Origin of the sequence: Streptomyces sp. NPDC020192 (genome assembly GCF_044388685.1) — a bacterium.
Lineage (GTDB): Bacteria > Actinomycetota > Actinomycetes > Streptomycetales > Streptomycetaceae > Streptomyces.
In genome coordinates, this window is record NZ_JBIRXG010000007.1 from 220,266 (window position 1) to 277,070 (window position 56,805).

49 protein-coding genes and 1 riboswitch (2 of these 50 running past the window's edge) are annotated in these 56,805 nt (G+C 72.1%); of the genes, 21 read left to right on the forward strand and 28 right to left on the reverse strand.

The genetic code is table 11. The annotated features are described in order from the left end of the window. Window positions 1–1,246: the 5' portion of an aldehyde dehydrogenase family protein gene (locus tag ACH47Z_RS16480; protein ID WP_399074014.1), read on the reverse strand. 275 nt of this gene lie to the left of the window's left edge; the window shows 1,246 of its 1,521 coding nt (coding positions 1–1,246); its start codon is at window positions 1,244–1,246; its stop codon lies off the left edge, out of view. Window positions 1,247–1,520: 274 nt separating this feature from the next. Between ACH47Z_RS16480 and ACH47Z_RS16485 the strand changes: the two genes are divergently transcribed. The 3 genes from ACH47Z_RS16485 (at window position 1,521) to ACH47Z_RS16495 (ending at window position 2,605) form a co-directional block, all read left to right on the forward strand. Beyond that, complete coding sequence (locus ACH47Z_RS16485) at window positions 1,521–1,700, forward strand: hypothetical protein (RefSeq protein ID WP_399074016.1); 180 nt, start codon at window positions 1,521–1,523, stop codon at window positions 1,698–1,700. Between the two features lie 23 nt (window positions 1,701–1,723). Further along, window positions 1,724–2,350, forward strand: a complete 627-nt coding sequence (locus ACH47Z_RS16490; protein ID WP_399074018.1) for a DUF2637 domain-containing protein — start codon at window positions 1,724–1,726, stop codon at window positions 2,348–2,350. Between the two features lie 96 nt (window positions 2,351–2,446). Next, on the forward strand, window positions 2,447–2,605 hold the full coding sequence (locus ACH47Z_RS16495) for a GNAT family N-acetyltransferase (protein ID WP_399074020.1): 159 nt from the start codon (window positions 2,447–2,449) through the stop codon (window positions 2,603–2,605). Here ACH47Z_RS16495 and ACH47Z_RS16500 read toward each other — a convergent pair. The 5 genes from ACH47Z_RS16500 to ACH47Z_RS16520 all read right to left on the reverse strand — a co-directional run bounded on the left by ACH47Z_RS16500 (window position 2,575) and on the right by ACH47Z_RS16520 (window position 7,873). After that, window positions 2,575–3,693: a DUF5954 family protein gene (locus ACH47Z_RS16500; protein ID WP_399074022.1), complete on the reverse strand. Its 1,119-nt coding sequence runs from the start codon at window positions 3,691–3,693 to the stop codon at window positions 2,575–2,577. The two genes, ACH47Z_RS16495 and ACH47Z_RS16500, sit on opposite strands and share 31 nt — an antisense overlap. Window positions 3,694–3,803: 110 nt before the next feature. Next, a complete protein-coding gene (locus ACH47Z_RS16505; protein WP_399074024.1) occupies window positions 3,804–4,793 on the reverse strand; it encodes a malate dehydrogenase in 990 nt (329 codons plus the stop codon). Between the two features lie 406 nt (window positions 4,794–5,199). Next, window positions 5,200–6,285 (reverse strand): DUF2690 domain-containing protein, encoded by a 1,086-nt coding sequence (locus ACH47Z_RS16510; RefSeq protein ID WP_399074026.1) that lies wholly within the window; start codon window positions 6,283–6,285, stop codon window positions 5,200–5,202. A gap of 261 nt (window positions 6,286–6,546) precedes the next feature. Then, the gene (locus ACH47Z_RS16515; protein WP_399074028.1) at window positions 6,547–7,029 is read right to left on the reverse strand and encodes a DUF3017 domain-containing protein; all 483 of its coding nucleotides are present in this window, start codon (window positions 7,027–7,029) and stop codon (window positions 6,547–6,549) included. Then, a complete protein-coding gene (locus ACH47Z_RS16520; RefSeq protein ID WP_399074030.1) occupies window positions 7,019–7,873 on the reverse strand; it encodes a bifunctional methylenetetrahydrofolate dehydrogenase/methenyltetrahydrofolate cyclohydrolase in 855 nt (284 codons plus the stop codon). The genes ACH47Z_RS16515 and ACH47Z_RS16520 overlap by 11 nt, the downstream gene beginning before the upstream one ends. Window positions 7,874–8,134: 261 nt before the next feature. Here ACH47Z_RS16520 and ACH47Z_RS16525 point away from each other — a divergent pair, with 261 nt between their 5' ends. The 4 genes from ACH47Z_RS16525 to ACH47Z_RS16540 all read left to right on the forward strand — a co-directional run bounded on the left by ACH47Z_RS16525 (window position 8,135) and on the right by ACH47Z_RS16540 (window position 11,656). Continuing rightward, window positions 8,135–8,695 carry a hypothetical protein gene (locus ACH47Z_RS16525; protein WP_399074032.1) on the forward strand — a complete coding sequence of 187 codons (561 nt, stop codon included), beginning with the start codon at window positions 8,135–8,137 and terminating at the stop codon, window positions 8,693–8,695. Window positions 8,696–8,846: 151 nt separating this feature from the next. After that, entirely contained in the window at window positions 8,847–9,587 is a 741-nt protein-coding gene (locus ACH47Z_RS16530; protein ID WP_399074034.1) for an FHA domain-containing protein, read from the forward strand. After that, complete coding sequence (locus tag ACH47Z_RS16535; RefSeq protein ID WP_399074036.1) at window positions 9,584–11,098, forward strand: protein kinase; 1,515 nt, start codon at window positions 9,584–9,586, stop codon at window positions 11,096–11,098. The genes ACH47Z_RS16530 and ACH47Z_RS16535 overlap by 4 nt, the downstream gene beginning before the upstream one ends. Window positions 11,099–11,176: 78 nt before the next feature. Then, the gene (locus tag ACH47Z_RS16540; RefSeq protein WP_399074038.1) at window positions 11,177–11,656 is read left to right on the forward strand and encodes a hypothetical protein; all 480 of its coding nucleotides are present in this window, start codon (window positions 11,177–11,179) and stop codon (window positions 11,654–11,656) included. Between the two features lie 92 nt (window positions 11,657–11,748). Here the strand turns inward: ACH47Z_RS16540 and purH are convergent, their stop codons facing one another. Both purH and purN read right to left on the reverse strand, forming a co-directional pair. Beyond that, on the reverse strand, window positions 11,749–13,323 hold the full coding sequence (gene purH / locus ACH47Z_RS16545) for a bifunctional phosphoribosylaminoimidazolecarboxamide formyltransferase/IMP cyclohydrolase (protein ID WP_399074040.1): 1,575 nt from the start codon (window positions 13,321–13,323) through the stop codon (window positions 11,749–11,751). Continuing rightward, complete coding sequence (gene purN, locus ACH47Z_RS16550; protein WP_399074042.1) at window positions 13,320–13,958, reverse strand: phosphoribosylglycinamide formyltransferase; 639 nt, start codon at window positions 13,956–13,958, stop codon at window positions 13,320–13,322. The genes purH and purN overlap by 4 nt, the downstream gene beginning before the upstream one ends. Before the next feature lie 280 nt (window positions 13,959–14,238). Between purN and ACH47Z_RS16555 the strand changes: the two genes are divergently transcribed. After that, window positions 14,239–15,042, forward strand: a complete 804-nt coding sequence (locus ACH47Z_RS16555) for a hypothetical protein (RefSeq protein ID WP_399074044.1) — start codon at window positions 14,239–14,241, stop codon at window positions 15,040–15,042. Window positions 15,043–15,045: 3 nt separating this feature from the next. On the opposite strand, the gene ACH47Z_RS16560 is transcribed toward ACH47Z_RS16555, so the two are convergent. Further along, window positions 15,046–15,843, reverse strand: a complete 798-nt coding sequence (locus ACH47Z_RS16560; protein WP_399074046.1) for a hypothetical protein — start codon at window positions 15,841–15,843, stop codon at window positions 15,046–15,048. A 233-nt stretch (window positions 15,844–16,076) separates the two neighbouring features. Between ACH47Z_RS16560 and ACH47Z_RS16565 the strand changes: the two genes are divergently transcribed. Next, window positions 16,077–18,878, forward strand: a complete 2,802-nt coding sequence (locus ACH47Z_RS16565) for a hypothetical protein (protein ID WP_399074048.1) — start codon at window positions 16,077–16,079, stop codon at window positions 18,876–18,878. A 16-nt stretch (window positions 18,879–18,894) separates the two neighbouring features. Here the strand turns inward: ACH47Z_RS16565 and ACH47Z_RS16570 are convergent, their stop codons facing one another. Then, window positions 18,895–20,571, reverse strand: coding sequence for a DUF6350 family protein (locus tag ACH47Z_RS16570; protein WP_399074050.1), 1,677 nt, complete (start codon window positions 20,569–20,571; stop codon window positions 18,895–18,897). Window positions 20,572–20,638: 67 nt separating this feature from the next. Between ACH47Z_RS16570 and ACH47Z_RS16575 the strand changes: the two genes are divergently transcribed. Further along, window positions 20,639–21,496, forward strand: a complete 858-nt coding sequence (locus tag ACH47Z_RS16575; RefSeq protein WP_399074052.1) for a sigma factor-like helix-turn-helix DNA-binding protein — start codon at window positions 20,639–20,641, stop codon at window positions 21,494–21,496. 62 nt (window positions 21,497–21,558) lie between these two features. Here ACH47Z_RS16575 and sucD read toward each other — a convergent pair whose 3' ends face one another. The 7 genes from sucD to ACH47Z_RS16610 all read right to left on the reverse strand — a co-directional run bounded on the left by sucD (window position 21,559) and on the right by ACH47Z_RS16610 (window position 31,957). Then, window positions 21,559–22,443, reverse strand: coding sequence for a succinate--CoA ligase subunit alpha (gene sucD / locus ACH47Z_RS16580; protein ID WP_399074054.1), 885 nt, complete (start codon window positions 22,441–22,443; stop codon window positions 21,559–21,561). 27 nt (window positions 22,444–22,470) lie between these two features. Further along, on the reverse strand, window positions 22,471–23,652 hold the full coding sequence (gene sucC / locus ACH47Z_RS16585) for an ADP-forming succinate--CoA ligase subunit beta (protein ID WP_399074056.1): 1,182 nt from the start codon (window positions 23,650–23,652) through the stop codon (window positions 22,471–22,473). A gap of 457 nt (window positions 23,653–24,109) precedes the next feature. Then, window positions 24,110–25,873, reverse strand: a complete 1,764-nt coding sequence (locus ACH47Z_RS16590; protein ID WP_399074058.1) for a hypothetical protein — start codon at window positions 25,871–25,873, stop codon at window positions 24,110–24,112. A 135-nt stretch (window positions 25,874–26,008) separates the two neighbouring features. Continuing rightward, window positions 26,009–26,899: a hypothetical protein gene (locus tag ACH47Z_RS16595; RefSeq protein ID WP_399074060.1), complete on the reverse strand. Its 891-nt coding sequence runs from the start codon at window positions 26,897–26,899 to the stop codon at window positions 26,009–26,011. 137 nt (window positions 26,900–27,036) lie between these two features. Then, the gene (locus tag ACH47Z_RS16600) at window positions 27,037–28,269 is read right to left on the reverse strand and encodes a VWA domain-containing protein (RefSeq protein WP_399074062.1); all 1,233 of its coding nucleotides are present in this window, start codon (window positions 28,267–28,269) and stop codon (window positions 27,037–27,039) included. Beyond that, complete coding sequence (locus ACH47Z_RS16605; protein WP_399074064.1) at window positions 28,266–30,827, reverse strand: DUF5682 family protein; 2,562 nt, start codon at window positions 30,825–30,827, stop codon at window positions 28,266–28,268. The genes ACH47Z_RS16600 and ACH47Z_RS16605 overlap by 4 nt, the downstream gene beginning before the upstream one ends. Next, window positions 30,824–31,957, reverse strand: a complete 1,134-nt coding sequence (locus ACH47Z_RS16610; protein WP_399074066.1) for an AAA family ATPase — start codon at window positions 31,955–31,957, stop codon at window positions 30,824–30,826. The genes ACH47Z_RS16605 and ACH47Z_RS16610 overlap by 4 nt, the downstream gene beginning before the upstream one ends. A gap of 132 nt (window positions 31,958–32,089) precedes the next feature. Between ACH47Z_RS16610 and ACH47Z_RS16615 the strand changes: the two genes are divergently transcribed. Next, the gene (locus ACH47Z_RS16615) at window positions 32,090–33,436 is read left to right on the forward strand and encodes an SWIM zinc finger family protein (protein WP_399074068.1); all 1,347 of its coding nucleotides are present in this window, start codon (window positions 32,090–32,092) and stop codon (window positions 33,434–33,436) included. Window positions 33,437–33,485: 49 nt separating this feature from the next. Next, window positions 33,486–35,222, forward strand: coding sequence for a DUF5691 domain-containing protein (locus ACH47Z_RS16620; protein WP_399074070.1), 1,737 nt, complete (start codon window positions 33,486–33,488; stop codon window positions 35,220–35,222). Here ACH47Z_RS16620 and ACH47Z_RS16625 read toward each other — a convergent pair. After that, window positions 35,198–35,620, reverse strand: a complete 423-nt coding sequence (locus tag ACH47Z_RS16625) for a cobalamin B12-binding domain-containing protein (RefSeq protein WP_399074072.1) — start codon at window positions 35,618–35,620, stop codon at window positions 35,198–35,200. The two genes, ACH47Z_RS16620 and ACH47Z_RS16625, sit on opposite strands and share 25 nt — an antisense overlap. 233 nt (window positions 35,621–35,853) lie before the next feature. Here ACH47Z_RS16625 and ACH47Z_RS16630 point away from each other — a divergent pair, with 233 nt between their 5' ends. After that, on the forward strand, window positions 35,854–36,705 hold the full coding sequence (locus tag ACH47Z_RS16630) for an esterase/lipase family protein (RefSeq protein WP_399074074.1): 852 nt from the start codon (window positions 35,854–35,856) through the stop codon (window positions 36,703–36,705). Window positions 36,706–36,954: 249 nt separating this feature from the next. Beyond that, on the forward strand, window positions 36,955–38,487 hold the full coding sequence (locus ACH47Z_RS16635) for a M23 family metallopeptidase (protein WP_399074076.1): 1,533 nt from the start codon (window positions 36,955–36,957) through the stop codon (window positions 38,485–38,487). Window positions 38,488–38,543: 56 nt separating this feature from the next. On the opposite strand, the gene pcrA is transcribed toward ACH47Z_RS16635, so the two are convergent. Continuing rightward, window positions 38,544–41,027: a DNA helicase PcrA gene (pcrA, locus tag ACH47Z_RS16640; RefSeq protein WP_399074078.1), complete on the reverse strand. Its 2,484-nt coding sequence runs from the start codon at window positions 41,025–41,027 to the stop codon at window positions 38,544–38,546. Between the two features lie 210 nt (window positions 41,028–41,237). Continuing rightward, window positions 41,238–41,411, forward strand: a riboswitch (cyclic di-AMP (ydaO/yuaA leader). 7 nt (window positions 41,412–41,418) lie between these two features. Between pcrA and ACH47Z_RS16645 the strand changes: the two genes are divergently transcribed. Further along, window positions 41,419–42,609, forward strand: coding sequence for an NlpC/P60 family protein (locus tag ACH47Z_RS16645; protein WP_399074080.1), 1,191 nt, complete (start codon window positions 41,419–41,421; stop codon window positions 42,607–42,609). 11 nt (window positions 42,610–42,620) lie between these two features. Here the strand turns inward: ACH47Z_RS16645 and ACH47Z_RS16650 are convergent, their stop codons facing one another. Continuing rightward, window positions 42,621–42,974, reverse strand: coding sequence for a hypothetical protein (locus ACH47Z_RS16650; protein WP_399074082.1), 354 nt, complete (start codon window positions 42,972–42,974; stop codon window positions 42,621–42,623). A 391-nt stretch (window positions 42,975–43,365) separates the two neighbouring features. On the opposite strand from ACH47Z_RS16650, the gene ACH47Z_RS16655 reads away from it, so the two are divergent. Next, window positions 43,366–44,451, forward strand: a complete 1,086-nt coding sequence (locus ACH47Z_RS16655; protein ID WP_399074241.1) for an NlpC/P60 family protein — start codon at window positions 43,366–43,368, stop codon at window positions 44,449–44,451. Window positions 44,452–44,453: 2 nt separating this feature from the next. Here ACH47Z_RS16655 and ACH47Z_RS16660 read toward each other — a convergent pair whose 3' ends face one another. Further along, window positions 44,454–45,164, reverse strand: a complete 711-nt coding sequence (locus ACH47Z_RS16660; protein ID WP_399074084.1) for a LuxR C-terminal-related transcriptional regulator — start codon at window positions 45,162–45,164, stop codon at window positions 44,454–44,456. After that, window positions 45,161–46,486, reverse strand: coding sequence for a PspC domain-containing protein (locus tag ACH47Z_RS16665; protein WP_399074086.1), 1,326 nt, complete (start codon window positions 46,484–46,486; stop codon window positions 45,161–45,163). The genes ACH47Z_RS16660 and ACH47Z_RS16665 overlap by 4 nt, the downstream gene beginning before the upstream one ends. A gap of 175 nt (window positions 46,487–46,661) precedes the next feature. Here ACH47Z_RS16665 and ACH47Z_RS16670 point away from each other — a divergent pair, with 175 nt between their 5' ends. Both ACH47Z_RS16670 and ACH47Z_RS16675 read left to right on the forward strand, forming a co-directional pair. Beyond that, on the forward strand, window positions 46,662–48,119 hold the full coding sequence (locus tag ACH47Z_RS16670) for a PspC domain-containing protein (RefSeq protein WP_399074088.1): 1,458 nt from the start codon (window positions 46,662–46,664) through the stop codon (window positions 48,117–48,119). After that, window positions 48,106–48,327, forward strand: a complete 222-nt coding sequence (locus ACH47Z_RS16675) for a hypothetical protein (protein WP_399074090.1) — start codon at window positions 48,106–48,108, stop codon at window positions 48,325–48,327. The genes ACH47Z_RS16670 and ACH47Z_RS16675 overlap by 14 nt, the downstream gene beginning before the upstream one ends. A gap of 212 nt (window positions 48,328–48,539) precedes the next feature. Here the strand turns inward: ACH47Z_RS16675 and ACH47Z_RS16680 are convergent, their stop codons facing one another. From ACH47Z_RS16680 to ACH47Z_RS16690, 3 genes are all read right to left on the reverse strand, one after another. Next, window positions 48,540–49,064 (reverse strand): DoxX family membrane protein, encoded by a 525-nt coding sequence (locus tag ACH47Z_RS16680; RefSeq protein ID WP_399074092.1) that lies wholly within the window; start codon window positions 49,062–49,064, stop codon window positions 48,540–48,542. Between the two features lie 127 nt (window positions 49,065–49,191). Then, window positions 49,192–49,680, reverse strand: coding sequence for a hypothetical protein (locus tag ACH47Z_RS16685; protein ID WP_399074094.1), 489 nt, complete (start codon window positions 49,678–49,680; stop codon window positions 49,192–49,194). Between the two features lie 76 nt (window positions 49,681–49,756). Beyond that, window positions 49,757–51,037 carry a hypothetical protein gene (locus ACH47Z_RS16690; RefSeq protein ID WP_399074096.1) on the reverse strand — a complete coding sequence of 427 codons (1,281 nt, stop codon included), beginning with the start codon at window positions 51,035–51,037 and terminating at the stop codon, window positions 49,757–49,759. A 190-nt stretch (window positions 51,038–51,227) separates the two neighbouring features. Here ACH47Z_RS16690 and ACH47Z_RS16695 point away from each other — a divergent pair, with 190 nt between their 5' ends. Then, complete coding sequence (locus ACH47Z_RS16695; RefSeq protein ID WP_399074098.1) at window positions 51,228–52,115, forward strand: DUF4429 domain-containing protein; 888 nt, start codon at window positions 51,228–51,230, stop codon at window positions 52,113–52,115. On the opposite strand, the gene ACH47Z_RS16700 is transcribed toward ACH47Z_RS16695, so the two are convergent. Further along, entirely contained in the window at window positions 52,108–52,902 is a 795-nt protein-coding gene (locus ACH47Z_RS16700; RefSeq protein WP_399074100.1) for a class II aldolase/adducin family protein, read from the reverse strand. The genes ACH47Z_RS16695 and ACH47Z_RS16700 overlap by 8 nt on opposite strands. A 140-nt stretch (window positions 52,903–53,042) precedes the next feature. Here ACH47Z_RS16700 and ACH47Z_RS16705 point away from each other — a divergent pair, with 140 nt between their 5' ends. Next, entirely contained in the window at window positions 53,043–53,516 is a 474-nt protein-coding gene (locus ACH47Z_RS16705; protein WP_399074102.1) for a pyridoxamine 5'-phosphate oxidase family protein, read from the forward strand. Window positions 53,517–53,528: 12 nt separating this feature from the next. Here ACH47Z_RS16705 and guaA read toward each other — a convergent pair whose 3' ends face one another. Continuing rightward, the gene (guaA, locus tag ACH47Z_RS16710) at window positions 53,529–55,109 is read right to left on the reverse strand and encodes a glutamine-hydrolyzing GMP synthase (protein WP_399074104.1); all 1,581 of its coding nucleotides are present in this window, start codon (window positions 55,107–55,109) and stop codon (window positions 53,529–53,531) included. Between the two features lie 293 nt (window positions 55,110–55,402). Here guaA and ACH47Z_RS16715 point away from each other — a divergent pair, with 293 nt between their 5' ends. Beyond that, window positions 55,403–55,660: a chorismate mutase gene (locus ACH47Z_RS16715; protein WP_399074106.1), complete on the forward strand. Its 258-nt coding sequence runs from the start codon at window positions 55,403–55,405 to the stop codon at window positions 55,658–55,660. A gap of 695 nt (window positions 55,661–56,355) precedes the next feature. Here ACH47Z_RS16715 and ACH47Z_RS16720 read toward each other — a convergent pair. Further along, a protein-coding gene (locus ACH47Z_RS16720) for a GMC family oxidoreductase N-terminal domain-containing protein (protein WP_399074108.1) crosses the window boundary here: on the reverse strand, window positions 56,356–56,805 show its end. Its footprint extends 1,329 nt past the window's final position; the window shows 450 of its 1,779 coding nt (coding positions 1,330–1,779); the start codon falls outside the window, past its right edge — the gene reads right to left on this strand; it ends in the stop codon at window positions 56,356–56,358.

Consider the following 56,805-nt stretch of genomic DNA (forward strand, 5'->3'; position numbering starts at 1 on the left):
CGTCCTCGGTGCGGAAGGTCTCGACGGTGAGCACCGGGCCGAAGACCTCCTCGCGGACGACCTTCATCTCGCGGTGGCAGGCGTCGAGGACGGTGGGCTCGTAGAACCAGCCGGTGGCGGGCCGGTCGGCGGACGGTTCCGGCCGCTTGCCGCCGCTGCGCAGTACGGCGCCCTCGGCCAGCGCCGACTCCACGTACGCCTCGACCTTGGCGCGCTGCTGCTCGGAGACCAGCGGCCCGCACTCGACGCCGGCCGCCGTGCCCCGGCCGAGGCGGACGCGGGCGGCCCGCAGGGCGAGTTCGGCGACGAACCGCTCCCGGACCGACTCCTCGATGATGAGCCGGGCGCCGGCCGAGCAGACCTGGCCGCTGTGGATGAAGGCCGCGTTGAGGGCCTGGTCGACGGCGGTGTCGAAGCCGTCCTCGGTGGCGCAGGCGTCGGCGAAGACGACGTTGGGGTTCTTGCCGCCGAGTTCGAGGGCGACCTTCTTCACCGTCGGGGCGGCCGCCTGGGCGACCTTGACGCCGCTGACCAGGCCGCCGGTGAAGGAGACCAGGTCGACGTCGGGATGTTCGGCGAGCCGGGCGCCGACGGTGTGGCCGGGCCCGGTGACGAGGTTCGCGACCCCGGCGGGCAGCCCGGCCTCGGCGAGCAGGCCGATGAGCGCGATGGTGGTCATCGGCGTGATCTCGCTGGGCTTGACGACGAAGGTGTTGCCGGCCGCGAGAGCCGGGGCGATCTTCCAACTGGCCTGGAGGAGCGGGTAGTTCCAGGGCGTGATGAGCGCGCACACCCCGACGGGCTCGTGTACGACCACGCTGTGGACGTCGGGCGAGCCCGCGTCCACGACCCGGCCGGGCGCCTCGGCGGCGACCAGGTCGGCGAAGTAGCGGAAGGCGTCGGCGACACAGTCGATGTCGACGCGCCCCTCCTCCACGGTCTTGCCCGCGTCCCGGCTCTCCAGCAGGCCGAGTTCCTCGCGGTCGCGCACGAGGAGGCCGGCGACGCGGCGCAGCAGGGCGGCGCGCTCGGCGACCGGGGTGCGGGGCCAGGGCCCCTGGTCGAAGGCCTCCCGGGCCGCGGCGACCGCCCGCTCGGCGTCCTTCTCGTCGCCCTCGGCGACCACGGCGAACGGCGCTGCGTCCGCGGGGTCCAGGATCTCGCGCGTCGCACCTGCGACCGCGTCCAGCCACGCGCCTCCCGCGTGGATGGTCGCCCGGGCCTGTCGTTCCGTTCTGTCCGCCATGATCGGTTTTGCCTTCCGTTGCTGATCCGTGCCGCCGCCTGCCCCGGACCCGGGCGTTGCATGCGCAATCGACGGCCGAACGTGCGCGGCATCACATCGGCCCCACGGAGATCATCAACGCGCCGACCATTTAATTCCAGTATCCACGGAATTTAATTGCCTACGTATTTCACGATTCCTTGAAGCATGCGTCAACAGGCACTCAATAACCCCCCTTACAGGTAGTCGCATTCCCTCGAACGCTCCACAGCCCGCCTCCACCGATCGTCGTTAGGTGACCGTGACGCGATTGGACTGGCACCTGGCCAAGCAACACCGGACGACCACGCTGCACTGGAGTGGCGATATGGATATCAGGTCGTGCTCGGACCTGCTCGATGATTTCATGAAGAGAATCAACACGCTGGAAAATGAATATCGGCGAACGATGGCCGATCTGTACAGGACTTCCTGAGGCGGGGGTACGGAGGTACATCGATGGACACCTGGAACGCCCCGGAGCCGGACCTCGCGCCGACCGACTGGGACCCGGTCGAGGAGCTGGCCCAGATACTGTCCACGCCCACCGGCGTGGGCCCCACCACCATCCCGCTGGACATTCCGTCCCCGCGCAGGAGCAGCCACAGCCGTCGACGGCTCCGGCAGGAATCCCATCTGCTCGACGGCGGCCGGCGCGTCACCCACATCACGTTTCTCATCGCGACGGTCTCGCTGTGTGCGGCGTGCATGCTGGGCTGGTCCGTCTGTTATTCCTACGGGCAGCTGCGCGGGATCGCCTCGTCGGTGCTGCCCAGGGGACTGGCGCAATGCTGGCCGCTGATGGTGTACGGGCCGTGGTTCGTGGCGGCGCTCTCCGTCGTGCGGGCCACCGCTCAACGCCGGAGTGCGCGCAGATCCTGGTGCATTGTGGTGGCCTCTTCCGTGATCGCCGTGGGGCTGTGCATCAGCCACTCCTCACACGCGCTGCTCTCGTTAGTGATCTTCGGGATCCCACCGGTCACCGCCCTGGTGTGCTTGTGGGAACTGGTCGGCCAGATCTCGACCAGAAGCCGCCCCCGCCATGCGACGCCCGTGAAGAGTCATGGACGCGGTGAAGGTCTCTGACCAACGTCGACAACCGGCTGCGGCTGGTCGAGCTGACCCCGGCCGGGCGCCTCGACGGCCTCACCCCGCCCAGCGGACCGAGCTGACCGCTTCCTCGTGGCGTACGAGGAGCGACGGCCGGTCGGCTGCGGGGCCCTGAGGCACCTGGAGCCGGGCGTGGGCGAGATCCGGCACGTCCGGGTCGCCCCCGAGGCCCGCCGTCCGGGCCTGGCCGAAGCGCATCCTCAACGGCCCCGTTTCCTACGCCGCTTCTGAACCCGCGCCCATTCCTCCTCCCAGAGCCGCTGGTACTCCTGTGCCCGTGCGTCGAGTTCGACCGGCTCGTCCTCGTCGTCGTCCTTCCACAGACCCTGTTCCTTGAGCCGGCGGGTCTGGACCTCGACGGGTGGCTGGGGGTCGTAGTCGGAGGGGCGGGGGCCCTCGGGTCCGTCGGGGCCGACGCGGATGAGGCGTTCGACGCGGGTGACGCGGTAGCGGACGCCGGCGACCGTGAGGACGTTGGAGCGGCTCTCGTCGAGGCGGTCGGCCAGGCGGGCGTACTCCGCGCGTCGCTCCTCGTCGAGACGGAGGGTGAAGGGGCCCATCACGCGCAGCCAGGAGGCGAGGGAGTCACGGGCCGCCTGGGGCGTGGTGTGGGCGGCGCCGGGGTTGAAGGAGAGCCACTGTCCGTCCACGCGCTCGGAGATCATGAAGACCGCCGGGAGCAGCACCCCGCCCGGATACTCCCGCCGGGCCCGGCGCGCGTCCGCCACGACCTCCGGCTCGGCGTCCGGCGAGACACCGGTGGAGTCGACCAGCTCCAGTTTCAGGATGCCGTTCGACAGGCCCGTACCGGTGAACGGGTCGACCACGAAGCCCTTCACGCTCGGCCCCAGCCGGGAGGCCTCGCCCACCTCCGCCGTGTCGGGGTCGGACGGGCGGGGCGGCTCGGGGCCGTTCGGGCCCATGCGGACGAAGCGGCTCGCCCGGACGATCCGGAAGCGTTCGCCGCGCACCCGGACCTCGTTCACGGCCTCCCGGTCCATCCGCAGGGCCGCGGCCATCCAGGTGCGCCACGCCGTCTCGTCCCCGGCGTCCCTGGCCTCCTTCGCCCGCATCCGGAAGTGCGAGCCGAGCCCGTCCCGGGCGTCCTGCGGAGTGCCGGCGCCGGACTCCAGCAGCTCCCAGCCGCCGGTCTCGCACTCGCGGGCCCGGAAGTACTCCGCGATCCGCACCCCCATCAGCCGCGGATACCGCTGGGTCGCCTGCCACGCCTCCTGCTCGGCGAACGCGGCGAGCGGCCCCTCCTGCCGCGTGACGCGGATCGTCAGATACGCCGGAATCTGGTCTCGGTAGTCACTCATGCACTGAGCGTGCACACCGAGCGCCTCACCCGGCAGGCGTTTTCACGAATTCCGCCCGGACACACGTGGGCCCCGCTTCGAGGAAAACCGAAGCGGGGCCCCTGCGGGTCTCAGATGAGGCCGAGCGAGCGGACCGCGTCGCGCTCCTCCTCGAGCTCCTTGACGGAGGCGTCGATGCGGGCGCGGGAGAACTCGTTGATGTCCAGGCCCTGGACGATCTCGTACGCGCCGTCCTTGGTGGTGACCGGGAAGGAGGAGATCAGGCCCTCCGGGACGCCGTAGGAGCCGTCCGACGGGATGCCCATGGAGGTCCAGTCACCCTCGGCGGTGCCGTTGACCCAGGTGTGGACGTGGTCGATGGCGGCGTTGGCGGCGGAGGCGGCCGACGAGGCACCGCGGGCCTCGATGATCGCGGCACCGCGCTTGGCGACGGTCGGGATGAAGTCCTCGGCCAGCCACTTCTCGTCGCCGACGACCTCGGCGGCGTTCTTGCCGGCGACCGTGGCGTGGAAGATGTCCGGGTACTGGGTGGCGGAGTGGTTGCCCCAGATGGTCAGGCGCTTGATGTCGGCGACCGTCGAGCCCGTCTTCTTCGCGAGCTGGGTCAGCGCGCGGTTGTGGTCGAGGCGGGTCATCGCGGTGAAGCGCTCGGCCGGGACGTCCGGCGCGGCGGCCTGCGCGATGAGCGCGTTGGTGTTGGCCGGGTTGCCGACGACGAGGACCTTGATGTCGTCCGCGGCGTGGTCGTTGATGGCCTTGCCCTGCGGCTTGAAGATGCCGCCGTTGGCCTCGAGCAGGTCACCGCGCTCCATGCCCTTGGTGCGCGGGCGGGCGCCGACCAGGAGGGCTACGTTGGCGCCGTCGAAGGCGACGTTCGGGTCGTCGGAGATGTCGATGCCCTGGAGCAGCGGGAAGGCGCAGTCGTCCAGCTCCATGGCCGTGCCCTCGGCGGCCTTCAGCGCGGGCGTGATCTCGAGGAGGCGGAGCTTGACCGGCACGTCCGCGCCGAGCAGCTGGCCGGAGGCGATGCGGAAGAGGAGGGCGTAACCGATCTGGCCGGCCGCGCCGGTGACGGTGACGTTCACGGGAGTGCGGGTCATGGCGTTCTCCGTATGACAGCTGGCGGTGGGGCTTCCCGGCCCCGGGCGGATGATCGATCTCTTGACGCCAAGAGATCGATCCAGCGGTCAGGCTATCGCGCATCCGGCATGCGAGATGTCCCGGGCCGTGTGGCTCACCCCACAAGGCTGACACGGGGCGGATATGCGGCGCACGCAGGGCGAACGAAGCGGCGGCCGCCGGTCCGGGAGAGGGGGACGGAGGCGGCCGCCGGTGGGGGAGGTACCGGCCATGCCGGACTCCCGTGGGGGGGTAACCCCTCGCGTGCCCAGGATCCGGCGGGCCATGCGCCTCGTCCCGGAATTTCACCCGCACGATTTCAGGCAGGCACCGTTTCGGGTGCTTCGTCGGCTGCGTCCGCTCCCTCTACCGCCCCTTCTGCGTCCCCTACTTCGTGCACCCCGTCCGCCCCGAGACGAGGGTCGCGCAGGCCCTGGCCTCGGCCGCGTTGTTCACGGCGACCATCGGGGTGTAGGCGATGGCGTCGCCCGTGGCGGTGATCTCCCCCGACTGACGGACCGTGCCCGCGGAGAGCTCCACCTTGTCGCCCCGCGTGGCACCGGTGATCCGGCCCCAGGCGGTGCCGCAGGCCTTGCTGTAACGGACCTCCAGGGTGGTGGTGCCGACGGTGGCGGTCTTGGCGGTGGTCACCAGGTCGCCGCTGCATCCCATGGCCTCGGCGTCCTTGCCGGTGCAGGCGGAGCCGGCGCACCTGACCCCGGGCGGCGTGCTCGCGTGCCGGGTGGCGGTGGGCGACGGCGGCGGGGCCGCGCCCTCGTGCTTGCCGCCGCCACGGTTGGTGAGGAAGAAGACGGCGCCGATGACGACGAGCACACCGACGAGCCCCGCGAGGAACATCACCAGCCGCTGCCGCCCCCCGCCACCCGGCTCCGGCGCACCGTCGGCGGGCCGGGGCGCCTGCGCGTCGTACGCGTTCGGGGCAGCCGGACCCGAGGCGAGCCCGGCGCCCTCGTCCCCGGCCCTCTTGGCATCCCTGGCGTCGGCCTCGTCTCCCGTCGGCTGGGGCGGGATCGTCGGCGACACACCCGCCGGACCGGCGATGCCCAAAGGCGCCGTGACACTGCCGTTCCTACGGCCGGACGACCCCGGCCCCCCGGTGGCCTCCGCCGCGCCGAAGTCCCCCAGCGCCGCGCGGGCCTGGGAGATGCGGATCGCCTCCATCGTGCGGTCGTGCCGGTTCTCCGCCCGGCTCCAGGCACGCTCGGCCAGCTCCCACATCGTGCTCAGGTGGACGGGATTCGTGCCGGTGACCTCGGCGAGCGCGACGACCGCGCCCTTGGGGGCGAGGAGCCGCCCGCCCAGGTACCGCTCCCAGGACGTCTTGCTGTAGCCCGTGCGGTCGGCCAGCGCGGCGACGCTCAGGCCGCTGCGGTCCACGAGCCGCCGTATCTGACTGGTGAACTCCTTGATCTGCGGGTCCAGATCCTCCGGCAGATCTTTCCAACGAGGCATCGCTTCCCCCTAGGCTCCCCCGCCCGTTCCCCGTCCTGGCTACCCACAAGGATGCCGTGCCTAAGGATCCCAGTTCCCGGAGTGGGGGCGCGCGGGAGCACGGACGGCGCGCGCGGACACCGTAGCGGAACGGTCACTTCCGTGCCACAGCGCAGGGACAGCCGTTGAACAGGCAGTTCACGGACGGAACGCTGGATCACGACGGCGGTTCGTCCTTCCTCGGGGGTAAGGACGAACCGCCGGAGAGCCAGTGGGGCGGCGCTACTTGTTGCTGCTGAGCGTGACGTGCAGCAGGTCCTTCAGGAACGGGATCTGCAGCCACGGGTTCGGCTGGGCCATCATCGCGAGCAGGACGATCGCGAGGCCGAGGATGCCGTAGGTGGCGATGTCCGTGAACCGGGAGCGGACGGCGAGCATGCCGACGCCGGGCAGGATCCAGCGCATGACCGCGCCGGCCAGCAGGGCGGCGCCGATCAGCAGCGTGCCCCAGCGGAAGGCGTCGAGCGAGGTCAGCAGCAGGCCGAGCGCGACCGTGCCCAGCACGACCAGCAGCGGCCACTGGCGGGCGGGGGCCGGCGCGGCACCGGACGCGGCCCGGCCACCGCCCTCGGGCCGCGCGGTGTCCCGGGTGATCCTCGGGAAGCGGCGCGTGGTCCGCCGAGGATCACCCTGTGCGTCCGGTGCGTCCGGTGCGTCCTGTGTGCCGCGGGTGGCCGCCCCCGCGCGGGCGCCCTCAGCCGGCACTGCGCTCCGCCGCCTCGACCACGTTGACCAGCAGCTGCGCCCGGGTCATCGGGCCCACACCGCCGGGGTTCGGGGAGATCCAGCCGGCCACCCCGGTCACGTCCGGGTGGACGTCGCCGAGGATCCTGCCCTCGGCGTTGCGGGAGACGCCGACGTCCAGGACGGCCGCGCCCGGCTTGACGTCCTCGGCGCGGATCAGGTGCGGGGAGCCCGCGGCCGCGATGATGATGTCGGCCCGCTTGAGGTGGGCGGACAGATCACGGGTGCCGGTGTGGCACTGGGTCACGGTGGCGTTCTCGCTGCGCCGGGTGAGCAGCAGCGGCATCGGACGCCCGATGGTCACGCCACGCCCGACGACCACGACCTCGGCGCCCTTGATCTCGACGCCGTGGGCGCGGAGGAGGGAGAGGATGCCGTTCGGGGTGCAGGGCAGCGGCGCCGGCTCGTTCAGCACCAGCCGCCCGAGGTTCATCGGGTGGAGCCCGTCGGCGTCCTTGGCCGGGTCCATCAGCTCCAGGATGCGGTTCTCGTCGATGCCCTTGGGCAGCGGCAGCTGGACGATGTAGCCGGTGCAGGCCGGGTCCTCGTTCAGCTCCCGTACGACCGCCTCGATCTCCTCCTGGGTGGCGGTGCCCGGCAGTTCGCGTTGAATGGAGGCGATGCCCACCTGGGCGCAGTCGCGGTGCTTGCCGGCGACGTACTTCTGACTGCCGGGGTCGTCCCCGACCAGGATCGTGCCGAGGCCGGGCGTGACGCCCTTCTCCTTCAGCGCCGCCACGCGGGCGGTCAGATCGGACTTGATCGCGGCTGCGGTGGCCTTGCCATCGAGAATCTGGGCGGTCATGCCCCCATCCTCGCGGATGACCGGGCCTCGGTTCCAATCCGGGTGCCCGGACGCGTTAACACGCCCGCCGACCATTGATCAACTGTGTTGCACTTGCACAACACCTCCACTCTTCGGCTGGACAAGCCCATATCCGGTCAAGAACGATGAGCACACAGTGCAGCGGGTAGCTCATCGGGGGGACGGACCGCATCTGTAGAAACGCTTCCTCCGTGCAGTGCCGCGCCTCGTCCCCGCACTCGACCACGGAGGAACACCGCCATGAGCTTCGGCGACCCGAACAACCCCTACGGCCCCCCGCAGGGCCAGCAGCAGTCCTACGGCTACCCGCAGCAGCCCGGTTACGGCTACCCGGCCGCGCCTGCCGTCCAGCAGCCGTACGGCATGGGCGCCCCGATGACCGCCATGCCGGGCAACGTCAGCGGCGCCCGGGTGATGCTCTGGGTGATCGTCGGCCTGCAGGTGATCGGCGCGGCGCTGTTCGCGTTCTACGCGGTAGCCGTGAACCGCGCGAAGAACGACAGCACCCTGCAGGACAACGCCTCCTTCCAGCGGCTCGCCGACTACGGGACCGGCGTCCTGGTCGCCCTCGCGGTGTTCGCGCTCGCCTGGGGCGTGTTCGCGGCCGTCCTCGCGGCGAAGTTCAACACCGGCGGCAACGGCATCCGCATCACCACCCTGGTGTTCGGCATCATCACCGCGGTCCTCGGCCTGTACCCGTTCATCATCGTGGGCCTCGTGCACACGGTGCTGTCGATCCTGATCGCCTGCTTCGTGGGCGGCGCCAACGGCAAGGCCTGGTTCAACCGCCCGCGCTACTGAACCACCCCGCGCGACAGACCAGTTCGCGCCATTCACCGCCCGGGGCCGTGTCTCACCCATCAGGGGGGAGACACGGCCCTGGTGTGTCCCCCTAGGCTGGCCGGGGTAGCCGTAACGACCCGGCCAACCGTCAGGCACGGGGAGACTCACCGTGTACAGCATCATCGTCGTACCTCCGCCGACCACGGAGGACGATCACCCTCAGATCCACCTCGCCCCCGGCGAGCGCCTCGGCTTCGGGCGGGCGCCCGGCAACGGGCTGCGGATCCCGCACGACGGGGTCTCGCGCCGGGCCGGTGAGGTCGTCGCTCAGGGCACGTTCTGGATACTGAGCAACCTGTCCGCGCGGCAGACGTACGTCGTGGAGAACCCCGAGGGCGCCGGCGAGCACATCAAGGTCGGGCCGGGCCGGCTGGACGCGCCCATCCCGTTCGAGTTCTCGCGGATCGTGCTGCCCGCCGCCGGCGACCTGCTGCCCATCGAGATCTGGGCGCCGCGCCACGACTATCTGGGCGACGACGGCAGCGGACCGGACGGCGACACCACGGCCGCGGCCTTCTCCGTCGACCGCACGAAGCGCTACTTCGCCGTCCTGGCCGCCCTGTGCGAGCCCCGCCTGCGCGGCGACCCGCACGCCCCGCTGCCCACCGTCGACCAGGTCGTCGACCGGCTGCGCCCCGCCTGGCCGGCCGCCTCGCGCACCTCGGTGCAGTGGAACATCGACTACCTCGCGGTGAAGCTGCGCCTCAAACCCGGTCCGGAGAGCGCCGATCCGGGCCCCCGGCTCAACGGCAAGAAGGAGTCCCTGGTCTCCCTGGCACTCCGCTTCGACGTCGTACGCGAGGACGACCTGGTCGTGCTGACCACACCGGCCGGCCGGGCGGCCCGGTGACCGAGCCGTACGCCGTGCCCGTCCCCAAGGGCTACCGGGCGGGCGCCTGGGAGGTGCGCGAGCCGATCGCGACGGGCGCCTTCGGCAGCGTCTACGTCGGCCGGCGCGCCGAGGCCTCCCCCGGCCTGCCCGAGTCCGCCGCCCTGAAGTTCCTGCCCACCGGCACCAACACCCCGCGCCAGCTCACCCATCTGCGCGAACTCATCGACCGCGAGATCGAGTTGTACCGCAGGCTCACCCGCCCCCGGCTGATCCGGATGTACGAGACCCTCGTCCTGGACGACCCCGCCCGGCCCGCCCTCGACGGCGCCACCGTCCTCGTCCTGGAGCGCGCCGAAGGCTCCGTGTCCGCCCTGCTCGCCACCGACCCCCGCCCGGCGACCGGTCCGGCCCTGCTCGCCCAGATCTGCGAGGGCCTGGCCCAGCTGCACCGCGCGGGCTGGGTGCACGGGGACCTCAAACCAGCCAACGTGCTGCTGATGGCGGACGGTTCGGCCAAGCTCACCGACTTCAACATGGCCGCCGAACTGGAGGGCACCCACGCCTACACCCCCGCCTTCTCCACCCCCGACTACACCCCGCCCGAGCTGCTGTGGGGGGAAATCGGCGAACGCGGCCGCCGGATCCGCCCCTCCGCTGACGTCTGGGCCTTCGGCGTCCTCGCCCACCTGGTCCTCACCGGCTCCTTCCCGCTCCCCGGCGCCACCCCGTCGTCCCGCCGCGACGCGGCCGCCGCCTACGCGCGCGGCACGGACGACCTTCGTCTCTCGCCCGAACTCCCGGACGCCTGGCGGGAGATCGTCCGCGACTGCCTGTCCCGCACGCACGCGGACCGCGTCACGACGGAGGTGCTGTTACGCCGGGTGGAGACGGCGGCGGGCACACCCCGCTCACCGCGCCCGCGCCGTGGACGGCGACGGGCGGCGATCGCGGGGGCCGCCACCCTCGCCCTCGCGGCCCTCGGCTACGGCATCGGAACCTGGGCCATGGCCGACGGGAGCAACCAGGCGGCCTCCCTGGCGCGTTACGGCGCCGCGGAACTCCGTACCGACAAGGGCATCCCGGTCGCGTACCGCCGTCTGATCGTGGACGCCGCCCACTTCTGCACCCGCCCCGACGTCACCCCCGCGCTCATCGCGGCGATGCTCAAGTCCGAGAGCAACTTCGACCCGAGCCTCTCCGACCCCGGCACCATGGAGTACGGCATCGCCCGCTGGACCCCCGACGTGCTGCGCTGGTGGATGCAGGACAACGGCGTCCCCGCGTCGGCGACCCCGACACCCCCGCTCACCCCCTCCGTCTCCATCCCGGCCATGGGCCGCTACCTCTGCTACATGGAGCCCCGCCTGAAGCCCGGCCTGCCCGGCGACAAGCGCATCCTGCTCGCCGCGTCCTACCGGACGTCGTACGGGAAGGTGAACGACACGGGCGGAGTTCCCCCGAAGTACCGCGCCTACTGCGACCGTGTCGCCCACTACCTCCAGGAGTACGCGCCCCCGGGAAAGAAGTGACCCTGAGACTTCCGAGGTACCGGCGGGCGGGCGCCGCTGCGACGGTGTGAGGGCAACAGTTCGTGCACCACCGTTCACATGGGGGAACACGTGAACATCGCCAAGCCCGCCGCACTGCTCATCGCGGCCACCGCTCTCGTCGCCGGCTCCACGGTCGCGGCCACCGCCGCCGCCCCGGACGGCACCCGGGTCACCAGCGTCCAGCAGGTCGCCGACCACGTCCTCGCCGGCCACCCGAAGGCCCTCTCGTCGTCCGCCGACCAGGTCCGTTACGACGGCCTGACCCTCACCAAGGCCCAGGGCAAGGTCAGCGCCAAGGACCTGGACTGCGCCTACGGCCACCTGTGCATGCTCGTCAACGGCACCAAGTTCGACTTCTACAAGTGCCAGACCTGGACCGTGTCGAACTGGACCGGCAACGGCCCGTTCACCAACAACCAGACCCCGGGCACGGTCGCCAGGTTCTACAACCAGGACGGCAGCGTCCGCTGGACGTCGACGGCCTACGAGGCCGGCACGGCCAACTGGGACCCGGTCTACTCCCTGCGCCCCTGCTGACCCCAGGGGCCTGACAGGCCAGACGGCCTCCGGCTCCCTCGGGGGAGGGCCGGAGGCCGTCTCCGGCTCTGCGTGAGCCGTGTGGTGCGAACTCAGTGGAAGAAGTGACGCGTGCCCGTGAAGTACATGGTCACGCCCGCCTTCTTCGCGGCCTCGACCACCTGCTCGTCACGGATGGAACCGCCCGGCTGGACGATCGCCCGGACACCGGCGTCGATGAGGATCTCCGGACCGTCGGGGAAGGGGAAGAAGGCGTCGGAGGCGGCGTAGGAGCCACGCGCGCGCTCCTCACCGGCCCGCTCCACGGCGAGCTTGCAGGAGTCGACGCGGTTGACCTGGCCCATGCCGACGCCGACCGAGGCGCCGTCCTTGGCGAGGAGGATCGCGTTGGACTTGACCGCGCGGCAGGCCTTCCAGGCGAAGGCCAGTTCCGCCAGCTCCGCCTCGCCGAGGGCCTCACCGGACGCCAGGGTCCAGTTGGCGGGGTCGTCACCGTCGGCCTGGAGCCGGTCGGTCACCTGGAGCAGGAGGCCGCCGTCGATCTGCTTGGCCTCGACGCGGTTGCAGGGCGCGCTCGGGGCCTTCAGGACGCGGATGTTCTTCTTCTTGGTGAGGGCCTCCAGGGCCCCCTCCTCGTAGTCCGGCGCGACGATGACCTCGGTGAAGATCTCCGCGACCTGCTCGGCCATCTCCTTGCTGACCGGACGGTTCACGGCGATCACGCCGCCGTACGCGGAGACGGGGTCGCAGGCGTGCGCCTTGCGGTGCGCCTCGGCGACGTCCGAACCGACCGCGATACCGCAGGGGTTGGCGTGCTTGATGATCGCGACGCAGGGCTCGTCGTGGTCGTACGCGGCACGGCGGGCGGCGTCCGTGTCCGTGTAGTTGTTGTACGACATCTCCTTGCCGTGCAGCTGCTCGGCGGCCGCGAGACCACCCGTGCCGTCGACGTAGAGGGCGGCGGGCTGGTGCGGGTTCTCGCCGTAGCGCAGGGTGTTCTCGCGCTCGAAGGTGGCGCCGAGGAAGTCGGGGAACCGCGACTCGTCGACGGGGGCGTAGGACGAGGCGAACCAGGACGCGACGGCGACGTCGTACGCGGCGGTGTGCTGGAAGGCCTCGGCGGCGAGTCGCTTACGGGCGCCGAGGTCGAAGCCACCGTCCTGCACGGCCGCGAGGACGTCGGCGTACCGCTCGGGGCTGGTGACGACGGCGACGGAGGGGTGGTTCTTGGCGGCGGCGCGGACCATGGACGGCCCGCCGATGTCGATCTGCTCGACGCACTCGTCGTCGGAGGCCCCCGAGGCGACGGTCTCGCGGAAGGGGTAGAGGTTGACGACGACGAGGTCGAACGGCTCGACGCCCAGCTCGGCGAGCTGCTCGCGGTGGCTGTCCAGCCGCAGGTCGGCGAGGATGCCCGCGTGGACCTTCGGGTGCAGGGTCTTGACCCGGCCGTCCAGGCACTCGGGGAAGCCGGTCAGCTCCTCGACCTTGGTGACGGGGACGCCGGCGGCGGCGATCCGGGAGGCAGTGGAGCCGGTGGAGACGAGCTGGACACCGGCCTCGTGCAGCCCCTGCGCCAGCTCTTCCAGCCCGGTCTTGTCGTAGACGCTGACGAGCGCGCGCCGAATGGCCCGCTTGCTGCTGCTGTCGTTGGTCTGGGCGGTCACTGGATAACTACCTTTCGTCCCTCAATGCGATAGCCGTTGCGGGCGAGCCGCCCCACGACCTCGACGAGCAGCCTTCGCTCGACTTCCTTGATGCGCTCGTGCAGCGCGCTCTCGTCGTCCTCGTCCCGGATCTCGACCACGCCCTGGGTGATGATCGGGCCGGTGTCGACGCCGTCGTCGACGAAGTGGACGGTGCAGCCGGTGACCCTGACGCCGTACGCGAGCGCGTCACGGACGCCATGGGCCCCGGGAAAGCTGGGGAGGAGGGCGGGATGGGTGTTGACCACCCGCCCGCCGAACCGAGCGAGGAATTCCTTCCCCAGGATCTTCATGAACCCGGCGGATACGACGAGATCCGGCTCGTAGGCGCCCACGGCCTCGGCGAGAGCGGCATCCCACTCCTCCCGGCTGCCGAAGTCCTTGACCTTGCAGATGAAGGTGGGCAGCCCGGCCCGCTCGGCGCGGACGAGCCCCTCGATGCCGTCACGGTCGGCCCCCACGGCGACGATCTCGGCGCCGTACCGCTCGGCTCCGGTGCGCGCGATCTCGTCGAGAAGCGCCTGGAGGTTGGTGCCGGATCCGGAGACCAGCACGACGAGACGCTTGACCGCGGGGGCAGCGTGGGTGGCGGCCACGGAGGAGGCCCTTTCTCGGAATCTTGGATACGACCTTGGTCTTGTACGTTCGTACGAATGCTTCGCGCCCCTGGATACGGGGAACTCTACGAAGCAGCCGACCGCCAGCAACGATACCGGCACACCGGGCAGCCCCCAGGGGACGGGGGTCTGGCCGGAAGGTAGCGTTCGGGAGGAACCGGCTCGGGAACGCGCGCGCCGTGCGGCACGTTCCCGGGGTGGAAGCTCACATCGGACAGCCGTATCCAGTCGTATCCACCTAGGGGAAGACGCTCTCTTGATGGCCGATCGCAGCCTGCGACTCCACCCGTTCTCTCCCCACCCCGACCAGGGAGGAGAGCGTGGCGCCGTCCTGCTGCGGGAGCGCCCGGCCTCCCCGCCGGAGGCGCCGAGGGACGGCGACGGGCACGGTGGGTACCGGCAGAACGACAACCCCTTCGCCCCGCCCCCGGAGGGCACCCCGGACCGCCCCTGGCAGCCCCGGCGCCCGTCCGGTCAGGACCAGGGCCCGGGCTCCGAGGGCGGGGACGGAAACGGAGGCGGAGGCCGAGGCGGCAATCCCTGGGGCAGCCAGTGGAGCGACCGCCAGCCCGGCCGCTCCCCGGGCGGCTTCGGCGAGCGCCCCGGACAGAGCGGCCCCCAGGGCCCGGGCGGCGGACCGGGCTCGGGCTCCAACATGCGCTGGGACCCGACGGACCCGGCCCAGCGCCGCGCCCGCTACGCCCTGCTCTCCGGCATGTGGGCGGTCTTCTTCGTCCTCTTCGGCTGGCCGTACGTATCCCTGCTCCTGGGCGCCCTGGCCCTGTACTGGGGCGTCAGCTCCCTCCGTGCCAAGCCCCGCACTCCCGACCCGAACACCCCGCCGGCCCCCGGCACCGGCCGTCCCCAGGTGACAGCGGCGGTGGGCGGCCTGGTCACCGCCTCCCTGGCCCTGATGCTCGTCGCCTCGACCTTCACCATCCAGTTCGTCTACCGCGACTACTACACGTGCGTGAACGACGCCCTGACCCACGAGGCCAAGCAGTCCTGCGACCAGCATCTGCCGAAGCAGCTGCGCGGGGTGCTGGGGGTCGGGAACGGCTGAGGGTTACGACCCGAGGTTCTGTTCCTGGAGCTTGCTGACGGACGCCTTCGCCACTTGCCGAACCACGTTGAAGTAATAGCCATCGGTTGCGGTCACCATGATGTTGAGCGACACGGCGCCGACTCGCACCAGGCCAACCGTCATGCAGCCCGAATTCTTGCCTGAGATCAGACCAACGCGGGTAACGGTGGAGTCGTCACCCATGACCGGCAGCGACATGGGCGCCAGGTTCACGCGCGTCCCATCGTCACCGACAGTGAGATGAGCACACCCCTTCGCGGACCTACGGGTGTCGTCGACGACCTTCTGCGCACCGGCAACTGAGGTATGGCCGACCAAGGTGACCGTGACGCCCAGGGGGCGACGGTTCGCCACACGGACAGCAAAGCCCTTGACGACCTCGGCCGAGGAACCGTACGTACCGGCGTACGCATTCGAAGCGTTCAGGAACTCCGTGCAGACCGGCCCCCCGGAGCTCGCCGTGAACCTTTGGTCCGCGACTCCCGTGCTGTCCTGTGTCGTGTCGGCTTCCAAGCCCGGAACGTCCGCCGCAGTGATCGCGGCAGCCTCGAGCTGACTCTCGGTCAAGGGCTTCGGGGAACCCGCAGGGTCGGAACTCGCCTGCGTGGATGGCTTTGTGGCGGCATGCACAGGCCGTACGTGCGTCTGGGCCGTGCCGGCGCCACTGCCGCACGCCGACATCGCCCCCATGGCCATCACGAAGGCCACTGCCCATGCAGTCCGTCCAGCACCGAGATCCACGCGCACGTGAGGAGATTTCCATGCATTGGCCATGGACATGAAGAAAGTGAATGCAGCAAGATCACAAAGAGATGGCCAGGTGAAGAAAAGATTGGCCCAATTGTCGCGTGGCTCACTACACACCCAGAGGTGTGCGTGTGGCGGTCATCTAACTTGACCCTGGCCCGGGAGTCTCCCGGCAGCATCGCCACCGCTGACGGCAACGGCGACGGCGGATTCGCCGCATCCGTCCGCCGTTTCACCGAACAGTAGGAATTCCCAAGGAGGAACGGGTGGCCCAGCACACCCTGAGGAGCGGATGCATCGCGGTCGCCGCGGCATGCGCCCTCGCCACGGGGGCCATACCCCTGACCGCGGCACCGGCCTCGGCCGACTCGCCCAGCGAGACGGTCATACCGGCGGCTCAGTTGTACAACCCGCCCAGCGACGTGGTCGTCTTCGCGGGCACTGGCGGCTTCCTGCATGAGTCCAGGACGCAGTCCACCTTCGTCTGGACGAAGTACGCGGGCGGACCGGACATCCCGGTACCGCAGGTCAAGACGAACATGGTGCCCGGGTACTGGGGCGCGGGTTCCGACGTGGTGGCGACCCCGTCGGCCGACGGGTACCAGCTGCACGACATGGACTCGGATACGACCACCACCATCAGGCCCGGCGCCGGTCAGAGTTACGTCGGGACTTTCGGCTCGCGCCTGCTGACGGCCGCCCATGCCGCCGACGGAACCGTGACGGGCTTTCATGTGCTCGGCATGACGGACGGCCAGCAGACCGACACGCCGGTCACCGGCTGGCCCGCGGGCGCCACACCGCAGACGCCGGTGCTCGCCGGGGACGCCGACTCGGTGGTGATGCGCTACACCGAGAGCGCCAACGGCACCACCGAGAACCGGCTTGCGCTGCTGGACCTGGCGACCGGCACGGTCACGCCCGTCATGGGGCCACTGGCCCCCGCCGCCCACGTCGTGCTGTCCGCCAAGTACATCGCCTGGTACTCGTCATACGGCGCCGACGGGACGGTGTCGGCGGGGCAGGTCCACGTCGTGTCCCGCTCCGACCCCGGCGGAACGGAGACCACCCTTCAGATCCCGGCGGCGCCGCTGGGCAGCGGGTACACCAGCTACGTGCGCTCCCTGGGCATCGCGGGCGACTCCCTGCTGATCGCCCCCTTGGGGTCGCACGGCGGTCCGTTCACCCCGGACGACAGACTCGGCTACCCGCTCTACTCGATGCCGCTGTCCGGCTCCACCGCGATGACCCCGGTCCTGGACCACGTCAACCCCAACTTCCTCGGGCAGGAGCCTGACGGGGCAGTCGCCGTGGGCGGCTCGTCGGTCACCGACTGGGCGGCCCGCCTGTTCACTGCCGGGTCGGACGGCACGCCGACGGGGACCGCCGTGGACTCCGACCCCAACGTGCCTGCTCCCGTCGACGGCCTGGCCTTCGGCGGCGGGAAGCTGTTCACAGTCGAGCGGGGGACAGGCGGTGGGGATTACGTCTACGACCGAAGCGTCCAGCCGGGCTCCCCGCCCTCCTACGGCCCCGAGCAGGGCTTCAGCGATTCCCTCGCCCCGACCAACTGCGACACCGCGGCCACCTGCAACCCGCCCATCGCCAACGGCGACGGGAGCATCTCCCAGCTACGCCCGGGCGACAGCGTCCAAGGCGACGCCGTCGCCGTGAAGATTCCCGACCTGAACCCGATCCTGGTCACGCCGGGCGCCACCGGCGGCACCCTCGTCGACGCCGAAGGCCGCTACGTGGTCTACAACGGCGGCTCCACGAAGAAGCAGTACATCGGCGACGCGTACGCCAATGGCACCAGCCACGTCCTCTTCAGCCGTCCGATATCCGCCGCCGCCCTGTCCGGCTCCACCGTCTGGGTTCCCGGGACCAGCGCCGGAACCCTGACCCAGATCGACCTCACCACCCGGCGCACCGTCCAGACCGTCTCCACCGACGCCCCCTGCGTACCCAGCGAGCTGCAGGCCGCCGCCCAGCACTGGGTGTACTGGTCCTGCGGACCCTCGGGCCCGGCCGGCGTGCACGACCTGGCCACCGGCAAGGACGTCCCCGTACCCGCCGGACTCGCCCAGCTCGGCGACGGATTCGTGGTCGAGCACGACACGGCGGCGGGCAAGCTGACCCTCACCGACGTCCACACCGACACCGCCGCCACCACCGACCTGGCCGACCTGCCCGCCGGGCCGGTCGCCGACGACCGCCGGGTGACCTGGGCCGTCGACAAGTACCAGGGCGGCATCGCCTACCTGGACAGCGGCAAGAACATCCACCTCGTCGACCCGCACATCCCCGCCTCCACCCCCGCCCCCGCCGCGGGCGCCTTCATCTACCCCGGCCAGCAGCTGGCCTCAGGGCACAGCGTGAGCAGTTCGACCATGACGCTGACCATGCAGAGCGACGGCAATCTCGTGGCGCGCCTGAACACCGGCAAGGGCGCGGGCCAGGTGGTCTGGTCGACCGGGACGAGCGGCAACTCCGGTGCGTACGCGGTGATGCAGACGGACGGCAACCTCGTCGTCTACAAGAGCACCGGAGGAGCGGGCAAGGGCGGCGCCCTGTGGTCGAGCCGGACATACGACAACCCCGGCGCGTACGCCACCGTGCAGGACGACGGCAACATCATCATCTACGGCAGGGCGAGCACCTCAGCACTGTGGGCCAGCGGCACCAACGCCCGCCGACAGACCATCGCCTCCGGTACCACCCTCAAGCCCGGCTGGTGGACCCAGGGCACCTACACCCGCCTGGTCATGCAGACGGACGGCAACCTCGTGCTGTACCGCCGCCGTGACGGCGCCGCACTCTGGTCCAGCCGCACCTACGGCCACCCGGGCGCGTACGCCACGATGCAGACGGACGGCAACGTCGTCGTCTACACGAGCACCGGAGGACCGGGCAAGGGCGGCGCCCTCTGGTCCACCGGCACCAACGGCCACTCCGGCGCCTACGCGATGGCGCAGAACGACGGCAACGTCGTCGTCTACAAGAGCACCGGCGGGCCGGGCAAGGGCGGCGCACTCTGGTCCACCGGCACCAACACAACCGCACGATGACGTAGTCGTACGGGCGTCAGACGGGCTCGGCGGGGGGCTCCGGGACACCGGGGTGCCCGCCGGGCTCGTCGGCGGTGTCGGTCAGGGTCGCCGCCTCCCGCAGGGCCGCCCAGCGGGAGGCGCGGGCGAGGTCGTCGTGCCAGTTCGGGGGGAAGGGGTCGTCGGCGGGGAGGACGTCGTAGAGCTCCTCCTCGTCGGTGGTGGGGCCGGGGACGGCGGGCACGGTCTCCGTCTGCGTGCCCTTGGCCCTCTTCTGTTCCTTCCCCTTCCCCTTCCCCTTCCCCTTCCCCTTCCCCTGCTCCTTCACTTTCCCCTGCCCCTTCGCCTCGCCCCCCTCTTTCGTCTTGCCCTGCGCCGGAGTCTCCCCGCCCCGCTTCCGCCGCCCCCGCAGCCGCCACGCCCGTACCACCAGGGCCACCGGCATCCCGAACACCGCGGTCCAGGCCCCCGCCGCTCCCCCGGTCTGCCACCACAGTGGGCCGAAGCGGGCCAGTGCGGCCACGCCCAGGGGGCCGCCCGCCAGCCTGGCGAGCAGGGCGAGGAGGACCGCGCAGACCGTTGCCGTCAGCAAGACCACACCGGCGGTACGGGCCGCCGACCAGCGCTGCGGCTCCGGCTCGTCCCGCGCCACCGCGCCCCGCGCCACGAACCACCCCGCCGTCACCCCGGCCACCACCGGCACCAGCCCCGCCACCCAGTTCGGCGGCGCCCCGGGGCCCGGGTCCGGTACCGCCGCCAGGAGGGGGAACGGCGGCAGCAGGGGGGCCGGGTCGGAGGCGAGGGCGTTCACCGCGTGTCCGGCGCCGAGGGTGAAGCCGGGGCCGAGGGCGTACGACGCGGCCCACACCGCCGCGTTGGGGATCAGGGCGACCCCGAGCAGCAGGACGGCGAACCGTCCGGTCCAGCCCTCCGTCAGCTGGAGGAAGGACGCCCGCGCCGCGCCGCCGTGCCACACCAGCGACGCCCCGAGCAGCAGCGCCCCGCCGCCGAACAGCACGGTCGTCGCGGCACCGGCCGCCCGTACGGCCGTACCCAGCCGCAGCCGCGCGTCCGCGCCGAACACCAGCCGCCGTACCGGCCTCGGCAGCACCACCAGCATGCTGAGCACGGGGTCGCGGGGACGGCCGTACGCCGACCACACCCCGGCCGCCGCCGGGCCCGCGGCGACGAGCGGCAGACACACCGTCACCCAGGGCCAGGCGGGGCGCAGTTCGGCACCGGCGCAGTACAGCGCGACCGGGCCGCCGACGGCGAGATAGCCGAGGACGATCCCTGTCCACACCGTGCGCGCCGGTACGGGTGGCGGTGCGTCCTCGGCGTCGGCGGGCGGCGCGTCCACGGCGACCCGGGCCGCCCGGTACACCAGCCACACCGGCAGCGCGAGCAGCAGCAGCGGGGTCACGCCCACCGGCATGTGCGCGCCGGAGAGGGTGTCGGTGCGGATCAGTTCGACGCCGTGCGCCAGCAGCCACAGGGCGGCGGCGATGTGCAGCGCGCCGCCCGGACCGCTGTCGGGGTACGGCGAGCTGACCCACAGCACCATCAGGAGCACGGCGAGCGAGCCGAGCCCCAGTCCGGCGGCGACGGCACCGCCCAGGAGGCTCGCGGCCAGTCCGGGCGAGCGGTCGCGCAGCCGGGTCAGCAGGGGCGACAGCGACGGTCGGCGAACGGTCATCGGGATCACGCCCGCCATGCTCCCAACGACACGCGCTTTCCCGTTGTAACGGGAGAACTTCGGAAGTGTCGCCCAAGATATGTTTATGTTCTTTTTCGTACGGAAGGGCGAGGCCCCGTCGCTGACGCAGGCTCAGGCGGACGCGGCCCTGACGCCCGCTCAGGCCTTCGACGCGCTGTACGCGTTCTGCGCGCCCGCCCTCGTACGCCAGGCCTATCTGCTCACCGGGCGGCGGGAACTGGCCCGCGAGTCCGTGGAGCGGGCGTTCCAGCTGGCCTGGCAGCGCTGGCCCGAGGTGGCGCGGGACCGGGATCCGGCGGGCTGGGTGCGGGCGGTGGCGTACGACTGCGCGCTCTCTCCCTGGCACCGCTTCCGCCCCCGCTACCGGAACCCGGAGCCGCCGCCCGCCGAGCCGACCGACCGCACGCTGCTGGCAGCCTTGCTGAAGCTGCCGCCGTCGTACCGGCGCACGCTCGTCCTCTACGACGGGGTGGGCCTCGACCTGCCGGAGACGGCGGCGGAGACGGAGGCCAGCACTCCGGCGGCGGCAAGCCGGCTGACCCACGCCCGGCAGGCCGTGGCGGCCCGCGTCCCGGAACTGGCCGACCCCGCCAAGCTGCACCGCCGGCTGCTCGAACTGGCCTCGGCCGAGCGGCTGCGCGCGGCCAGGCCGACGGTGGTACGGACCGTCGGTGAGCGGCGCAACGTCCTCTGGACCCGGGCGGCGATCGCGTTCACGATGGCGATCATCGGCGCGACGACCCTCACGCTGCGGACGGCGCCGACGCACTACGAGGCGCCGGTCGCGCCGGCGGAGGCGGTCGCGGGAGTCCCGCCCCGGGTGGCGCCGGGTCCGCTGTCCCCGGCCGAGCAGGCCCTGCGGACGAAGCTGAGCAGGTCGGAGCGGAGCGGGCCGGAGCGGCTGGTGCCGTCCGCCGGGTGAACGCCGGTAGGCCCGTCCCCACTGCGGGGAACGGGCCTACCGGCGTACCTCTGTGGCGTTGCTCAGCCGGCCAGGATCTCGCGGGCGAGCTTGGCCGTCTCGGTCGGGGTCTTGCCGACCTTGACGCCCGCGGCCTCCAGGGCCTCCTTCTTGGCCTGTGCGGTGCCGGAGGAGCCGGAGACGATCGCGCCGGCGTGACCCATGGTCTTGCCCTCGGGCGCGGTGAAGCCCGCGACGTAACCGACGACCGGCTTGGTCACGTTCTCCTTGATGAACGCTGCCGCGCGCTCCTCGGCGTCGCCGCCGATCTCACCGATCATCACGATGAGCTCGGTCTCCGGGTCGTCCTGGAACGCGGCCAGGGCGTCGATGTGGGTGGTGCCGATGATCGGGTCACCGCCGATGCCCACGGCCGTCGAGAAGCCGATGTCACGCAGCTCGTACATCATCTGGTACGTCAGCGTGCCGGACTTCGAGACCAGACCGATGCGGCCCGGCTTGGTGATGTCACCCGGGATGATGCCGACGTTCGACTGGCCCGGGGTGATGATGCCGGGGCAGTTCGGGCCGATGATGCGGGTCTTGTTGCCCTTCTTGCCGGCGTGCGCCCAGAAGGCGGCCGTGTCGTGCACGGCGATGCCCTCGGTGATCACGACGGCCAGCGGGATCTCGGCGTCGATGGCCTCGACGACCGCGTCCTTGGTGAACTTCTCCGGCACGAAGATGACGGAGACGTTGGCGCCGGTGGCCTTGATGGCCTCCTCGACGGTGCCGAAGACGGGTACCTCGGTGCCGTCGAAGTCCACGGTCTGACCCGCCTTGCGCGGGTTCACGCCGCCCACGACGTTGGTGCCGTCACCGAGCATGAGCTTGGTGTGCTTCATGCCCGTGGCGCCGGTCATGCCCTGGACGATGACCTTGCTGTCCTTGTTGAGCCAGATAGCCATGGTGTGATGTGTCCTCGTCCTGAGTGCTTACTTGGCGGCGTGGGCCAGCTCGGCGGCCTTGTCGGCCGCGCCGTCCATGGTGTCGACGCGCTGCACCAGCGGGTGGTTGGCGTCGGTGAGGATCTGTCGGCCCAGCTCGGCGTTGTTGCCGTCGAGGCGGACGACGAGCGGCTTGGTGACGTTCTCGCCGCGGTCCTCGAGGAGCTTCAGGGCCTGGACGATGCCGTTGGCGACCTCGTCACAGGCGGTGATGCCACCGAAGACGTTGACGAAGACGGACTTGACGTCCGGGTCGCCCAGGATGATCTCCAGGCCGTTCGCCATGACCTGGGCGGAGGCGCCACCGCCGATGTCCAGGAAGTTGGCGGGCTTGACGCCACCGTGGTTCTCACCGGCGTACGCGACGACGTCCAGGGTGCTCATGACGAGACCGGCGCCGTTGCCGATGATGCCGACCTCGCCGTCGAGCTTGACGTAGTTGAGGTTCTTCTCCTTGGCGGCGGCCTCGAGCGGGTTGGCCGCGGCCTTGTCGTGGAGCTCCTCGAAGTCGGGGTGACGGAACTCGGCGTTGTCGTCGAGCGACACCTTGCCGTCGAGGGCGATGACGTCACCGGAGGCGACCTTCGCCAGCGGGTTGACCTCGACCAGGAGGGCGTCCTCCTGGATGAAGGTGTCCCACAGCTTGACGAGGACGTCGGCGACCTTGTCCGCGACCTCGGCCGGGAACTTGGCGGCGGCGACGATCTCGCGGGCCTTCTCGGGGGTCACACCGTCGATCGGGTTGATCGGCGTCTGGGCCACGGCCTCCGGACGGGTGGCCGCCACCTCCTCGATCTCCATGCCGCCCTCGACGGAGGCGATGGAGAGGAAGGTGCGGTTGGCACGGTCGAGGAGGAAGGAGACGTAGTACTCCTCGAGGATCTCCGGAGCGGTCTCGGCGAGCATCACCTTGTGGACCGTGTGGCCCTTGATGTCCATGCCGAGGATGTCCGTCGCACGGTCGACGGCCTCCTGCGGAGTGGCGGCCAGCTTGACGCCGCCGGCCTTGCCGCGACCACCGACCTTCACCTGCGCCTTGACGACGGACTTGCCGCCCAGCCGCTCGGTGATCTCGCGCGCCGCCTCAGGCGTGTCGATGACTTCACCGGCCAGCACCGGTACATCGTGCTTGGCGAAGAGGTCCCTCGCCTGGTACTCGAACAGGTCCACGCGCTTCCGTCCCTATCAGTGATCTCGCGGTTCGTTGGATGCGTGGGCGTGCCGCGAAGGGCAACGTGACGTCCGCTTGTCACAAGGGGGGCGCACACGGTGTCCGAGCGCGCGGCATGTCCGTCTCGCAGGTTATCGCCGCTTGCGGGGGCTCCCTAAATCGAGGGTCACACCTGAGCGGTGATACCTGTCACATGATGCCTGGTCTGCTGGCACGGCGTGCCGTCGTGTGAGTGGCGTACGCCTGTCTTCGTGTGCCTTCGTGCGATGTGCGAGGCCTCACCGGGCTGGGGTGGACCCGGTGAGGCCTCTGGTCCGGCCCCGGTGGTTCCGGGGCCGCGGCGGTTGATCCCCACCCCAATGGGGACCACCCGCCCCACCCGTGGGCTCCGGCCGGACAGACCGACGGCATTCGGCCATCCGGGTCCGGACACCCACGGAGCGCTCGGCTCCGCGGTCAGACGCCTTGTGTGTGCGTTGTGTACGTCGTCGTGTACGGGGCGGACAGGGCAGCGCCGGTGCCTTGGACCGTGGCGTGGAGGGCGTGGGTGAAGGACCTGGTCTGCGCGGTCACGCCGTCGGCGAAGGCGCCCGCCTGCGCGGTGACTCCCTCGGTGAAGGCGCCCGCCTGGGCGGTCACGCCCCCGGCGAGGGTGTCTGCCTGGCCGGTCACCCCGTGCGCCAGCGGCGGTACGGCGCCGGCGACGCCGTCCGCGAAGGGCTGGGCGGCACCGGTCACACCGTCCGCGAAGGGCTGGGCGGCACCGGTCACACCGTGGCCGAGGGCGCCCGCGTCCGTCGCGGCCTGCCCGGCGACCGGCACGACCCCGTGCACGACACCGGCGGCCACCGGCGGCAGCACGGCGTCCGTGGTGTCCCGCACGGCCTGCCCGGCCAGCCCCTCGGCGTAGGCCGACACGCCGCCGGCCGCGCCGCCGGCAACCGGCCGCACGCCGGTCACGGCGCCCGTCGCCCCACCCTGCGCATCCACGGCAAGCCCGTGCGCGGCCGGGGTGGCGTACGCGGCGGTCCCATACGCGGTCGCGGAGGCGTGCCCGGCGGTCCCGTGCACGACCGAGGCGGCGTACTGGGCGGCCCCATATGCGGTCCCGGCGGCGTACTCGGCCGTCCCGTGCGCGGTCCCGGTCGCGGAGCCGGCGGTCCCGTGCACGGTCCCCGTGGCGTACACCGCCGTCCCGTACGCGCCCGTCGCCGCGTGCGTGGCCGTGGGCTGGACGCCCGCCACCGCCTGCTCGGCGACCGGCACAACGCCGTGTACGGCCGAGGCGGCCAGCGGCGGGACGGCCGCGTCGGTCGTGTCGGTCGTGTCGTCCACCACCGACTCCACCACCGGCGTGACGGCGCCCGGCACGGACCACACCGTGCCGACCGCCCGCTGCTCGACACCCGTGGCCGTGCCGGTGACGTGCGCGGGCACGGCACCGACGGAGGCCTCCGCCGCGCCCGCCGCCTCGGCGGCCGTACCGCGCGGGCCGGCCGTGGCACCGGCGGTCCGGCCCTGCGCACCGGCGACGGTCTGCCGCACCGTCGTCCGTACGGCCCCCTGAACACCCTGCGCCTGGGCACGGGCGGCCGCCTGGGTCGTCTGGAGCCTGGTCTGGGCGGCGGCCAGCGCCTCGTCCGCCTCGGGGGCGAAGGAGGCGAGCGGCCCGAAGAGGTAGTCGATCTCGTCCTGGGAGGCGGTCGAGGCGATCGTGGCGGCGTGCGCGGCCTCGTGGACGACCTCGTGGGCGACGTGGCCGGCACCGTACGCCCCCTCGGCCTGGACGTCGGCCTGGGCAGCGGCCGGGTCGGAGGCCTGGGCGGGAGTCTCGACGCGGGCCTGTACCTGCGCCGCCCGCGACCGCTCCCGCGCCGCTCGGGCCGCCTGCGCGCCCTTGATCGCCTCGGCACCCCGCACCTTCGCGGCGGCCGGAACCTCGGTGTCGGTGGTCCTGGTGATGCCGGCTCCCTGGTCGGTGGTGGTCGAGGCGGCCGACGCGGCGGTGCCGGTCAGGCCGGAGACGGTGTCGTGGACGCCCGTGAGGACGCCGTCGACGGTCCCGGCGACGGACGTCCCGGCGCTGGAATCCGTGCCCGCGTCCGGGACGGAGAGGGAGGCGGCGGACAGCTCGTCGGCACTGGCCGCGGCCGAGCCGAGCGCCCAGGCGCCGGTGACACCGGCGGCTATCACGATCGAACGACGGATGTTCTTGTTCATTACGTGCGTCAAGTCCTTCGGAAACGGCTAGGGAGTTTCCGCCCGGAGATCGCTGGGGGATGGGGTCCGGACGGACGGGCAGACCTGTTCCGCCCCCGCGCGACAGGTCCGTGGCGGGGAGGTCGGCCGTACTGCCTAGCCGGGGAAGACCGGGATGTCCCGGTGCCGTTCCCGGGTCCGGGGTGCGTCGGCGTGCGCGGCGGCGCCGGGTACGAGCCGCGGGGCTCCCCGGGCGCTGAAGGTGACGGCATGCGCGTCACCGTGGCGGGGCGCGCCGCCGTCGACCGCCTGCTTGCCCAGCACACCGTCCGGGTCTCCGGTGGGCGCGGGGCGGCCGGGGGCGCCGGCCGTGGCGGCGGAGCCGTGGTGCGCGGACGTGCGCACCTGGTTCTGCGGCGCGGGAGTGACGTCCGGGCCGTACGAGCCGAGCGGTGCCGGCGTCGTGACGGGGGTACCAGCCTCGGCGCGGGCGTGCTTCTGCTGCGCCGGAGCCGAGGGCCGAGCCGCCGGACCACCGGGGCGCTGCGGCCGAGGCGCCGGTTCCTTCACCGTCGGCGGCACCTGGACGGGCAGCTCTGCGGCCTGACCGAGGTCCGGCAGGGGCAGGGAGGGCGCCGTGGGCCGTGTCTCCGTCGTCCCGGCGGCCTGGGACACGGACCGGGAAACGGACTGGGACACGGCGGTCACCACGTCCCGTACGGAGGTGACGGCCTTCTCGCCGACCACGCGCACGGGGGTGGTGACGACCTGTTCGCCGCCCTCGGACACCGCTCGCACCGGTCGTACGGGGCGCACCGGCCGTACCGCTTCCTCGTGCCCGGTCACCCCGGCCACCACCCCGGACCCCACCGAAGTCACCTTCGCCGGCACCGGGACGGTTCCGTCGGCCGCGTGGGCCTGCTCGCCGCAGAGGAACCCCAGCGCGAACAGCCCGCCGACCAGCAGTGCCAGTTGGAGCGCACGCCGCCCGGCCGCCGTACGCAACACGCGCACGGTGGTACCGAGGAGGGCTGCTGGGAAGCTCAAGGAGAGGAACGTCCTCGGATCGGCGTGACAGGGGCTCCGTCGATCCTTGCACGGCACGCCTCGGGCCGCGCAACCCCCCTGTTACTGATGGGTAGCCATATCCCCTTTCCTGCCCGGTGTCACGTTCCTTCCGGGTGTCACGTCGTGTCCGGTATCGGCAGCGGCCGCTTCTCCAGGGCCGCCGCCATCACCTCGGGGAACAGGTCGGGTGTGCAGGCGAAGGCCGGTGCGCCGAGCGCGGCGAGCGCGGCCGCGTGCTCCCGGTCGTACGCGGGCGCCCCCTCGTCCGAGAGTGCGAGCAGCGCCACGAACTGCACCCCGGACGCCTTCATCGCCGCCACCCGTTTGAGCATCTCATCGCGGATGCCGCCCTCGTACAGGTCGCTGATCAGCACGACCACCGTCTCGGCTGGCCGGGTGATCTGCGACTGGCAGTAGGCGAGCGCCCGGTTGATGTCCGTGCCGCCGCCGAGCTGGGTGCCGAAGAGGACGTCGACCGGATCGTCCAGCTGGTCGGTGAGGTCGACCACCGCCGTGTCGAAGACGACCAGCCGGGTGCTGATCGACCGCATGGAGGCGAGCACCGCCCCGAACACGGACGCGTAGACCACGGACGCGGCCATGGAACCGGACTGGTCGATGCAGAGCACCACCTCCTTCTTCACCGACCGCGCGGCCCGCCCGTATCCGACGAGCCGTTCCGGTACGACCGTGCGGTACTCGGGCAGGTAGTGCTTGAGGTTGGCCGCGATGGTGCGGTTCCAGTCGATGTCGTGGTGGCGCGGGCGGCTGACGCGGGCGCTGCGGTCGAGGGCACCGGTGAGGGTGGCCCGGGTGCGGTTCGCGAGCCGCTTCTCCAGGTCCTCGACCACCTTGCGGACGACCGCGCGTGCCGTCTCCTTCGTCGTCTCCGGCATCGCCTTGTTGAGCGACAGCAGCGTGCCGACCAGGTGCACGTCGGCCTCCACCGCCTCCAGCATCTCCGGCTCCAGCAGCAGGGAGGAGAGCCCGAGCCGGTCGATGGCGTCGCGCTGCATGACCTGGACGACGGAGGACGGGAAGTAGCGGCGGATGTCGCCGAGCCAGCGCGCCACGGACGGCGCCGAGGCCCCGAGCCCGGCCGAACGGTCCCGCCCCGCCTGCGGTTTGTCCCCCTTGCCGTAGAGCGCGGCGAGCGTCCCGTCCATCGCCGCGTCCCGCCCGGACAGCGCACACCCGGTCCCGTCGGCCTGCTCCCCGCCGAGCACCAACCGCCACCGCCGCAACCGCTCCCGCGCCGGGGCGTCGGGGTCGGCACCAGTGCCGGTCACCGCGCCTGTGACGGTGCCGGTGCTGATGCCGGCCTCCGGCGTGATCGGTTCCGTTGTCATGTGCCCACCCCCGCAAGGCTGTTGTCGTCCGCCGTCGTCCTCGGCTCCTCGTCCAGTCCGAGCAGGAGCCGCAGCACCGGCAGCACGGCGTCGGCGCGCTCGGTGTCCGGTTCGGCGGCGAAGCCTGGCGCTGCGCTCCCTGCCCCGGCCCGGTCTCCCGCCTCTCCCGGGCCACGCCGGACCAGTTCTCCGAGGGTTCTGCGCACCCCTGGCTCGTACGCCGCGAACGTGCGCCGCAGCAGCGGCAGTACGTCGGTGAACGCCTCCGCCGGCACTCCCGTCAGCCAGTTGTCGACCAGGCCGAGCAACCGCTCGTCGTGGACCAGCAGCAGCCCGCCCCCGCCGCCGACGAAGCCCTCGATCCAGGCGGCCGCGTCGGCGGGCGGCGTCCCCGGCGACAGGGCGAGCCCCATCAGCCGCGCCGCCTCCTCGGGCCCCAACGCACCCTCGTCCAGCAGCAACCGCACCGCCCGCCCCCGCAGGACACCCGCCACGGTGTCGCGCAGTGCCAGCGCCCGCAGCACGGCACGCCAACGGCTGCGCAGATCGCCGTGTCCGGCATCGGAGACGGCACCGCCATCACCGGCCCCACCGCCGCTCCCGGCCGCACCGCCGGCGGCCCCCGCGCCGCCCGTACTCTCCGCCAGCAGCCCCACCGCCGCGTGCACGGCGTCCACATGACCGCGCATCTCCTCCGCCGCGTCCGCGTCGAGCGCGGCGCAGGCCGGGGGCAGGCCGATGAAGATCCGCTCGGCGAGGCCCGCCGCGACTCCGGCCAGCGCTCCGGTGTCGGTGCCGCGCACGTCGCCGTAGCGCAGGGAGCGGACGAGGGCGGGCAGGGCCTGGGCGAGGTGGCCGACGTCCGTGTCGAGCGCGGCCCGGTCGGCGAGCACCCGCATGACGACCGGCAGGGCGTCCGGCAGCCCGGCGAGCAGACAGTGCTCGGCGAGCGCGGTGACGTCGGCGAGGGCCTGCGCGACCGCCGCGTCCGCCTCCGCCTTGGCCTGCGCCGCGCCCCGTACGGTCGTCCCCCACACACCCGCCTCGGCGACCCGCACCGACAGCTCCGGCTCCCAGCGCAGCCGCCAGGTCTCCCGGAAGGTCCCCGTACTCCCCCGGGACCGGGCCGGCCCGCCCCAGCCGACGCCGAGCAGCCGCATCCGGTGCAGCAGTCTGCTGCGGCCGGCGTCGGTCTCCCCGCGCAGGTCCAGCTCCAACTCCCGCTCCAACGCCTCCGGTTTGAGCCGCAGGGAACGCTGCTGGCGGGCCAGGTCGCGCTGCAGCGGCACCGCCGGCGCCGACTCCGGCACCTCCCCCAGCACGTCCCCGACCACCAGCCGGTCGTGCACCAGGGCCAGCGGCACGTCCGAGCCGTCGCCCATCACCGCGCGCACGGCGTCGGTCGTCTCGCTCAGCCCGGCCAGCGGGCGCCCGCGCAGCGCCGCCAGGGTCTCGGCGAGCCGGACGGCCTCGATGACATGGGCGGAGGAGACGACCCGGTCCTCCTCCCTCAGCAGCCCCGCCACCTTGGTCAGCCACCGCTCGACCGGCCGGTCGGGGGCGTGGAACAGATGGGCGTACCAGCCGGGCGAGTCGATGCCCGCGCCGTATCCGCCGGCCCGGGCGAGCCTGCGATGCGTCCACGGCACCCAGGTCACGTCCGCCTTGACCTTGGGCAGCCCCTTCAGCAGGGCGCGGTCCGCGGCGACGGTGGTCCTCTCGCGCAGCGCGGGCACGTGCCAGGCCCCGCAGACCACCGCCACCTCGTCCCCGAACTCCTTGCGGACGGCACGCAGTTGGAGCCGCATGTGCGCCTCGCGCACGAGATCCCGCGCGTGCCCGCCGGTGCCGTACCGCTCGCGCAGCGCGCCCATCGCCTCCTCCAGGGCGGCGAACGGCGCGAAGGGGTCACGCTCGCCCGGACCCCGGTGCTCGACGACGTCCTCCCACCAGCGCTCGGGGTCGTCGTAACCGGCGGCCCCGGCGAGCACGGCGAGCGGGTCGATCCGGGCCTGGTCGAGGGGGTCCTGAGCCTCGGTGTCGTCCGGGGGCTCATCGACGCCCTCGGCAAGCGCCTCTCTCGCTTCCCACGCGAGCGTGTGCGTGGCCGGCAGGTCGATGAAGCGGACCGGAACGCCCTGTTCCAGGGCCCAGCGCATCGCCACCCACTCGGGGCTGAACCCGGCGAACGGCCAGAACGCCGAGCGGCCGGGCTCGTCCACGGCGTGGGCGAGCAGGGCGACCGGGGGCCGCAGGTCCGGATCGGCCGCCAACGGGATCAGCGCGTCGGCCTCGGGCGGACCCTCGATCAGAACGGTGCGCGGACGCGCCGCGGTCAGCGCGGCCCGCACCGCCCGCGCGGAGCCGGGCCCGTGATGCCGCACGCCGAGCAACAGCGGCCCGAAGCCGTACGCGGTGCGCGGCCCGAAGTCGTGCGCGATGCGCGGCCCGGAGTCGTCCCCCGTGCGCGGTCCGACGTCCTCCCCTGCGCGCGTCCCGGAGCCGTACACCGTGCTGCCACCTGAGTCGTACACCGTGCGTCGGCCGGAGTCGGTCATGCGCTCACCTCCCGGCAGGCGCGGTAGAAGTCCGTCCAGCCCTCGCGTTCGCGGACGACGGTCTCCAGGTACTCCTGCCAGACGACCCGGTCGGCCGCCGGGTCGCGGACGACGGCGCCGAGGATGCCGGCGGCGATGTCGCCCGGGCGCAGCACGCCGTCGCCGAAGTGCGCGGACAGGGCGAGGCCGTTGGTGACGACGGAGATCGCCTCGGCCGTGGACAGCGTGCCGCTGGGCGACTTCAGCTTCGTGCGGCCGTCGGCGGTGATGCCGTCGCGCAGCTCGCGGAAGACGGTCACGACGCGCCGGATCTCCTCGATGCCGTCGGGTGCGGCCGGCAGATCGAGGGAGTGGCCGATCTGCTCGACCCGGCGGGTGACGATGTCGACCTCGGCGTCGGCGCTCTCCGGCAGCGGCAGCACCACGGTGTTGAAGCGGCGGCGCAGGGCGCTGGAGAGGTCGTTGACGCCTCTGTCGCGGTCGTTGGCGGTGGCGATGAGGTTGAACCCGCGGACCGCCTGGACCTCCTCGCCCAGCTCCGGGACGGGCAGCGTCTTCTCGGACAGGATCGTGATCAGTGTGTCCTGCACGTCGGCCGGGATACGGGTCAGCTCCTCGACGCGCGCCGTCATGCCCTCGGCCATGGCGCGCATGACGGGGCTGGGCACGAGGGCTTCGCGGCTCGGACCGTGCGCGAGCAGGCGCGCGTAGTTCCAGCCGTACCGGATCGCCTCCTCCGGGGTACCGGCGGTGCCCTGGACCAGCAGGGTGGAGTCGCCGCTGACGGCGGCCGCGAGGTGTTCGGAAACCCAGGTCTTGGCCGTGCCGGGAACGCCGAGCAGGAGCAGGGCGCGGTCGGTGGCGAGCGTGGTGACGGCGACCTCGACGATGCGGCGCGGGCCCACGTACTTGGGTGTGATCACCGTGCCGTCCGGCAGGGTGCCGCCGAGCAGGTACGTCGCCACCGCCCACGGGGACAGCTTCCAGCGGGCCGGGCGCGGGCGGTCGTCCTGCGCGGCGAGCGCGGTGAGTTCGGCGGCGAAGGCGTGCTCGGCGTGCGGTCGCAGCGCCTGCGAGCCGCCCTTGCTCCCGTTCGCTTCGACGGACGTCGCTTCCACGGACACAGTCATGGCTGAGGCCCCCTCCAGCTCGGCCGGTTCGGATCTGCCACCAACGGTGCACCACGCCACTGACAATCGCTCTGACCTGCACAAACGCCCGCGCTGGGGTGATTGTCAGTGGTGGGACCTACCGTCGAGGACATGACTGAGCAGGGGGTGCGCTGGACCGCGGAGCAGGTGCTGGCACTGGCGCCTGACGCCGCGTCACGCAAAGCGGGGAGCAAACTCGGCACGGCCGGTCCGTGGTCCGAGGCAGGAAGCGGAGAGGGGACGGTGTGGGGGCTGTGCAAGGGCAGCGGCAGCAGGCCGTACCAGACGGTGGTCGATCTCGCCGGACCGGCGTACAAGTGCAGTTGTCCGAGCCGTAAGTTCCCGTGCAAGCACGCGCTCGGGCTGCTTCTGCTGTGGGCGGGCGGCGACGGCGCGGTGCCGGCGTCCGCCGAACCGCCGGACTGGGCGGAGCAGTGGCTCGCGGGCAGACGCAAGCGGGCCGAGACCACATCACGCCAGGCGGACGGGAGTTCCGCGGCGGGGCCCGCCGACCCGGAGGCGGCGCGGCGGCGGGCCGAGCGCCGGGCCGACCGGGTCACCGCGGGCGCGACGGAGCTGGAGCAGCGCCTCGCGGATCTGCTGCGCGGCGGTCTGGCCGCGGCGGAGCGGGCGGGGTACGGAATGTGGGACGAGACAGCGGCCCGTATGGTCGACGCCCAGGCGCCCGGACTTGCCGCACGTGTACGGGAGTTGGGGGCGATACCGGCGTCGGGGGCGGGCTGGCCGGCCCGGCTGCTGGAGGAGTGCGCGCTGCTGCATCTGCTCGACCAGGGCTGGCTGCGCCGGGACGGGCTGCCGGACGCCCTCGCGGCCACGGTCCGCTCCCGGCTCGGCCTGCCCGCCGCGGCGGACGGCCCGCCGGAGCGCGACCGCTGGCTGGTCCTCGCCCAGTACGACACGGTGGACGCGAAACTGACGACCCGCCGGATCTGGTTGCACGGCGCCGAGTCGGGCGGCACCCGGCTGCTGCTGTCGTACGGTGCGGCGGGCCGGGCGCCGGAGCTGTCCCTGCCGGTCGGCCTGGCCCTGGACGCGGAGCTGTCCGGTCATCCGGGGGCCGGCCGGGCCCGGGCCGCGCTGGGCGAGCGGTTCGCCCCGCCGGCGCCGGCCGGGTTCCGCCCGCCGGGCGTGTCGACGGCGGAGGCGGCGGACCGGTACGGCGAGGCGCTGCGCGACGATCCCTGGCTGGAGTCGGTCCCGGTGACCCTGGAGCAGGTCGTACCGGTCCCGGACGGCGAGCTGTGGCAACTGGCCGACGCCCACGCGGACTCGGCCCTGCCCCTGACCCGAGCCGCCCGTTCCCGCCCCGGCCTGTGGCGCCTGGTCGCCCTGTCCGGCGGCGCCCCCGTGACGGTCTTCGGCGAATGCGGCCACCGCGGCTTCACCCCGCTCACGGCCTGGGCCGCGGGGGCGGACGAGGCGGTACCGCTGTGCTGAGCGGACCCGAAGCGAACGGAACGGCACAGGTCATCAGGAAGGGGACGACATGAACGGCACCTCGACCACCCGGACGACCACCGCGGTTCCCGCAGGTTCCTGGGAGGACCTGGTCACCGCCGCCCTGCTCGGTACCGACCGGCGTCCCTGGGCGGACGCCGCTCCCGGCCGGGAGGCGCCGCTCGCGCTGCTGGACGCGGCCGCCGTGGCGACCGTACGGCGACGCGCCGGGCTGCGGCCCGCGCGGGCGGCACGGCGGCCGGAGCCGGCGCCCGAGGACCCGCGCCCGGTGTTGCCCGCCGCGGCGGCCCGCAGACTCGCCGCCCTGCTGGCCGACCGGTCCGGCGCGGCGGGCGGCGGCCGCCGGGGCAGCGCACCGGACCTGATGGAGCTGCTCCCGCAGTGGCTCGCGGCGGCCGTCGCGCACGGGTACGCGGCGCCCCCTCAGGCGCTGCCCGCCCTGCTGGACGCGGCCCGGGGGCGTACGGACCTGCGCCCGGCGGCGCTGGCGTTCGCGGGCCCGCGCGCGCTGTGGCTGGCCCGGCTGAACCCGGACTGGCGCTTCGCCCTGCGCGCGGCCCCGGGTGGCGGCGCCACGCTGCCCGGCCCCGACGACGTCGAGGCGGTGGAGCGGCTGTGGCAGGAGGGTCTGTTCGCCGAGCGGGTGGCGCTGCTGGGCGGGCTGCGCGCCGGCAGACCCGCGTTCGCGCGCGAGTTGCTGGCGTCGACGTGGGCCACGGAGCGGGCGGAGGACCGGCTGATGTTCCTCGACGCGCTGCGCACGGGCCTCGCCGCCGAGGACGAGCCGTTCCTGGAGCAGGCGCTGGGCGACCGCAGCCGTAACGTCCGGGCGACGGCGGCGGAACTGCTGTCGGCGCTGCCGGACTCGGCGCTCGCCGCGCGCATGGCCGTACGGGCTGCGGCCTGCGTGGCCCTCGACCGTACGGATCCCGCGCCGGCGATCGTGGTCGAGCCGCCGCTCGAGTGCGACTCAAGCATGGAGCGCGACGGTGTGGTGGCCACACCCCCCGCAGGCAGAGGAGAACGCTCATGGTGGCTGGGGCAGTTGGTGGAAGCCGCACCGCTCGGCACCTGGCCGGAGCGGCTCGGCGGGCGCACGGCGCGGGAGATCGTGGCGCTGCCGGTCGCGGACGGCTGGCAGGGCGAACTGCACGCGGCCTGGTGCCGGGCGGCCGTGCGGCAGCGGGACGCCGCGTGGTCGAGGGCGCTGCTCGGCTCGCCGTCGGCGCCGGAGGCGGGCGGACCGGGGGCGGTGTCCCTGGCGGAGCGCGCGAAGCTGCTGGCGGCCCTGGAGCCGGCGGAACGGGCCGCGTGGGTGGCCGGGTTCATCGCGACGCACGGGCTGTCGGAGGCGTTTCAGCTGCTCGGGGTGTGCGCGGTGCCATGGGCGGAACCGCTGGGCCGGGCGGTCGTGGACGCGCTCAACATCGCGCGGGACGCGGGCAGTTATCCCTGGAGCTTCAGCGGCGTGATGGGCCTGGCGGAGCGCTGCCTGGACCCGGCGGAGGCCACCCGGCTGGAGGCGCTGCTGGCGATACCCGACGAACGGGAGGATGCGGCGCCGGGTGCCGGGGGCTACTGGGCGGAGGCGTTCCAGCGGCTGGTCACGACGCTGCGGCTGCGGGCGGCGATGGCGAACGAGCTGACGCCGGCCGGCATCACCACCCGCCGACCCGCACCGAACGAGCCGAACGAACCCAACAAACCGAACGAACCGATCGAGCCGAACGCACCCTCGACTCACCCCCCGGAGGCCGCCGCCTGACGGACGTTCTCCCGCACCCACTCCACGATCGACGTGGTCGTCGCCCCCGGCGTGAAGATCTCCGCGACGCCCTTCTCCTTCAGTGGCGGGATGTCCTCGTCGGGGATGATGCCGCCGCCGAAGACGAGGATGTCCGCGGCATCGCGCTCCTTGAGCAGCTCGATCACCGCGGCGAACAGCGTGTTGTGCGCGCCGGAGAGGATGGACAGGCCGATCGCGTCGGCGTCCTCCTGGATGGCGGTGTCGACGATCTGCTCCGGCGTCTGGTGGAGCCCGGTGTAGATGACCTCCATACCGGCGTCACGCAGGGCGCGCGCGATGACCTTGGCCCCGCGATCGTGGCCGTCGAGCCCCGGCTTGGCGACCACCACGCGGATCGGACCGGCTGCCACACCCATCACTGCCTCCATCAGACGACCACGGAAGCGATCGCTTCCGCCGGTAAGAACCGTAACGACAAGTACCGCACTTTTGGCGCGTTCCGCCACCCGTCGCGAAGTGAACGAACGTTATCTCCAGCATCCCGCAACCGGCAGTTTTACGGTGCGCAGCGAGGGGGAAATCACACGGTGGGACATGAGGGCACACGGGGGATCGAGCCGTCCTCCGGCGTGCCGACAGGAGGTCGGCCATGAAGGTCACCGGAGTACTGCCGCTCTTCCTCCCGCTCTGCCGGCGCCTGTGGCCCGGAAGACTCGCCGGAATCTCCATGGCGCTGCTCAAGTCGACCGCCCTCGAGGCCGCGATCCTGGCCGGCCACCTGCTGCTGTATCCGACGGGTCTCACCCAGGAACGCCGGTCCCCCGCCCTGCCCACCGCGGAGGGCACCGCCCAGCTGCCCGTCCCCTCCGCCCCGCCGGTCGTCCTGCTGCACGGCTTCATCGACAACCGCTCGGTGTTCGTGCTGCTGCGCCGCAGCCTCGCCCAGCACGGCGGACAGCGCGTCGAGTCGCTCAACTACTCCCCGCTGACCTGCGACATCCGCGCCGCGGCCGAGCTGCTCGGCCGGCACGTCGAGGAGATCTGCGAGCGCACCGGCAGTCCCCGTGTCGACATCGTGGGCCACAGCCTCGGCGGCCTGATCGCCCGCTACTACGTGCAGTGTCTCGGCGGCGACCTGCGGGTGCGCACGCTCGTCACACTGGGCACCCCGCACGCGGGGACCCGGGTGGCGCCGCTGGCCGACGCCCACCCCATCGTGCGTCAGATGCGGCCCGGTTCGGAGGTGCTCGAGGAGCTGGCCCGCCCCGCACCCGGCTGCCGTACGCGGTTCGTCAGCTTCTGGAGCGACCTGGACTCCGTCATGGATCCGGTGGAGACGGCCCGCCTGGACCACCCCGACCTCGACGCGCTGAACGTCCAGGTGACCGGCATCGGACATCTCGCCCTGCCCGTGCACCCGGCGGTCGCGGCCGGGATACGCGAGAACCTCGATGCCGCGCACCCCGGGGACACGGTGGCCGGCGGTCTGACGGTGGCGTGAGCACCCGGCGGTCCGACGGTGGGGTGAACTGACTGACGGTGACGTGTCGTACGGGCGACCGACAGGCGCCGGACATCGAACGCTCATCGAACTCTCGGCCAAACTCATGCCCGGCGTCCCCCGAAAGACCGCCGAATGCCCGTTTCCGGCCAACGCGAAACAGGCCGAAGATTGTCGCGCCCAGGTACCGGCGGGTACAGTCGCCGCACTGCTCTGGCAGCCCCTGTTGTCGAGGCGAAAGAGAAGTTGGTGAACGACCCTCACCCGTCGGGGACCATGACCACCCCGGCCCCGGCTTCCGACGCCTCCGCCACGCGCTACGACCACGCGCCGTACGGGACCCATGAAGCCCCCTACGGCGACTTCACCACGTACGGCGGCTACGACGCCACCGGTTTTGCGCCCGGTCACGACGGCACCGGCGCCTTCCACACCGACCCGCTCTTCGGCAGCCTGCCCGGCGACCAGAGCACCGGCGCGTACGACGCGACGCAGTGGCAGACGCCGCACTACGACGCGTACGCGGCCCAGCACCACGCCGCCTACGACTCCGGTGTCTACGACGCCACCGCCTGGACGGTCCCCGCGCAGGCCACCGGCAACGACGTCAGCGGCTGGGGGTCCCCTCTCCGGGGGAGGGATGCCAGTGCCTGGCAGCAGCCCGGCCATTCCGGCGGCGCCGACCCGACCCAGCAGTGGGAGTGGGGCACCCAGGGCTTCGCGACGGGCGCGTACGACGCCACGCAGTGGAACTCCGCCGGCCAGTCCGAGGCGGTCGCGTCGCCCGAGGCGGTTGCCGAACCGTTCGACCAGCAGGCCACCGCTACGTTCGAGCAGGTCACCGACACGCCGGAGACCGCGGCCTTCGCGCAGACCGGGTACGAGGACCAGGCGCCGTACGAGGACCCCGGCTTCGGCGAGGCGCACCCCGGTGACGGCGACGGCGAGCTGGGCAGCACCGGTGAACTGCCCGTCGTACCCACTCTGTTGGACGACCAGGAAGAGGTCACGCCGACGACCCGCGCGGGCGCACGCAACGGGGCGCGTTCCCGGCGTCGTACGCCCGCCAAGCGCTCCGCGCTGCTGACCGTCGCCGTGCCCTCGGTCTGTGTGATGGGGGTCGCGGGGATCGCCGCCGCCTCGGTGGGCGCGCTGACCGACGGCGGCGGCAAGGACACCACCGCCTCCGCCTCCGACGCGCACGCGGTGAAGCCGTCGGTCGCCAACAGCAAGCTGGACAGCCAGCTCAGGACGCTCTCCGCCGGCGCCGACGACTTCGCCGACCGGGCCAGCCGGACGCAGGAGCGCATCGACCTCAAGAACCATCAGGAGCTGGAGCGGAAGAAGGCCCTCGCGGAGGCCGCGCTCAAGGAGCGGCTGCGCCCCAAGTTCGTGCTGCCGGTCACCCAGAAGGGGCTCAGCGCCTATTTCGGCCAGGCGGGCGTGAACTGGATGTCGGTGCACACGGGCATCGACTTCCCTGTCTCCTACGGCACCACGGTGATGGCCGCTACCGACGGCACCGTCTCCACCAAGTGGAACAGCGCCTACGGCAACATGCTGATCCTGACGGCGAAGGACGGCACGCAGACCTGGTACTGCCACCTGTCCAGCTACCGCGTCCCCTCCGGTACGGTCGTCCAGGCCGGCCAGCCGATCGCCTACTCCGGCAACTCGGGCAACTCCACGGGCCCCCACCTCCACTTCGAGGTACGGCCCGGCGGCGGGGCACCCATAGACCCGCTGCCGTGGCTGCGCAGCCACGGACTCGACCCGACCTGAGCCCCGTACGACCTGAGCCCCGCCGGCCTCCGGCGGGGCTCACCTCGTCTACGGCTTCACAGCTTCTCGACCGGCGCGTACCTCAGCAGCAGTCGCTTCGGCTTGCCGTCGCCGAAGTCGATCGTCGCCTGGGCCTTGTCGTCCGCGCCCGCCACCGCGACGACCGTGCCGAGGCCGAACTGGTCGTGGGTGACCCGGTCGCCGACCGCCAGGGACACCGCCGGCTTGTCCGTCGTACGCCGCGTGGCGAACCCGGACGCGCCCGCCGCCGACGAGCGCGAGCGGGACGAGGACAGCGAGGCCGCGATCCCGGCGGCCGGGCCGGAGGACACCGGCGCCGCCGCGCCCGTCCGCTTCCACTCCACATGGGCGGCCGGGATCTCCTCCAGGAACCGGGAGGGCGGGTTGTACGACGGCTGGCCCCAGGCGCTGCGCAGCGCCGAACGCGTGAGGTACAGCCGCTCCCGCGCGCGCGTGATGCCGACGTACGCCAGGCGCCGCTCCTCCTCCAGCTCCTTGTTCTGGCCGAGGGCGCGCATGTGCGGGAAGACGCCGTCCTCCATGCCGGTCAGGAAGACGACCGGGAACTCCAGGCCCTTGGCGGTGTGCAGGGTCATCAGGGTGATGACGCCGGAGCCTTCCTCGTCCTCGTCGGGGATCTGGTCGGAGTCGGCGACCAGCGCGACCTGCTCCAGGAAGTCGGACAGCGTCACCGACTCGCCTTCACCGCGCTCCTGCTCGAACTCCAGGGCCACGGCCGCGAGTTCCTGGAGGTTCTCGATACGGGTCTCGTCCTGCGGGTCGGTGGAGGCCTGCAACTCGGCCAGGTAGCCGGTGCGTTCGAGGACGGCCTCGAGGACCGTGGCCGGTCCGGCGCCGGACTCCACGATCGTGCGCAGGTCCTCCATCAGCGTGTTGAACCGCTTGACCGCGTTGGTGGAGCGCGCGGCCATGCCGTACGCCTCGTCCACGCGCTTGAGCGCCTGCGGGAAGCTGATCTTCTCGCGCTGGGAGAGGGCGTCGATCATCGCCTCGGCCCGCTCGCCGATGCCCCGCTTGGGCACGTTGAGGATGCGCCGCAGCGGCACCGAGTCCTCGGGGTTGGCGAGAACCCGCAGGTAGGCGAGGACGTCCCGGACCTCCTTGCGCTCGTAGAAGCGGACACCGCCGACGACCTTGTAGGGCAGGCCGACGCGGATGAAGACCTCTTCGAAGACACGGGACTGGGCGTTGGTGCGGTAGAAGACGGCGACGTCGCCCGCCTTGGCCTCGCCCGCGTCGACCAGGCGGTCTATCTCGTCCGCGACGAACTGCGCCTCGTCGTGCTCGGTGTCGGCGACGTAGCCGGTGATCCGCGCGCCCTGGCCGGCGTTGGTCCACAGGTTCTTCGGGCGGCGTGACTCGTTGCGCTCGATGACCGCGTTGGCGGCGCTCAGGATGGTCTGCGTGGAGCGGTAGTTCTGCTCCAGCAGGATCGTCGTCGCGTTCGGGTAGTCCTCCTCGAACTGGAGGATGTTGCGGATCGTCGCGCCCCGGAAGGCGTAGATCGACTGGTCCGCGTCACCGACGACGCACAGCTCGGCGGGCGGGAGGTCGTGCTCGCCCGCCGGGGTGTCCTCATCGTGTGCGCCGGTGCCGACGAGTTCCCGTACGAGGGCGTACTGGGCGTGGTTGGTGTCCTGGTACTCGTCGACCAGGACGTGCCGGAAGCGGCGGCGGTAGTGCTCGGCGACGTCCGGGAAGGCGCGCAGCAGGTTGACCGTCGTCATGATCAGGTCGTCGAAGTCGAGGGCGTTCGCCTCGCGCAGCCGCGACTGGTAGAGCGCGTAGGCCTGCGCGAGGGTCTTCTCGAAGCCGTCGGAGGCCTGGGCCGCGAAGTCCTCCTCGTCGATCAGCTCGTTCTTCAGGTTGCTGATCTTTGCGCTGAAGGACTTGGGCGGGAAGCGCTTGGGGTCGAGGTCCAGGTCGCGGCAGACCAGGGCCATCAGGCGCTTGCTGTCGGCGGCGTCGTAGATGGAGAAACTGGAGGTGAAGCCCAGCTTCTTGCTCTCCCGGCGCAGGATGCGCACGCACGCGCTGTGGAAGGTCATGACCCACATCGCGTTCGCGCGCGGGCCGACGAGATGCTCGACGCGCTCCTTCATCTCGCCCGCGGCCTTGTTGGTGAAGGTGATCGCGAGGATCTGGCCCGGGTGCACGTGCCGCTCGGCGAGCAGGTGGGCGATGCGGTGGGTGAGCACGCGGGTCTTGCCGGAGCCGGCGCCTGCGACGATGAGCAGCGGGGAGCCGGCGTGCACGACCGCGGCGCGCTGGTTGTCGTTCAGCCCCTCCAGCAGCGCCGCCGCGTCGAGCGCGGGGCGCGGGGCGCCGTCGCGGTAGTAGACGTCCCGGTCCGGTGGCGCGTCGAACTTCCCGCCGAACAGATCGTCCGGAAGCGACTCCGGAGCGTGATCGCCCTCGGGCGGCGGCGGGGGTTCCTCCTCGCGCCCGCGAGGGGGCTGGAGGTCCGCCAGGAAGCTGTCGTCAAAGAGGCTGCTCATCGCTCTCCGAGTCTAGGGCGCCCCACCGACAACCGGTCGCCGTCCCGGGAAGAAGGCCGGACGAGAGGATGGCGAAAGCCCCTCACGCAGCGGAATCACCCGATGACAAGGACATGATTCCCGCCTCGGATCACGAAAATGTATCGGACATATCACGCACCAACCTTCACACCAATCACACGAGTTGGCTAGGTTGCCGTCAGGCCGCGTGCGCGGCCTCCGCCGAGTCCGGCGCGCCCCGTAAGGGGGCGCGGAGCCGGGGACCCACCGTTTTTCCGGGGTGAATCGGCCGACTCCCGTCCGGGACGACGCCGTAGGGCAACCCTTCCGAACCGCCGCCCGAACCCGACAGCTAACCCGGTAGGCGGCCCACTGGAAGGAGTCGCCACCCTTGGCGTCGCACCGCAAGTCGCGCCCCGGCGGAACCAACGGAGCGGGTTTCCGCACCCCCGCCCTCGCCACCGCCGCCCTCACCTCCATAGCCATGCTGTCCCAGACCGCCGAGGCCGCCCCCGGGGCCGACCACACCCGGCCGACCCTGGAGGAGGTGGAGAAGAAGGTCGACGACCTGTACCGGCAGGCGGAGTCGGCGACCGAGAAGTACGACGCGGTCCAGGAACGGACCGGCAAGCAGCGCGGGCGCGTCGACGCACTCCGGGAGGAGGTCGCCCGGCGCACCGACCGCCTCAACAAGGCCCGCGAGGAGCTGGGCTCCTTCGCCGCGGCCCAGTACCGCACCGGCGCCGCCGCGCCGAACACGGCCACTTTCCTGCTGGCGGACAACCCGCAGGACTACTTCGACCAGACCCAGCTGATGAACCGGCTGACCTCACGCGAGAAGGGCCTGGTCGACGACTACATCAGCGAGCAGGCCGGCACCATGAAGAAGCGGCGGGAGGCCGCGGAGAGCCTGCAGACGCTGACCGAGTCGCAGCACGATCTGCAGACCGCCAAGGCCACCGTCCAGAAGAAACTCGCCTCCGCGCGCGAACTGCTGTCCCAGCTGACGGCCCAGGAGAAGGCGCGGCTGGCCGCCGTCGAGCGGGAGAAGCAGCAGGAGGCGGCGCGCAAGGCGGCCGAGCTGGCGAAGCAGCAGGCCGAGGCCCAGCAGAAGAGCACCTCATCCAGTGCGTCCGGCTCGTCGTCGTCCGGCTCGAGCGGGTCCTCCACAAGCTCGACCGGCTCCACGTCGTCCGGATCGTCCGGCTCGTCCAGTTCGTACGACACGAAGGCCGCCAAGGCCATCGCCTTCGCCCGCGCCCAGATCGGCAAACCGTACGTGTGGGGCGCCACCGGCCCGGACTCCTACGACTGCTCGGGCCTCACCCAGGCCGCCTGGCGGGCCGCCGGCGTCACGCTCCCGCGCACCACGTACGACCAGGTCAACGCGGGCACCACGGTCTCCCTGGCGAACGCGCGCCCGGGCGACCTGATCTTCTTCTACGACGACATCAGCCACGTCGGTCTCTACATCGGCAACGGCATGATGATCCATGCCCCCAAGCCGGGCGCGTACGTCCGCGAGGAGTCGGTGTACTACGGCGGAGAGTCGATCATCCACAGCGTGGTCCGCCCCGGCTGACGCCTACCGGGTCAGGTCCACAGGACGGCGATGAAGATGTTCGCCACGGTCAGCAGGCCGACGGCCCCGAAGGCGCGCTTGTCGACCGTCTCCTCGTCGCGCTTCACATAGATCAGGCCGAGGATCACGATCAGCAGCGCCAGCTTGACCGCGAACTTGACGCTGCTGAGGTGTTGGTCGTCGGCCCGGTTGAGCGCGATCAGGACCACACCGGTGCCGAGCATGGCGAGCGCGCCGCGCAGCATGAGGGGCGAGAACCGGGCCGTGCCCTGGCCTATCGCCGTCAGTTGGGTGACGAAACCGCCGAGCAGCGCGGCGATGCCGATGATGTGCAGGCCGACGAAGAGATGGATGGCTGTCTCCATGGGCCGGATCCTAGCCAGGGGTTCACCGGGGGTGTGCCGATCCCTGGCCAGGGTCGACCAGGTCTCGAGTACGGCCCGGGCAGGGCCTCCATGGATCTTGCATATATGCGCTCAATAGCACCCCACCGATCCCGACGGCCCCGCATTCCCCGCATCGGTCACCACGCTGCGTGAAGGCGACGACTCCGGCGAGGCGGAGTGATCGCATACGGTCACATCCCGGTCCGTCTGAGCCAATTCCGTACACTGCGTTACCCACTCGTCACACTCCGGCCTAGCGTCCTCCCCACCGCCGAGAAGTCCGGCGGCGGCCTGTCCCCCCTGTGCGGGCCGCCGCCGGACGTACACATCGCTCGGTCGTCGAGTCGTACGGAAGGACGTGACGGTCCAGGTGGCAGCGCACCGCAAGCCCCGGCAACGCTCGATCGGTGGCCATACGGCCCGGGCGGCCGCCACGCTCGCCCTGGCGGGTGCGGCCGGCGCGACGGCGTTCGACGGCACCGGACACGCCGAACCACAGCTGACACCGGCACAGGTGAAGGCCAAGGTGGACACGCTGTACCAGCAGGCCGAGGCCGCGACCGAGAAGTACGACGGCGCCAAGGAGCAGGCGGACGCGGCCCAGCGGCGGCTCAACGCGCTGCGCGATGAGACCGCGCGCAAGCAGGCGAAGCTCAACTCGGCCCGGGACGCGCTGGGTTCGTTCGCCACCGCGCAGTACCGCGACGGCGGCTTCGCCCCGGCCTGGCAACTCGCCCTCTCCAACGACCCCGACCGGTATCTGGACGACGCCGCGTTCGCCGAGCGAGCCGGTGACCGGCAGGCCGCCGCCGTGTCCCAGGTGCGCGAACAGCTGCGGGAGATCGAGCAGTTGCGCGGCGCCGCGCGCGTCCAGCTGTCGTCACTGCGCTCGCGGCAGGCGGAACTGAGCCGGCGGAAGAAGACCATCACCGGCACGCTGGACGAGGCCCGGCGGCTGCTGGCACGGCTCACCCCGCAGCAGCGCGCCCAGGTCACCGGTGACGACGGCAACGGGTCGGCACGCGCCTCCCGGTCGGCCGCGGACGCCCGGGAAGCCCTGGCGCAGGCCGGGCCCGGCTCCGGGCCCGGGTCCGTCGCGGCGCCCGACTCCCGCGCGGCGGCAGCCGTCGCCTACGCCTACGCCAAGCTCGGCAGCCCCTACGTGTGGGGCGCGACCGGCCCGAACGCCTTCGACTGCTCGGGCCTGGTCCAGGCCGCCTACCGCTCCGCCGGCATCTCCCTGCCCCGCACCACCTACGCCCAGATCAACGCGGGCCGGCGCGTCTCCCGCTCCGAACTCCGTCCCGGGGACCTGGTGTTCTTCTACTCCGGCGTCAGCCACGTCGGCATCTACGTCGGCGGCGGCCAGATGATCCACGCCCCGAACCCCTCGGCACCGGTCCGACTGGCCCCGGTCGACGAGATGCCGTTCGCCGGGGCGACCCGGGTGGCGTGAGGTCAGACCAGGCGGCGGGCCGCCGCCCAGCGGGTCAGTTCGTGACGGTTGGACAGCTGGAGCTTGCGCAGGACCGCCGAGACATGGGACTCGACCGTCTTCACCGAGATGAACAGCTGCTTGGCGATCTCCTTGTAGGCATAGCCACGGGCGATCAGGCGCAGCACCTCGCGCTCGCGCTGGGTGAGGCGGTCCAGGTCCTCGTCCACCGGCGGGGCGTCGGTGGAGGCGAAGGCGTCGAGGACGAACCCGGCCAGCCGCGGTGAGAAGACCGCGTCGCCCTCCTGGACCCGGAAGATCGAGTCGACCAGGTCGGTGCCGGTGATGGTCTTGGTGACATAGCCACGGGCGCCGCCACGGATCACGCCGATCACGTCCTCCGCGGCGTCCGACACGGACAGCGCGAGGAAGCGGACGGGCTGCTCGGCGTCCGCCATCAACGCCGCGCACCGGCGCAGCACTTCGACACCGCCGCCGCCCGGCAGGTGCACGTCGAGGAGGACCACCTCGGGCCGGGTCGCGGTGATGACCGTGACCGCCTGGTCGACGTCCGCGGCCTCGCCGACCACCTCGACACCGGTCTCGGCGGTCTGGCCGATCTCGGCCTGGACGCCGGTGCGGAACATCCGGTGGTCGTCCACGAGCACGACCCGTACGTGCCGTCCGCCCGCGCCGGCCCCCGCCGTGCCGTTCGCCTCGGTCGCGTCGCTCATGACGTCTTCTCCGCCCTCTCCATCTCCAGCTCGACCTCCGTGCCGCCGCCCGGCACCGCCCGTAGCCGGGCCGTACCGCCGTTGCGCTCCATGCGGCCGATGATCGATTCTCTGACACCCATCCGGTCGGCGGGTATCGAGTCGAGGTCGAAGCCCGGACCACGGTCACGCACGGACACGAAGACCGTCTTCCCCTCGACTTCGGCATAGACCTGTACGGCACCGCCCTCGCCACCGTACTTGGCGGCGTTCACCATCGCCTCACGCGCGGCCTGCATCTGCGGGCCGGTCCTCTCGTCCAGCGGGCAGTCGCCGACGATGACGACCTCGATGGGCACCCCGTGCTTGTCCTCCACCTCGGCGGCGTTGCGCCGCACCGCCTCGGCGACCGTGTCCGGCTCGTCGGCCTCGTCCTTGCCGGTGCCCTCCGGCTTGTACAGCCAGGTGCGCAGGTCGCGCTCCTGGGCGCGGGCGAGGCGGCGCACCTCGTTCGCGTTGTCGGCGTTGCGCTGGATCAGGGTGAGGGTGTGCAGCACGGAGTCGTGGACATGGGCGGCGACCTCGGCGCGCTCCTGGGCGCGGATGCGCATCAGGCGCTCCTCGGACAGGTCCTGGGTCATCCGGACCAGGTAGGGACCGGCGAGCAGCGTGATGCCGACGAGGACGGCGAGCGCCGCCTGGAGGACCGCGCCGAGGTGGGCGGCCGAGCCCTGGAGCACGAAGATGGCGGAGACACCGGCCGTGACGAGCAGGACACCGCCGGCCGCGCGCAGCAGCGTGAGCGTACGGCGGCGGCGGCCGACCTCGACCCAGCGGGCCCGGCGGGCGTTGTCCGCCTGTCTCCAGACCAGGGCGACACCGGCCGCGACGAGGACGGCGGGCACGAGATACACCTTGGCGGCGCCACCGAGGTTGACGCTGCTCACGAAGACCATGGACACGATGACCATGAGGAGCAGCGCGACGAGCTGGCCCTTGTCCGGCTTGCGGGCCATGAGTCTGCGGCGGCCGTCCGGCGCGGTCTCGGTGCCCACCAGCGACTGCTTCTGCTCGCCGACACCGCCGATGCCGAGCGGGACGAAGAACCAGAACGCGGCGTAGAGCAGCGCCCCGAACCCGTGGGCCATGAACAGGCCGACGAAGGCGAGCCGCACCCAGACGATGGGCAGCCCGAGATGCCCGGCGAGGCCCCGCGCCACTCCGCCGAGCCAGCGTCCGTCGCTGCTGCGGTAGAGCTTGCGCGGCGGCCGCGGGTCGTCGACTGGCAGGCTTGCGGCTTCCGGCATGCCATTGATGGTCACATGGCCGGCGGGGCCGGGCATCAGGGTCGGCCCCCGAGACGCCCCTGATCTTCGGCGGGACCGGGTCGGGGAGCGGTGGTCGGCGGTGCTCCGGTGCCGGTCGAACGCTTCCCCGCCCGGTCTCAGGGCCGATTTCAGGGTTCGCCCAGGGTCGTCCCGACTGCCGTGGCGGCGGGCGGGCCGTCACCATGGACGCATGACGGATCACGAGCACGCCGCGACGGGTCCGGGACCCGGCCCCGGCCCGCGCCCGGCCCCGGGCACCGGACCGACGGATGCCGGGCCCGCCGCGACACAGGAGACGGGAGCGGCCGGCCCCGGCACGGACACCCACGCCGGGACGCAGGAGGGGGAGCAGGAGCAGCAGGGCGCCACGGCCTTCGACCGGTTCCGGCGCGACCGCCGGCACAAGATGATCGCGGGCGTGTGCGCGGGCCTGGGCCGGCAGACGGACATGGACCCGGTGATCTTCCGGATCACCCTGGCCGTGCTGTCCGCGACCGGTGGCATCGGCCTCATCTTCTACGGCTTCGTCTGGCTCCTCGTGCCGTACGAGGACGAGGAGGAGAACGAGCTGCGCAAGCTGCTGACGGGCCGGGTCGACGGGCAAGCGCTCGCCGCCGTGCTGTTCGCCCTGGTCGGCTGCGGTGTCTTCCTGACCATGCTGAGAAACGGCGGGGTGCTGACCTTCGCCGCGGTGCTCTCCCTGCTGTTGGCGGGCGCCGGGTACTGGTCGCGGCGCCGTGGCGCGGCCGACCCCGACCCGCTCTCCGCACAGGCCGCGGCCGACGCCCCGCCGGAGGCTCAGGCGCCGCCGGTCGTCACCGCCTACCCGTCCTGGTGGCGGGACCCGATCGTCAAGGACGGCACCCACGTCGGCGGCACGGGTTATCTGTGGGGCCCCGGCGACGCCCGCGAGCGGGACCTCACCTCGGTGGTCGACGTCGGTGTCGCCAGCCCATGGCCCCACTCCGGCCCCGGCTCCATACGGCCGCGGCCGGCCACGCCCCCGAGACCTCGCGGCCCGCGCTGGATCGGCGGCTGGGTCTTCCTGCTCGCCCTGGTGGCGGGCGGCCTGGGCACGGGGCTCACGTGGGACACGCACCCGCTGGGCACCAGCCTCCAGACCGGCCTCGCCTGCGCGCTGGCGGTCTTCGGCCTCGGCCTCACGATCAGCGCGTTCCTCGGGCGCACGGGAGCCGGGACGGTGTTCCTGGCGCTGGTGACGGCGGCGCTGCTCGCCGGGGCGTCGGCCATGCCCAAGGACATCACCACCCATTGGAGAGACACGTCCTGGGCGCCGGCGGCGACGGCGCAGGTGCAACCGAGCTACGACCTCGGCACCGGGCGCGGCACTCTGGACCTGACCCGGGTGCATCCGGCCAAGGGGCAGACGGTCACGACACACGCCCATGTGGGCGCGGGACAGCTGAAGGTGATCCTGCCGGCGGGCGCGACCGTGCGGATGAACATCGACGTGGGGGTGGGCGACATCCGGTTGCCCGGGGAGAACAGGAGGGACGTGGACGTGCAGCCCCGCAGGCTCGAGAACGTGACGCTGGCGCCGGCCAAGGGCGCCAAGGACGTCGGCACGCTGGACCTCGCGCTCGGGGTCGGTGTGGGACAGGTGGAGGTCAGCCGTGCTGCGTCATGAGTTCCAGCCCGGCCGGCTGGTCGCCGGGCTCTTCCTGACCGCCGCCGGCACGGTCTTCGCGGGAGACGCGGGCGGCCTGTGGGAGACCCCGTGGTTCGCCATCGTCCCGCTGGTCGCGGGCGGCCTGCTGCTGGCCGGTGTCACGGGGGGCGTGGCACGGGCGATACGCAGACGGGGCGGCAGACGGAGCGGCGGGGAGAGCGGCTAGCGGTCACCTGCCGTCGCGGGGCACGCGGAAGGGCGTAGCCCTCGGTGAGCACGCGAAGCGGGAGCCCTCCGGCGGGCGGACGGGAGCGCGTAGCCCTCGGTGAGCGAACCGGAACCCGTAGCCCTCAGTGGGCGAAGAGGGACGCTTAGCCCTCGGCGGGCGGACAGGAACCCGTAACCCTCGACAGTCGGTAGACCGGCCGCCTCCCTGCCTTACCGGTAGCCGCCCTGCCCTCGTCGGGCTCGCCAGGCCGCGTCCAGGGAGAGGTAGGGGGCACCGGCGAGGATGAGGGGGATCCAGGCCATGAAGTAGGCGAGGTCGTTGCCGTAGTAGTAGGGGGTCGATGACCAGCTCACCGTCATCCAGAAGCTGAACGAGATGAGTGCGCCGCCGAGCGCGGCCAGCCGGGCGAGCAGGCCGAGCAGAGTGCCGATACCGACGGCCAGTTCGCCGAAGGCGATGGCGTAGCCGAAGCCGACCGGGCTCTTCAGGGCCAGGTCGACCAGGGCCGGGATGCCGGCAGAGTCATGGGCCGCCCGCATGGTGTCGCCGATCGACCCGGCGCCGCTGGCCTTCATGAAGGCACTGTCGGTGAGCTTGTCCAGGCCGGCGTAGATCAAGGTGACGCCGAGGAAGACGCGGAGCGGGAGCAGGGCGTAGTGGGCGGCGGTGTCCCGCCAGCCGCGGGGGCCGTGCAGCCGGTTCAGGTGCGTGTCCGTCCGAATGCCGTGAGTCATCGTGCCAGCCCGCCTCTCGCCCGCCATCCCCACCCCTCATTCGACGATACGTATGACAAGCGGGGCCCGTTCAATCCCCTCCGGATGTTTTTTCGGAATCCGGGTGGGCGTGCGAGCGGTGGTCGGCTCAGATCCGGGCCAGGATCTGCCGCACCGGATGCCCGAGAACCCGGCCCACGGCGGTCAGTTCCTCGGGGGTGAGCTGGGAGCGCTGGGGATTCCAGGCGGCGATCTCGAAGCGTGCGAAACCGCACGGCCAGTCGTAGTCCAACCGGTCCAAGGAGGTGTCGGTGGTGCAGCAGGGGGTGGTGACGTCGAGGGTGGGCAGGCCGTCGCCCCGCTCCTCGTACGCGTCCAGCAGGTCCCGGTACCAGTCGGGGTCGATGGAGCCGTCGCAGTGCGGGCAGCGGATGCTCACCAGGTTCGAGCCGCAGTCGACGGCGGTGATCACCTCGTGCCGGTCGACGTCCAGTTCGACGGCGTCGGGGTCGGCGTGCGGGTCGCCGGGGGCGCCCGAGACCAGCTCCAGGACCAGGGCCGCGGCGCGCTCCCCGGGTTCGGGTGCCGGCTGCCAGTGCGGGTCGGTCGGTATCACCGACAGGACGCTCTCGCTCATCGTTCTCCTCCTCGCCCTGCTGTCCCGGCTCCTTCGCCCCGGCCGGCTCCGCCGGCTCTTCCGGTTCCTCCGCCCCTCACTCCGTCACCCGGACCGTGTACCGGTTGGTCGCCACCCCGGCCGCGGTGACCACCTGGACCTCCACCGCGCCGGGCTCGACCTCGGCGGGGACGGGGACGGTCAGGACGGTGTCGGAGGGGTTGCGGAAGCCGCCGGTGACGGGGACGAGGGGGACGTGCACGTCGACGGTGCCGATGCGGACCACCATGCGGGAGAGCCGGTCGGCGGTGCGGGCGCCGGGCGGGACGAAGCCGGCGCCGCGGATCTCGATGTCGTCGCCGGTGCGGATCGGCCCGTCCAGGTCGCCGGGTTCGCGGGCGCGGACCACGGAGAGGACGACCGGGCGGCCGCCCTCGGCGTACTTGCCGGCCAGGTAGGTCGCGGCCGAGATGAGCACGATCACGCCCAGCCCCCAGGGCAGGTCGGGCAGTCGGTCGGGGCGGCGGGCGAGCCGTACGGCGGCGAACGCCAGGGCGACGGCGCTGATGGCGACGTACTGGATGTCGGTGAAGGCGCCCCGGCCGGAGTCGTCGGTGAGCAGGTCGGCGGCGCGCGGCCGGTGGGCCGGTACCTTCTGCAGCCGCTGGGCGAGGATACGCAGGCCCACCACCCGGCGGACCAGGACGGCGATGCCGCACACCACGGCGAGGACGGTCACCACACCCGTGCCGCGCGCGAGGTCGAGTCCCGAGATCAGCGCGTCCCGTTCGGAGTGGTCGGAGGCGGCGGCGAGCCGGGCGGCCAGCAGCAGGACGGCGTAGCCGACGAACAGCACCCAGCCGGCGGCCACGGTGCGGGAGGTGGACATCCGGTTGTCCTCGCCGATCACCGGGGCGAGCACCCCGCCGCGGGCCCGGTGCAGCCGGCCGGCGGTGGTCAGCGTGCCGGCGACGACGAGCGCGGCGGCCAGGGCCGCGGTGCGGGCGGCGGTCCAGCCCGCACCGATCGCGGTGAGCGCCTCGCCGAGCAGCAGGACGACGATCGCGATCCACACCGCGACGACCGTGCGCAGCCACAGCCCGGCGAGCCATGCCTCGCCCTCGGCGCGGCCGCGTTCAGCGACGGCCTCCGCCCGCTCGGTCAGCTGCTCGGAGATCCACTGGCGGGACGCCGAGGCCGAGTGCGCCACGGCCGTCGGCAGCCCCTGCCCGGCAGCGAACTCGTCGCGCCGGCGCAGGAACGCGGCGACGGCCCGCCGGTGCCCTTCGCGGGCGCCGTGTGGACAGTCCCCGCAGGTGCAACCGCCCTCGTGGGGGCCGTCGGCACCCGTGTCCTCTCTCGCCTCCTGCACCGCCACGCCGGACGCCCGCCTTCCCCACGACATGTCGACACGGCCGGCGGCCCCTCGGCAGACCGTCTCGTTGCCACGCAACTCCCCTGTCCTGTCAGCGAATTGTGCCCTACAACGGGCCGTCCGGGCTCGACGGACCGGGTCAGGGCGGGTGAAGTGCGGGCCGGCGTGTTGACCCGGCTGGGAGAATTCCCCCATGGCCGAGATCATCGCGCGGGACGGGACCTGGGCCTTCGACGGCAGCACGATCCGGATCACGCCGGGACTGCACCGCAGCGTGCCGCTGTTCCGGCAGACGTACGGAGAGATCTCCGTGCCGCTGGAGGCGGTCGCGGGCGTCGGCTACGAACCCGAGCGCAAGCGCGGCCGGCTGCGGATGCGGCTGCGCGAGGGCGCCGATCCCCTGCTCCAGGCGACGGGCGGGCGGCTGCCGGACCCGGCCGACCCCTACCGGCTGGCGGTGGACGCGGACCGCTCGGGGGCCGCGGAGTACGTGGCGGAGGAGATCCGGCAGGCGCTGCTGCTCGACCGGATCCCGCAGGAGCCCACGACGGGCTATCTGCTGCCGGGGCCGCCGGTGCCGGTGTCGGTGCGGTCCTCCGACGGCACGGTCTCCTTCGACGGCAGCCAGGTGCGCATCGACTGGTCCGACACCTCCGACCGGGTCAAGCGCGCGACCGGCCCGCGGATCATCGGCCTGGGCGATCTGGTGCAGGTGGAGTGGCTGCCCAACTCCGGGTTCGAGGACGGGTTCCTGCGGTTCGTGACCCCGGAGACGGCGTTCTCCAAGCTGCCGCCCGAGCGGGACCCCTACACCCTGGACCTGTGGGGCAGTGTGCGGCGCGATCTGCTGACCGCGCTGGTCGCGACGGCCGTCACCGCCCGGCTGCCGCATCCCTCCACCCGCACGGGCGACGGCTGCGACGGCCCTGGCGGCCGGCGGGCGGTCGTACCGGCGCAGGCCGACCACCATGACGTACTGCTGCGCCGGCTGCGGGAGTTGGGCGAGCTGCACCGGGAGGGGGTGCTCACGGACGAGGAGTTCGCGAAGACCAAGGCGGTGGTGCTCAGGGGATTCAGCTGAGCAGGTCGGGTTCGCTGCGGCTGATGTCCTGCCACAGCGGCTGGTAGTTGATCCAGGCCACCAGGTCGGTGCCGAGCTGTTCGCGGGTGGCGACGGCCAGTTTGTGATCGATGAGGACCGGCCGGCCGGCCGCCTTCGCCATCAGCTGCACCTGGCAGGAGCGCTCCATGGACAGAAACCACCAGGCCGCCGCGTCCACCGAGTCGCCGACGGTGAGCAGTCCGTGGTTGCGCAGCACGAGGGCCTTGCGGGAGCCGAGGGCGCCGGCGATACGGCGGCCTTCCTCGGCGTCGACGGTGACGCCGGTGTAGGCGTCGTAGAGCGCCACGTCCTCGTAGAAGGCGCAGCTCTCCTGGGTGATCGGGTCGATCAGATCGCCGAGGGCGGCGAGGGCGCGGCCGTGCACGGAGTGGCAGTGGGCGACGGCGACGACGTCGGGGCGGGCGGCGTGGACCTGGGCGTGGACGGTGAACGCGGCCTGGTTGACGTGGTAGCGGCCCTCGACGACCTGGCCGTCCTGGTTGACGAGGACGAGGTCGCCGACGGTGACGTGCTTGAACGGCATGCCGAACGGGTTGACCCAGAAGCAGTCGCTGAACTCCGGATCGCGTGCGGTGATGTGCCCGGAGACCCCGTCCTCGAGCCCAGCCCGCCCGAAGATCCGCAGGGCTCCGGCGAGCCGCTCCTTGCGGTGGCGGCGTTCGTCCTCGACCGAGTCGTGCATCGGCGGCATGGCGAACTGCAGCTGGTCGGTGGGCAGCGGCAGGGGCGGGGTCGGCCCGTGCATAGGTCCTCCAGCGCTGGAATTGCGGTACGCGCCGGAAGTTACCGTCGGTCAGCGCAAAAGGGCAGAGCTGTTTTGCAAAGATGACGTACGCAGCGAATACACGACAGAGGTTGTCCGGTTTACCGGTGAGACTGGCGCGTATGACGCCTGTGAACTGGGGAGCCTTCGTCTCCGCCGCACCCGGACCGGCCCGGATCGCCGAGGAGCGCTTCCGCGCCCACCGGCATCACGTCCTCGCGACCCTGCGCAGGGACGGCTCGCCGCGCACCTCCGGGCTGGAGGCCGACTTCCGCGGCGGCGAGCTGTGGCTCGGCATGATGGACGGCTCGCTCAAGGCCCTCGACCTGCGGCGCGACCCGCGCTTCGCGCTGCAGGCGAACCCGGGCGAGGGCACCGGGATGGGCGGCGGAGATGTGCGGATCGCGGGGCGGGCGTACGAGGTCGAGGGCGAGCGAAAGGCCCGCTACGCGAAAGAGGTGGAACCGCCGCAGCCGTTCCACCTCTTCCGTACCGAGCTGACGGAGGTCGTGCGGACCTACGTCGAGGACGACCGGTATCTGGTCGTCCAGGTCTGGACGCCCGGTGCACCCCTGCGCACGATCAGGCGCGCGTAGGGGCCGTGGGGATCACTCCCACTCGATCGTGCCCGGCGGCTTGCTGGTCACGTCGAGGACGACGCGGTTGACGTCCCGGACCTCGTTGGTGATGCGGGTCGAGATGCGGGCGAGGACGTCGTACGGCAGCCGGGACCAGTCGGCGGTCATGGCGTCCTCGGAGGAGACCGGGCGCAGCACGATCGGGTGGCCGTAGGTGCGGCCGTCACCCTGGACGCCCACGCTGCGGACGTCGGCGAGCAGGACCACCGGGCACTGCCAGATGTCCCGGTCGAGGCCGGCCGCGGTCAGCTCCTCGCGGGCGATGGCGTCGGCCTCGCGGAGCAGGTCCAGACGCTCCTTCGTCACCTCGCCGACGATGCGGATGCCGAGGCCGGGACCCGGGAACGGCTGGCGCTGGACGATCTCCTCCGGCAGGCCCAGCTCCTGGCCGACCATCCGGACCTCGTCCTTGAACAGCTTGCGCAGCGGCTCGATCAGCTGGAACTCGAGGTCCTCGGGGAGGCCGCCGACGTTGTGGTGCGACTTGATGTTGGCGGTGCCGGTGCCGCCGCCGGACTCGACCACGTCCGGGTACAGGGTGCCCTGGACCAGGAACTCGACGGCCGGGCCCTCGTCGGCGATGATCTCGGCCTGCGCCTGCTCGAACACGCGGATGAACTCGCGGCCGATGATCTTGCGCTTCTCCTCGGGGTCCGAGACGCCCTTGAGGGCGGTCAGGAAGCGCTCCTCGGCGTCCACGACGACCAGCTTGACGCCGGTCGCGGCCACGAAGTCCTTCTCGACCTGTTCGGTCTCACCCTTGCGCATCAGACCGTGGTCCACGTACACGCAGGTCAGCTGGTCGCCGATGGCGCGCGCCACGAGGGCGGCGGCCACGGCGGAGTCCACGCCGCCGGACAGACCGCAGATGGCGCGCTTGTCGCCGACCTGCTCGCGGATCGCGGCGACCTGCTCCTCGATCACGTTGCCGGTGGTCCAGGACGGAGTGAGGCCCGCGCCGCGGTACAGGAAGTGCTCGAGCACCTGCTGGCCGTGCGTGGAGTGCATGACCTCGGGGTGGTACTGGACGCCGTAGAGCTTCTTCTCGTCGTTCTCGAACGCGGCGACCGGGACGACGTCCGTGGACGCGGTCACGGTGAAGCCCTCGGGGGCGGCGGAGCAGGCGTCGCCGTGCGACATCCACACGTGCTGCTCGCCCGGGGTGCCCTCGAAGAGGGTGGAGGAGGTCCTGGAGACGTGCAGGTCGGTACGGCCGTACTCGCGGGCGCCGGTGTTGTCCACCGTGCCGCCGAGGACCTGTGCCATCAGCTGGAAGCCGTAGCACATGCCGAAGACGGGGACGCCTGCCTCGAAGAGCTCGCGGCCGAGGCGGGGAGCACCCTCCTCGTACACCGACGAGGGGCCGCCGGAGAGGATGATCGCCGCGGGGTTCTTGGCGAGCATCTCCTGGACCGGCATGGTGCTCGGCACGATCTCGCTGTAGACCCGCGCCTCGCGGACGCGACGGGCGATGAGCTGGGCGTACTGCGCGCCGAAGTCGACGACCAGGACGGTGTCGGGGGTGGCGGCAGTGGAAGTCGCTGGTGACACGGGGTGCCTTCTGGTGGTCGGGCGGGGTCTGTGCTACTGAGTCTAACGGTGTGGACGCGAAGCCTTCCTCTGGACTTCGCCGTGGCATACTGAGCCGCATGCTCACGCAGACGACCTTCCTCTTTACCTATGGCAACCGGCCCGCCGGCTGCCATGGTCGTGCTGCTTGAGCGCAACGCCAAGCGACTTCCCAGGCGCCCCGGGCCGACAAGGCCCGGGGCGTCTGGCGTTTTCCGGGTCCTGCCGTTCCGGGGCGTCCCAGCCACCTTCACCAAGGAGCGAGGAGCCCCGATATGACCACCACCACACCGGAAGAGACCATCGCCGACGCCCGGGAGCGCATCGACGTGCTCGACGACCGGATCATCGGTCTCATCCAGGAGCGGATGGCCGTCTCCGCCGTCGTGCAGCAGACCCGGATCGCCTCCGGCGGACGCCGCGTGCACCTCTCCCGCGAGATGGAGATCCTCGGCCGCTACCGCGAGGCCCTCGGCAAGCCCGGCACCTCCCTCGCCATGACCCTGCTGGAACTGTGCCGGGGCCGTGTCTGAGCGTCGGGCCCCAGGACCGTATCTGAGTTCGATCGCCGTCTCACCCGTACGGCGCGTGACCGGCCCGCGCACCCCTTCGTTGATCGGGATGTCCGTGCCAGCCAGGGGCGGGCCCGACAGAACCACGCGTGGCTCGCTGGAGCGATGAGGCGTACGGGTCGTGCCGTACGCCGTGGGACCTCGCTCCGGGGAAGTGACCGGACGGCAGGGGACAGCAGCCCGGTCACCCAAGAGAACGGCCGGCTCCGGGGACGCCCGGGGCCGGTCGGCGGAAAACTGCACATATACACCAGTGCCGGGTCGAACGGTTGCGGATGTGGCGCCCATTCCGCACGCTGCGCAGAAGCCCCGAGTCCCCGCGCAGACAACGGCACGGCTGCACCGACCCCGCCTGTCACGGGCCGGGACCACAGAGCCGGCGGCGCACCCCGGCGTCGTTCCCGGGCACCGGCGCTGCTCTGACGCCGGTGCTGACCGAAGAAGGGCCCCGCGGCTCCTCCGTCCCGCGGGGCCCTTCGTCATGCCCGCAGGCGTACGGCGGAGCGGCCAAGGGCATGTGACGGACGCCACACAGGAAATCCTGTGTGGCCAGAGCAACCGTTCAGGGTTTCCGGCGATCAAACGTGCCGAGTCGAAAAAACGGCTGAGAGGGACCTGCCTTCGGAGGGGGATGCAGGTCCCTCACCTGTGTGCGGCTACTTCTTCGGCGGCACCGCCGGCATTCCCAGGAACGGCAGGCGCAGGGCGCCGAAGGCGTCCTCCGGGACCGCCGGGGAGTCCGGCCGCACCGGCTGCAGGCGCTCGTACGCCGCTCCCGGCGCCGGACGCGGGTCCTCCTCGCCCTTGTTCGGCCAGAAGGACATCGCGCGCTCGGCCTGCGCGGTGATCGTCAACGAGGGGTTCACGCCCAGGTTCGCCGAGACCGCGGCGCCGTCCACGACCGAGATGCCGGGGTGGCCGTAGAGCCGGTGGTACGGGTCGATCACGCCCGTCTCCGCCGAGTCGCCGATCGGGCAGCCGCCGAGGAAGTGCGCGGTCAGCGGGGTGCCCATCAGCTCGCCGACGTTGCTGCCCGCGAAGCCGTTGATCTCGGCGGCGAGCACGGTCGCGGCCTCCGTGGCGGCCTTGATCTGCTTGGGGTTGGG

What these genes read in the sequence shown, in the direction of transcription:
- ACH47Z_RS16660 (WP_399074084.1), bottom strand. Translation starts at nt 45,164, where the DNA reads ATGAGCGACGCGACCGAGGCGAACGGCACGGCGGGGGCCGGCGCGGGC.
- ACH47Z_RS16625 (WP_399074072.1), bottom strand. Translation starts at nt 35,620, where the DNA reads ATGGGTGTGGCAGCCGGTCCGATCCGCGTGGTGGTCGCCAAGCCGGGG.
- ACH47Z_RS16525 (WP_399074032.1), top strand. Translation starts at nt 8,135, where the DNA reads ATGAGCTTCGGCGACCCGAACAACCCCTACGGCCCCCCGCAGGGCCAG.
- ACH47Z_RS16600 (WP_399074062.1), bottom strand. Translation starts at nt 28,269, where the DNA reads ATGACAACGGAACCGATCACGCCGGAGGCCGGCATCAGCACCGGCACC.
- ACH47Z_RS16500 (WP_399074022.1), bottom strand. Translation starts at nt 3,693, where the DNA reads ATGAGTGACTACCGAGACCAGATTCCGGCGTATCTGACGATCCGCGTC.
- ACH47Z_RS16630 (WP_399074074.1), top strand. Translation starts at nt 35,854, where the DNA reads ATGAAGGTCACCGGAGTACTGCCGCTCTTCCTCCCGCTCTGCCGGCGC.
- ACH47Z_RS16540 (WP_399074038.1), top strand. Translation starts at nt 11,177, where the DNA reads ATGGGGGAACACGTGAACATCGCCAAGCCCGCCGCACTGCTCATCGCG.
- ACH47Z_RS16560 (WP_399074046.1), bottom strand. Translation starts at nt 15,843, where the DNA reads ATGTCCATGGCCAATGCATGGAAATCTCCTCACGTGCGCGTGGATCTC.
- ACH47Z_RS16610 (WP_399074066.1), bottom strand. Translation starts at nt 31,957, where the DNA reads ATGACTGTGTCCGTGGAAGCGACGTCCGTCGAAGCGAACGGGAGCAAG.
- ACH47Z_RS16700 (WP_399074100.1), bottom strand. Translation starts at nt 52,902, where the DNA reads ATGCACGGGCCGACCCCGCCCCTGCCGCTGCCCACCGACCAGCTGCAG.
- ACH47Z_RS16575 (WP_399074052.1), top strand. Translation starts at nt 20,639, where the DNA reads ATGTTCTTTTTCGTACGGAAGGGCGAGGCCCCGTCGCTGACGCAGGCT.
- ACH47Z_RS16615 (WP_399074068.1), top strand. Translation starts at nt 32,090, where the DNA reads ATGACTGAGCAGGGGGTGCGCTGGACCGCGGAGCAGGTGCTGGCACTG.
- ACH47Z_RS16665 (WP_399074086.1), bottom strand. Translation starts at nt 46,486, where the DNA reads ATGCCCGGCCCCGCCGGCCATGTGACCATCAATGGCATGCCGGAAGCC.
- pcrA (WP_399074078.1), bottom strand. Translation starts at nt 41,027, where the DNA reads ATGAGCAGCCTCTTTGACGACAGCTTCCTGGCGGACCTCCAGCCCCCT.
- ACH47Z_RS16590 (WP_399074058.1), bottom strand. Translation starts at nt 25,873, where the DNA reads ATGAACAAGAACATCCGTCGTTCGATCGTGATAGCCGCCGGTGTCACC.
- ACH47Z_RS16490 (WP_399074018.1), top strand. Translation starts at nt 1,724, where the DNA reads ATGGACACCTGGAACGCCCCGGAGCCGGACCTCGCGCCGACCGACTGG.
- ACH47Z_RS16715 (WP_399074106.1), top strand. Translation starts at nt 55,403, where the DNA reads ATGACCACCACCACACCGGAAGAGACCATCGCCGACGCCCGGGAGCGC.
- ACH47Z_RS16680 (WP_399074092.1), bottom strand. Translation starts at nt 49,064, where the DNA reads ATGACTCACGGCATTCGGACGGACACGCACCTGAACCGGCTGCACGGC.
- ACH47Z_RS16695 (WP_399074098.1), top strand. Translation starts at nt 51,228, where the DNA reads ATGGCCGAGATCATCGCGCGGGACGGGACCTGGGCCTTCGACGGCAGC.
- sucD (WP_399074054.1), bottom strand. Translation starts at nt 22,443, where the DNA reads ATGGCTATCTGGCTCAACAAGGACAGCAAGGTCATCGTCCAGGGCATG.
- ACH47Z_RS16510 (WP_399074026.1), bottom strand. Translation starts at nt 6,285, where the DNA reads ATGCCTCGTTGGAAAGATCTGCCGGAGGATCTGGACCCGCAGATCAAG.
- ACH47Z_RS16620 (WP_399074070.1), top strand. Translation starts at nt 33,486, where the DNA reads ATGAACGGCACCTCGACCACCCGGACGACCACCGCGGTTCCCGCAGGT.
- ACH47Z_RS16670 (WP_399074088.1), top strand. Translation starts at nt 46,662, where the DNA reads ATGACGGATCACGAGCACGCCGCGACGGGTCCGGGACCCGGCCCCGGC.
- ACH47Z_RS16705 (WP_399074102.1), top strand. Translation starts at nt 53,043, where the DNA reads ATGACGCCTGTGAACTGGGGAGCCTTCGTCTCCGCCGCACCCGGACCG.
- ACH47Z_RS16685 (WP_399074094.1), bottom strand. Translation starts at nt 49,680, where the DNA reads ATGAGCGAGAGCGTCCTGTCGGTGATACCGACCGACCCGCACTGGCAG.
- ACH47Z_RS16650 (WP_399074082.1), bottom strand. Translation starts at nt 42,974, where the DNA reads ATGGAGACAGCCATCCATCTCTTCGTCGGCCTGCACATCATCGGCATC.
- ACH47Z_RS16570 (WP_399074050.1), bottom strand. Translation starts at nt 20,571, where the DNA reads ATGGCGGGCGTGATCCCGATGACCGTTCGCCGACCGTCGCTGTCGCCC.
- ACH47Z_RS16605 (WP_399074064.1), bottom strand. Translation starts at nt 30,827, where the DNA reads ATGACCGACTCCGGCCGACGCACGGTGTACGACTCAGGTGGCAGCACG.
- ACH47Z_RS16520 (WP_399074030.1), bottom strand. Translation starts at nt 7,873, where the DNA reads ATGACCGCCCAGATTCTCGATGGCAAGGCCACCGCAGCCGCGATCAAG.
- ACH47Z_RS16505 (WP_399074024.1), bottom strand. Translation starts at nt 4,793, where the DNA reads ATGACCCGCACTCCCGTGAACGTCACCGTCACCGGCGCGGCCGGCCAG.
- ACH47Z_RS16555 (WP_399074044.1), top strand. Translation starts at nt 14,239, where the DNA reads ATGGCCGATCGCAGCCTGCGACTCCACCCGTTCTCTCCCCACCCCGAC.